Genomic DNA, 54,035 nt, shown 5'->3' with positions numbered 1-54,035 from the left:
GGCGCAGGGGCCGTCGCTGGGGGCGCGGCCGTGGCGGATCGCGGCCGGCGTCTGCCTCGGCGCCGCCTGCGCGGTGAAATGGTCGGGGGTCTTCTTCCTGATCGCCTTCGCGGTCATGAGCCTGATGTGGGACATGGGCGCCAGGCGCGCCATCGGCCTGCGCGAGCCCTACAAGGCGACGTTCGCGCGCGACGTGCCCTCCTGGCTGGCCGCGGTCACCGCCGTGCCCGCCGTCGCCTACGTGCTGACCTGGACCGGCTGGTTCGCCACCGCCAACGGCTGGGGGCGCAACTGGGAGCAGGCCACCTCCTCGGGGCCCGCCTTCTTCGTCATCGACTCCGTGCGCTCGTGGCTGCAGTATCACTTCGAGGTGCTGGGCTTCCACAGCGGACTGGACGACTACCACGCGAACATGTCCGAGCCGTGGACCTGGCCGGTCCTGTTCCGGCCGGTGTCCTTCCACTACCCGGCCGAGCTCCCGCCGGCCGCCTGCGGGGCCGACAGCTGCTCACAGGCCGTGCTGGGGGTCGGCACCCCCGCGCTCTGGTACGGCGCCGTCCTGGCCCTGCTCGGCCTCGTCGTCTGGTACGTCGCCACCCGCGACTGGCGGGCCGGCGCGGTGCTGCTCACCTACGGCGCGGGCTGGCTGCCCTGGGTCTATTACGCGACCGCGCAGAACCGGACGATGTACCTGTTCTACATGATCCCGCTGGTGCCGTTCATGGTGCTGGCCCTCACCCTGGGCGCCGGGCTGGCGCTGGGCCGGGCCGACGCCGCGCCGGCCAGGCGGGCGGCCGGGGCCGCCGTCGTGGGGGCGTTCGCGCTGATCGTGCTGATCAACTTTTGGTGGCTGTATCCGGTTCTGTCGGCAGAGACGATCCCTTACCAGGAGTGGTGGGCACGGATGCTGATGGACTCCTGGGTAGCGCCCGCCCCCAAGTGACGCCCCCGCGCACCGTGATCGCGGCCGCGATGCAGGCCAGCGGCACGGCCGGCAGCACATAGCGGTAGTCGAACTCGGCCGTCGCAGCCGGCGCGAGCACCAGCCCGAACGCCCCCAGCCACGGCAGCAGCACCGGGCCGCCGAACGAACGCCAGCGCACCACGACCCCGTACGCCCCGACCAGCATGATCCCGCCCAGCATGATGCCGCGCAGGTAGAACACCTTCTGGTAGCCGGACATGATGTCCGCCCACGGCGAGACGATCCTGGTCTCCGGCGGGCCCGCCTCGTAGGCGTACGCGTCGGTGTCGGTCCTGCCCTGGTAGGAGGGCCAGTTGGGCAGCCGCTTGGGATTTCCGGTGCTGTCCAGCTCGTAGTAGGGCTTGAACTCGTACATGTTGTACGTCGCCGCGTCGGGGAAGCGCGGCCGGCCCCAGTGGAAGGCGCGCAGGAAGTCGCGGGCCACGACCCGCAGATAGTCGCCGGGCTGCGACACGATCGCGCGGGTGGCGAACGCGCTGGCCGCCTCGTTGGTGATGTCGGTGAACTTCTTGCCGCTGCCCCACCGGTGCAGCACCTCGCCGGTGCCCTGGCCGTCGCCGCTGCCCTGGCCCCACAGATACCACTGGGCGTAGTCCTTGCGCTGGTGCACCGGGTCGTTGATGCACAGCAGGACCAGCTCGACCTCTTTGTACTTGTCGATGTCCATCTTGTCGCAGTCGGCGAAGATGGCGGTGCGCATGTAGAGGATGAGCCCGTCGCTGTTGGTCATCGCGAACTTGCCGAAGCTCGCCGCGAACCAGCTCATGTAGGCCACCACCGGGATGGCGCACGCGGTCACCACGGCGACCACCGGCTTCCACCCGGTCCGCTTGATGAGCAGGTAGACCACCACGAGCGCGAGGATCGGCAGGCCGATCGAGCGGGTGAGCCAGGTGAGCGCCAGTAGCAGCCCGACCACCACGCCGACCCGCCACGACATCCGCCGGTGCCACAGCACCAGGGTGATCACGCCCACGACCAGCAGCGTGAACATGGCGTCGGACATGATCAATTGCTCGAGCTGGATCTGGTAGGCGTCGAACAGCACCGGCGCGGCGGCCAGCGTGGCGCCCCACTTCGGCAGCCCGAACTTGCGGCGCAGCAGCGCGTAGATCAGCGCCGCCGTGGCCAGCCCCATCAGATGCTGCGTCAATGTGACCAGAGTGAGACTGTGGAACGGCTTGAGCAGCAGCAGCCAGAACCCGTAGCCGTCCGGCCTGATGGGGTGTGGCCTGGGATGCAACGCCACCGAGACGTACTCGTAGGAGTCGTTGAACCACATCGCCGGGCCGTACCCGAGCATGGTGATGAGCCGCAGCAGTCCGCCCAGGGCGAAGGCTGCGGCGAACACTCGATGACGGCGCAGGAAAGACCGCGCACGAGCCATCCGGCCAGGGGCGGAGTGGTCCACATGGGTAATCTCCGCGACGCTCACCATGCTGTAAAGAATGCCAGTCGTTTCCTGGACTTGCCCCGACCATTCCTGGGCACAGGGCATGATGGTGTGCCAGAAGTGCAGTGAATGAAGGGTTGAGACGTGGAACTGACGGTGGTCATGCCCTGCCTCAACGAGGCGGAGACCGTGGAAGTCTGTGTGCGCAAGGCACTTGCGTGCATGGCCGAGCACGGCATCGAGGGCGAGGTCCTGATCGCCGACAACGGCAGCACGGACGGCTCGCAGCAGCTCGCCCGTGAGGCCGGGGCCCGTGTGGTCCACGTCGACGAGAAGGGCTACGGCAATGCGCTGATGGGTGGCATCCGGGCCGCTCGCGGCACCTACGTCATCATGGGCGACGCCGACGACTCCTACGATTTCACCTCGTTGATGCCTTTCGTGGAGCAGCTCCGTGACGGAGCCGACCTGGTGATGGGCAACCGGTTCAAGGGCGGCATCGCGCCCGGCGCCATGCCCCCGCTGCACCGCTACCTCGGCAACCCGGTGCTGTCGTTCGTCGGCCGGCTGTTCTTCCCGTCGGCCATCGGCGACTTCCACTGCGGGCTGCGCGGTTTCCGCCGCGACTCGATCCTCAAGCTGCACCTGCAGACGGGCGGCATGGAGTTCGCGAGCGAGATGGTGGTCCGCTCCACGCTGTCCGGCCTGGACGTGCGTGAGGTGCCGACCACGCTGTCGCCCGACGGCCGCTCCCGCCCGCCGCACCTGCGCTCCTGGCGCGACGGCTGGCGGCACCTGCGCTTCCTGCTGCTCTACAGCCCCAAGTGGCTGTTCTTCATCCCGGGCGTCCTGCTGATGGTGGTGGGCCTGGTCGCGGGCACCGCGCTGACGTTCGGCCCGGTCGAGATCGGCGAGCTGGCCTTCGACGTCGACACCCTGGTCGGCGCGTCGGCCGCGGTGGTGATCGGCTTCCAGGCGGCCCTGTTCGCGCTGTTCACGAAGGTGTACGCGGCCGAGGAGGGCTTCCTGCCCGAGTCGCCACGGGTGCGCAAGCTCATCGACATCGTCTCCCTGGAGAAGGGCCTGGTGGTGGGCGGCCTGCTGGCGCTGGCCGGCCTGGTCGGCCTGGTGATGTCGCTCGTGCACTGGCAGGTCCGCAGCTTCGGCGCGCTGGACCCGCGTGAGTCGCTGCGCCTGGTCGTGCCGTCGGCGACGGCGCTCATCATGAGCTTCCAGACGATCTTCGCGTCGCTGTTCATCAGCATCCTGGGCATCCGGCGTACCCGCGAGTCCTCCATCGACGTGGCGGCCGAGGCCGCTGAGGAGGCCGCCGAGGCCATCTCCCGCGAAGGAAACTCGGCGAAGTCGCGTTAGCGGTCGCGTTCGAGACGTGGGGCCGTGACCCGTAGGCTTGGACTCATGTCCCAGCACATTCTGACCGCCGTCGCGTGGCCTTACGCCAACGGCCCCCGCCACATCGGGCACGTCTCCGGGTTCGGCGTGCCTTCTGACATCTTCAGCCGCTACCAGCGGATGGCGGGTAACAAGGTGCTGATGGTCTCGGGCACCGACGAGCACGGCACACCCATCCAGGTGCAGGCCGACAAGGAAGGCGTCACCGCCAAGGAGTTGGCCGACCGCTACAACCGGGTGATCGCCGAGGATCTCACCGGGCTGGGGCTGTCCTACGACCTGTTCACCCGTACCACCACGAAGAACCACTACGCGATCGCGCAGGAGATCTTCAAGGGTCTCTACGACAACGGCTACATCTTTCCCAAGATCACCATGGGCGCCATCTCCCCGTCCAACGGGCGGACCCTGCCGGACCGCTACATCGAGGGCACCTGCCCCATCTGCGGCTACGACGGGGCACGCGGCGACCAGTGCGACAATTGCGGCAACCAGCTCGACCCGATCCAGCTGATCAACCCGGTGAGCCGGGTCAACGGCGAGACGCCGATCTTCGTGGAGACCGAGCACTTCATGCTCGATCTGCCCGCCTTCGCCGAGGTGCTGGGCACCTACCTGCAGGCCAAGCAGGGCGAGTGGCGGCCCAACGTGCTCAAGTTCGCCCTCAACCTGCTGGGCGACCTGCAGCCGCGGGCGATCAGCCGCGACCTTGACTGGGGCGTGCCGATCCCGCTCGACGGCTGGCGCGACCAGTCCAACAAGCGGCTGTACGTATGGTTCGACGCCGTTGTGGGCTACCTGTCGGCCTCCATCGAGTGGGCCAGGCGCTCCGGCGACCCCGAGGCCTGGCGCCAGTGGTGGCAGAACCCTGACGCCCGCGGCTACTACTTCATGGGCAAGGACAACATCGTCTTCCACGCCGAGATCTGGCCGGCGATGCTGTCCGGCTACAACGGCGTGGGCGCCAGGGACGGCTCGCCCGGCTCCCTGGGCGCGCTCGACCTGCCGTCCGAGGTGGTCTCCAGCGAGTTCCTGACGATGGAGGGCAAGAAGTTCTCCTCCTCCCGCCAGGTCGTCATCTACGTGCGCGACTTCCTGGCCCGCTACGACGCCGACGCGCTGCGCTACTACATCGCCGTGGCCGGGCCGGAGAACCAGGACACCGACTTCACCTGGCAGGAGTTCGTCAACCGCAACAACGGCGAGCTCGTCGCCGCCTGGGGCAACCTGGTCAACCGGTCGGTCTCCATGGCGGCCAAGAACTTCGGCTCGATCCCCGAGGCGGGCGAGCTCTCCGACGCCGACCGGGCGCTGCTGGAGCGCTCGCGCAACGCCTTCGGCCCGGTCGGCGCGGAGCTGCGCCGCTCGCGGTTCAAGAACGCCATCACCGAGGCGCTCGACGTGGTTCGTGAGGCCAACAAATATCTGGCCGAGCAGGAGCCGTGGAAGCTCAAGGACGACACCGCCCGGCAGAAGTCCATCCTGCACGTCGCGCTCCAGGTGGTGGACGACGCCAAGACCATGCTGACGCCGTTCCTGCCGGGCTCGTCCAACAAGGTGCACGCCATGCTGGGCGGCGAGGGCGTCTGGTCCGGCATGCCGGAGATCCGCGAGGTGGACGAGGACGGCGGCGAGTCTTACCCCGTGATCACCGGCGACTACACCGGGGCGGCCCGCTGGGAGCACCAGCCGATCAAGCCGGGCACCCCGCTCGCGCCGCCGGTGCCGCTGTTCAAGAAGCTCGACCCGAAGGTCGTGGACGAGGAGCTGGCCCGGCTGGCCGACTGAGTCCGTGGCCGGGGGCACCCGCGCGCGCCGGGCGCGGGTGCCGCAGGTTACGTTGGGGTGCGTGAGCAAGATTCCCGTCGCGCCCGAGCCGCTGTCCGCGCCGGTGTTCGACAGTCACTGTCATCTCGACGTCATGGTGGGCGACCGGCAGGCGTCCGCCGGCGATCCGGTGGCCCAGGCCGCCCAGGCGGCCTCGGCCAGCGTGCGGAGCATCCTGGACGACGCGCGGGCCGTCGGGGTGACGGGCCTGGTGACGATCGGCTACGACCTGCCGTCCTCGCGCTGGAACGCCGACGTGGCGGCCGGGCACGAGAACGTGCACGCCGGGGTGGCCATCCATCCGAACGAGTCGCACGCCGCCGCACCGGAGGCGCTGGCCGAGATCGAGGCGCTGGCCGGGCGGCCCGAGGTGCGGGCGGTGGGGGAGACCGGGCTGGACTACTTCCGGGACTGGGCCACCAAGGACGAGCAGCACGAGAGCTTCCGGGCGCACATCGAGATCGCCAAGCGCACCGGTAAGGCGCTGGTCATTCACGACCGGGACGCGCATGACGACGTGCTGAAGGTGCTCGTGACCCAGGGGGCGCCGCCGGTGGTGGTGTTCCACAGCTTCTCCGGCGATGCCGAAATGGCCAAAAAGTGCGTGGAAGCCGGATATTTCATGTCATTTTCCGGGCCGGTGACGTACAAGAATGCCGGTTATCTGCGTGAGGCCGCTCGGGTCGCGCCCGTGGAGCTGATGCTGGTCGAGACGGACGCCCCCTACCTGCCGCCGGTGCCGCACCGCGGCAAGCCCAACGCGCCCTACCTCATCCCGCTCACCCTGCGCTGCCTGGCCGAGGTCAAGAATGTTCAACCGGACGAGCTGTGCGAGGCCATCAGCGCCAACGGAATCACGGTCTTCGGCGACTGGTGACCATCATTCGGTGAAGTGACGCGGGTGGCGGCACGGCCGTCACTAGCGTCGGGCGCCTCAGGTATTCGGGAGGTCGCCCGTGCGAGGAAGAAGGCGTGCGCCGCGTCCCACGATCCCCTGGCGTTCGCCGTGGACGCCGGTGGTCTGTGTCGCGGGTCTGCTGTCCGTGACCGCACTCGCGGTCATCGGCAGCCTGGCCAAGGACGTGGTGCTGGTGGTCGACGGCAAGCCGCAGGTGATCCGCAGCTTCGCCGCGTCCGTCAGTGAGCTGCTCGGCGACCAGGGCGTGCCGGTCGGCGACCGCGATCTCGTACGGCCCGCCGCGCAGGCGCGGATCGTCGACGGCGCCCGCATCGAGGTGCGCCACGCCCGTCCCATCCAGCTGACCGTCGACGGCCGCACCACGAACCGGCTGGTCACCGCCACCACCGTGCGCGACGCGCTGGCCGAGCTCGACCTCGCCCGGGCCGGCAAGCTGTCCGCGCCGGGACACCGGCACGTGCCGCTGTCGGGCATGGCGCTCACCGTCTACACCAGACGCACCGTGTACGTCTTCGCCAACGGCACCCGGCACCGGACCACCACGACCGCCCGCACGGTGCGCCAGGTGCTCAAGCGGAGCGGCCTCCCCCTCCCGCCCGGCTACCAGGTACGGCCCGAGCCGGACGCCTTCCCCGCCGAGGGCACCCTCATCACCGTGCTGCCGCCGCGCACCGAGCCGATCGAGGCGGCCGTCCTGCAGCTGAACTGGACGGCACTGGCCCAGTGCGAGTCCGGCGGCGACCCGCTGGCCTACAACCCGAGCGGCCCCTACTACGGCCTCTACCAGTTCAGCCTGCCGATGTGGCAGCTCGTGGGCGGCACCGGCATGCCCCAGTCCTGGCCGGTGGAGGAGCAGACCTACCGGGCGCAGCTCCTCTACCAGCGGGTCGACGGCCGGTGGAAGGGCCAGTGGCCCAACTGCGGCGCACACCTGTTCGGCGCGTCAACCGGCCCGTGAGCGGCCCGACCGCGGCGCGTGTCTGTTCGGCTCGTCAACCGGCCCGTGAGCGGTCCGACCGCGGCGCGTCAACCGGCCAGTGACACGCCGAAGTCGGCCCCCTTCTGCGGCTGCACCACCGCCAGCTCGTCGGAGTTACGCGCCGCCACCGACACCTTGCCGTACGGGAGCGCGTCCGGCTGGCCCATGACCAGCTTGTTGCCGCTGAAGGCCAGCGCATAGCCGAACAGCCCGACGGCGGGCGCGAACCGCCTGACGTCCTTGCCGTCCCGGGCCGTGACGATCCGGACGCTGCCGCCGTAGGGGGCGCCGATGGCCAGCCTGCCGTCCGCCGAGGCCGCCAGCGAGAAGCCGAACGCCTCCGTACCCGCCTGCCGCACCCGCCTGGCCGGCTCCAGCTCGTCGTCGTAGATCTGGACATAACCCGGGCCCGGAACGCCCACCGCGAGGCCCACACCGTCCACCCAGGCCACCGCGTAGCCGTACTTGTCGTCGGAGGCGGCGGTCGGCGAGTCCAGTTTGACGGTCGCCAGTTCGCCCGCCAGCACGTCCTCGATGACCACCACCGAGCCGGCGTCCACCTTGCCGGCGTCCACCTGCTGGCCGACGCCGTCGTCGTTCTCGTACGGCACGCCGACGACCAGGCCGTTGCCCGGTCCCATGGCCAGCGACCAGCCGAACTGGTCGCCCACCTCGCTGTTGCCCCGCACGTCCGTGGACTGCTGGCTGATCCTCCTCAGCTCGCCCGTGCCCTTACGCACATAGATCGCGCCCGCGTCGGCGACGTACCCGTCATCCTCGTACGGCGCGCCGATCGCCACCAGGTCTCCCCGCGCGGCCAGCGACCAGCCCAGCCGCGCGCCGCGCTGAGCGTCGGGCGCGACCATCCGCTGCGGCGCCGCCGCGCCGCCGCCATAGATCACGTACGCCGCCCCGGCGTCCTTGCGCCCGTCCACATCGGTGTACGGGGCGCCCACGACCAGGTCGGCGCAGGCGTCGGCGTCGACCTTCGCCAGCCGTACCGACCAGCCGAAACCGTCGCCCTCGGCGAGGTCGGGCACGGTCACCGGGACCACCTTCCCGCCGGACAGCACATGCACGGCACCCCGCTGACCCTCCGCGAACGGGTCGCCCACGGCCACGTCGTCCACGCCATCGCCGTCGAAGTCACTCGCTCCGGCGCAGGCCGCGGCGGTGGCGGTGGCGGTGGCGGCCGACGGGGCGAGCCAGGCGGCCGCGCCGAGTAACAGCACCGACAGCGTCGCACGTACCTTCACAGCTTGACCTCGATCTGCTTGCCGTCCTTGAGCATGGTCGCCGACAGCTCCACGGGCCGGCGGTAGAGCGGCACGTCGAACACGAACACCCCGTCGATCCGGTCGCCCGGCGCGATCGCGGCGACCGGCGGCGGGCCGTCGAGCGGGTCGTGCCGGGCGCCCCGGTCGTCGCGCATGCTGACGACGGGGTCGCCGATCTCCCTGAGCTTGCCGCCCGGGTTGACCATGGTCCAGCGCACGACGCAGAGCTGGCCCTGGGTCTGGGTCTTGTCCTGAAACTCCTTGAGCCCGCACTCGGGGGCGCTCGACACGATCACCATCGGGTCGTCGAAGACCTCGCCGAGCGCGAATCGGCGGCCGACGTCGTTCGGCCGGTCGGCCGCGGCCTGGGAGGCGGTCGCGGTGACGCCGGAACCGGCGTTGTTGCGGCTGGACGTCACGATCAGGACCGCTCCCGTCACGGTGATGGCCAGCAGCGCCGCCGCGGCCGCGATCAGCCAGCGGGTGCCGCGCGGCCGCTGGCCGGTGGGACCGGTGGCGGCGTCGGGCGGCGGGATCGTGGGCGTGGGCCGCACCTCCGGCGGGGCGGTGCTCGCCTGCCAGCTCGCCAGCTCCTCTCGGGCCGCCGCCTCCTCCCGCCGGGCCAGCTCCGCCGCCGACACCTGCGGCTCCTGGGGCGGCTCCGGCGGCTGCTTCTTCTGCTTCCTGGGCTGCTCCTGAGTCTGCTCAAGGCTCTGCACGGAGCTTTGCGCAGGGCTCTGCACGGAGCTTTGCGCAGGGGTCTGCTCAAGGCTCTGCGCCGAGCCCTGCGCGGAGCTCTGCGCAGGGCTCGGCGCGGGGCTCTCGACGGCCGGCTGCTCGATCCGGGTGGCGTCGCGGGGGGGTGGTGTCGCGAACGTGGCCGTGATGTCCGGCTTGTCGACGACGTTCTGCGGCGGCTCCCAGTCGGTGAGCAGCTCGTCGGCCACCAGGGTCGGTGGATTGTCCGTCGCGGGCGCCGGCTTGGCGCCGCCGCCGACCAGCGCGAGCAGCAACTCCTGGGCCGTGGGCCGCTCGCTCGGCTCCATCGCGGTCGCGCGACGTACCAGCTCGTCGAGCGGCGCGGGCAGCGAGCCGAGGTCCGGCGGCGTGTGCAGGACCCGGGTGGCCAGCGTGATGGGGTCGCCACGGCCGAAAGGGTGCCGGCCGTTGCCCGCGTAGGCGATCAGGCAGCCCCAGGCGAAGATGTCGACCGCCGGGGTGACCATCTCGCCGCGTACCTGCTCGGGGGCCCACCAGCCGGGGCTGCCCAGCAGCTCGCCCGAGAGGGTGAACCCCGTCTCCCGGTCGAGCGCCCTGGCGATGCCGAAGTCGATCACGCGCGGGCCCGACAACGACAGGATGACGTTGGCCGGTTTAAGGTCGCGGTGCACCAGCTCGGCGACGTGGATCGCGGCCAGCGCCGCCGCCACGCCCAACGCCACGCCGTGCAGCGGTCCCGGATCAAGCTGCCCATATTTCGTGATCTGGTCCGACATCGGGGTGCCGGCGATGTACTCGGTGACCATGTACGGCCGGCCGTCGCCGGTGTTGCCGTTGTCCAGCACCTGCGCCGTACAGAACGACGCCACGCGGCGCGCGTTCTCCACCTCGGCGTGAAATCTGACCGCGAACCCTTCCTGATTCGCGAACTCGGCCTTGACCACTTTGACCGCGACGAACCGCCCCGTCGGCGCCCGAGCGAGAAACACGGTCCCCATACCGCCCTCGCCCAATCGCCCGAGTAGCCGGTACGGGCCGATCTCCCGTAAGTCCGTCGGGCGTAGCGGGGCAGCGCCCGTTGGCTCCATGAGGATCGTCCCTTCTCGTTTCACCCATCCTCCCCTCATCCCGTCCCCGTCCGCCATCACAGGTTCTTCGATGCGGGAGACTGGTTGGATGATGAGGCTTCTGGGCCCGGCAGAAATACGTATTTTGGCGGACAAGCTAGATCTGCGCCCGACTAAAAAGCTAGGCCAGAATTTCGTGATCGACGCGGGGACCGTCCGGCGCATCGTCCGCGTGGCCGGTGTGGGGCCCGACGACGTGGTCGTCGAGGTGGGTCCCGGCCTCGGCTCCCTCACGCTCGCGCTGCTGCCCGAGTCCCGTCATGTGGTGGCCGTCGAGATCGATCCGGTGCTCGCCGCCCAGCTCCCCCTGACCGTCGCCGAGCGCGGCCTCGCCGACAAGCTCACCGTTCTGGCCGCCGACGCGCTGAAGATCTCCGCCGCCGATCTCGGGGGGTTCGCGCCCACCGCCTTGGTGGCCAACCTGCCCTACAACGTGGCGGTGCCGGTGGTGCTGCACATGCTGGAGGCGCTGCCGTCGCTGCGCAAGGGGCTGGTGATGGTGCAGGCGGAGGTGGCCGACCGGCTCGCCGCCGCGCCCGGGTCCAAGGTGTACGGCATCCCGTCGGTCAAGGCCGCCTGGTACGCCGACGTACGCCGGGCCGGCCCGGTCGGGCGCACGGTCTTCTGGCCGGCCCCGAACGTCGACTCGGGCCTCGTCTCCCTCACCCGCCGGGAGCCGCCGCCGACCACGGCCAGCCGTACGGAGGTGTTCGCGGTGGTGGACGCGGCCTTCGCGCAGCGGCGCAAGACGCTGCGGGCCGCGCTGGCGGGCTGGGCGGGAAGTCCGGCGCAGGCGGAGACGGCGCTTCGAGCGGCGGGGGTGGACCCATCCGCGCGGGGTGAACAACTCGACGTGCACGCCTTCGCCAGGATCGCCGAGCACAAGCCTTGACCCGCTCCCCAGCCTGAAACCGACCGACCTTTCCGCACGGGCGCGGGCGGTCGGGCTTCTGCCCACGCGCGGACGGACTTCCTGTCGACGCTCGCGGGCAGGCGGACGGGTGGCTGTCCACAGGTGCGCGCGAGTGAGGGCGTTCATCCACAGAACCGCGTTCGGCCCGATGGCGGCTCGAACATGTGAACGATCCTGGTGCCTCCCCACACAACAGGAGGCAGACCATGACCGCACACACCTGCTTGAGGTGGCTCACGCTCGGCGGCGGGCTCGCCGTCATCCTCGGCACCCTCACAGGCACGGCCGCCGCCACCGTTTCCGAGGACCCGGGCGCCCTATGCTCCACACTCGTTCCGCCGGACTGCTCTCCCGTCGTCAAGATCAAGGGTGACCTCCGCACCAAGGGCGGCATCGCGGCCGCCGCCGCACTCAGACAGCTCGGCACCCCGTTCTCCTGGGGCGGCGGCTCCTCCTCGGGCCCCACCAGAGGCGTCGGCATGGGGGCGCTCACCACCGGCTTCGACTGCAGCGGCCTGACCCTGTACGCCTGGTCGAGAGCGGGCGTCCGGCTCGGCCACTACACCGGGGCCCAGTTCCGCCAGGGCCGCCGGGTCCCGCTGGGCGACCTGCGCACCGGTGACCTGCTCTTCTTCGGTGGCGGCTCCGGCGACCCCACCCACGTGGGCCTCTACCTCCACGGCGGAGTGATGATCCACGCCCCCAAGACCGGCGACGTGGTCCGAACCACCCAGTTCCTCAACTCCCCCTATTACCGCGCCGTCTTCCGAGGCGCGGTCCGCCCGGCATGACGCCCCACCATCACCCGCCCGTCCCTCGCCCAGACCTTGCACAGACCTCAACCAGTCCCGCGACCAGGGGTTCCAGCAGCTCCTGGTCCGCAGCCCTGGACGGCTCATACTCCGTGATCCCGAGCCCGACCACCCCGAACCGCTCAGCCACCGCCGTGACCAGGGCAAGCAACTGGTCAGGACGCAACCCACCAGGACTGGGTGTCCCCACGGAAGCGAAGATCTCCGGCTCCAGCACATCAAGATCGATATGTACGTACACAACCGGCTCCCCCGGCCCCCCAGCCGCCGCGATCGCGTCAACCAGCGCCCCCACATCGCCCGCCCGTCCCCCGAACGCGGCCTCAGCCGGTCGCACGTGCCGTACGCCTGCGCTTTTCACGAACGCCGCCTCGGCCGGGTCAAGGTCGCGGACCCCGGCGAGTACGACGCGCCCCGGATCCACCGCGGGCGTGGCCACCAGGCCAGGCGGTCCTTCACCGGTCAGCGCACGCAGCACCATCCCGTGGAACGCCCCCGAAGGAGAGGACTCAGGAGTGTTGAGGTCCCCATGAGCGTCGAACCAGACCACCACCAGCCGCTCCCCATGCCGCCGCTGGGCAGCGGCCACCGGCTCCAGCTCGATCCCGCAGTCACCTCCAGCGACCACCAGCAGCCCGCCGTCCACCAGCAGTCGGCGGTCCACCTGGGCGATGGCCTCCCGCACCCGCGCGGCCGTGCTCACCAGGTCGTCCTCGACCTCCACGAGCACCCGCTCATCGGCAGGCACCATGGTGGCCAGCAGCCGCGCCCCTTCCCGCAACCGCTCGGCGGTCGGCGCACCGGACCCCCGCCACTGTGGCACCTGGACAACCGTCACTGTGGTCAAGGCATCCCCCTCAACAAGCCGTTTTCTCCATGATGTCCGACGACCGGTGCTGCGCCCAACGATTTCTCTCGGCCATAGCGCCCGGCCCCGCGCCGCTACGATTGACTGTCCTTGACCCGCCGGTGACGAGAGTGGCAGAAGATCGGTAACGGGATCCCCCGCCTGAAGGCGGGGGCTTTCAGCCAGACCGGCTGAGGGCCCGCTGTTACCAGCACCAGCCAACACCCATTGGAGGTGACCCAAGTTGGCTACGTTCCACGCAGGACAGAAGACCGACCGATCTGTGCTTCCTCAGCAGCTCGCTCTCGAATTCGAGTCAGCAGACAACCCTGGGATCAGGGACGAAACGGGGCTCGGACACCGCACTGCGGTACCCGGCGTGGAACATGTGCGAGGGGAGATCACCGGCAGTACACCTGCTGCCGGTGGCGTCACCCCGGACCGTCAGGTCCGGGAGCCCGGCCGTGAGGCCGACCCCGCCGTGTTCGTCCTCGACAAGCACGGCACCCCACTACAGCCCACCACCCCGGCCAGGGCCCGCAAGCTCCTGGCCACCGGCCGCGCCGTCGTCGCCCGGCACACACCGTTCGTGATCCGCCTCAAGGACCGCACCGCCGCCGCCTCGCAGATCGGCGGTGTCGACATCGGTATCGACCCCGGCAGCAAGCACACCGGCATCGCCGTCTTCACCACCCACGCCGGTGAGCGCCAGGGCCGGTACAGCGTCCAGCTCGACCACCGGGGCGCCACGATCCGCAAAAAGCTGGAGCAGCGAGCCGCCTACCGGCGGGGCCGCCGCACCCGGAACCTGCGCTACCGCGCACCCCGCTTCCTCAACCGCACCCGCCCCAAGGGATGGCTGCCACCGGCGCTCCGGCACCGCGTCGACACCACCACCTCGTGGGTGGACCGCCTCGCTCGCTGGGCCCCGGTCCGGGCGGTCCACGTCGAGCGGGTCGCGTTCGACACCCACGCCATCAGCGCCGGGCGCCCGCTGGAAGGAGCCGAGTACCAACACGGCACCCTCCACGGCACCGAGATCCGCGAATACCTCCTCGCCAAGTTCGGCCGTGCCTGCTCCTACTGCGCCACCATGGGCGTGCCGCTGAACATCGACCACATCCGGCCCCGCAGTCAGGGCGGATCCGACCGAGTCTCCAACCTGACCTTGGCGTGCATTCCCTGCAACCAGGCCAAGGGAAGCCTGCCCGTCGAGGAATTCGCACCCAGGCGCGCAGCCGACATCCTGAAGCGCGCGAAGGCCCCCCTGCTGGACGCCGCCGCCGTCAACGCCACCCGGTGGGCCCTGTGGCGGGCCCTGAACGCACGGTTCCCCACCCGCACCGCCAGCGGCGGCCGTACGAAGTGGAACCGCACCCGGTGCGGCCTGCCCAAAACCCACACCCTCGACGCCCTGGCCGTCGGCATTCTCGACACCGTCACCGTCTGGCCGACCACGGTCCTAGTCGTCAAGGCCACCGGACGCGGCACCTACGCCCGTACCCGCACCGACAAGCACGGCTTCCCCCGCCTGCGCCTGCCCCGCACCAAGCAGTTCTTCGGCTACGCCACCGGCGACCTGGTCCGGGCATTCGTGCCATCTGGAAAGAACGCGGGCACCCACACCGGCCGCGTCGCCGTCCGGTCCTCCGGAAGCTTCGCCGTACGGACCGCGAGTGGCCTCTACACCGCCCGGCACACGCACTTCCGTCTCCTCCAGCGGGCCGACGGCTACGCCTACACCCGCCGACCCGAAGGAGCAACGCCCTTGCCCTCAGGCCGAGGTTCAACCGACGGCGGTCCGCCTAGCGGCGAATCACCTACCCCTGCCCTGCTCCGCAGGAGCTTCGTTTCCTCCCCCGGCTAAAGCCGGAGGTATCCACGAAGGAGATCTGATGAGTTCGGTGACCGTACGGGTGCCCGCGAAGGTCAACGTGCAGCTGTCCGTGGGCCCTCTCAGGGAGGACGGCTACCACGACCTGGTCAACGTCTTCCATGCCGTGTCGATCTTCGATGACGTGGTGGCGCGGGAGTCCGACTCCATCACCGTGGCCGTGACGGGCGACTGGGCCGACCTGGTGCCCGTGGACGACACCAACCTGGCGGTCCAGGCGGCCCGCGCCCTCGCCAAGCACGCGGGCGTCTGCTACGGCGCCGACCTGGTCATCCACAAGGCGATCCCGGTGGCGGGAGGCATGGCGGGAGGCAGCGCCGACGCCGCGGCGGCCCTGGTGGCCTGCAACGAGCTCTGGGGTCTCCGCCTGCCCGCCGAAGACCTCATGCGCTTGGCCGCCGACCTGGGCAGCGACGTGCCGTTCTCCCTGATGGGCGGCACCGCCCTGGGCACCGGCAGAGGCGAGCTGCTCACCGAGCTCCCCACCACGGGCACCTTCCACTGGACCTTCGCCATGGCCGACGGCGGCCTGTCCACCCCCAGCGTCTACGCCGAATGCGACCGCCTCCGCGCAACCCCGTCCAGGGGCTTCTGGCCTGAGGCTGATGCTGGGCTTCTGGCGGCGCTGCGTGATGGTGACCCCCACGCCCTGGGGCGCTGCCTGTCCAACGATCTTCAGCCTGCCGCCCTGTCCCTTCGCCCCGCGCTGGCCGTCACTCTGGAGGCCGGGCGTCGTCTGGGGGCTCTGGGGGCGATCGTCTCGGGCTCTGGCCCTACCTGCGCCTTCCTGGTCGAAGACGCCGCTCACGCCGCCCGTCTGGCCCAGGCCCTGCCCGAGCGGGCCCCCATCCGAGCGACGGCGACAGCCCACGGTCCCACCCCCGGCGCCACCATCCTCTGAGCCGTCCGTGAGTGCCTCGGTGACCGCTGAACGCGGGCGGAAGATGCGCTCGCCGTGAGCCGATACCCTGGGAGGCAATGAACCTGGTCAATCTCGAGTCCGTCTCCCATGCCTACGGACCCAAGCCTCTCCTCAGCGACCTCTCCCTCGGGGTGGAGGCCGGCGAGCGCATCGGCGTCGTCGGCCGCAACGGCGGGGGCAAGAGCACCCTGCTGAGCGTGATCGCCGGTGACGTGCGCCCCGACAGCGGCAGGGTGACGCACACCCGGGGCCTTCGGGTAGGCGTGCTGGCCCAGCGGGACCTGCTCGACCCTTCGCAGAGCGTGCGCGAGATCGTGCTGGGCGAGCTGGCCGAGCACGAGTGGGCGGGCGATCAGCGGGTCAGGGAGATCCTCGGCAACCTGATCGGTGACCTGGACCTCGACGCCAAGGCCGGCGAGCTGTCCGGTGGCGAGCGCAGGCGCACGGCGCTGGCTCAGCTGCTGATCGCCGAGCATGACCTGATCATGCTGGACGAGCCCACGAACCATCTCGACATCGAGGCCATCGCCTGGCTGGCCGCCCACCTGGCCGGCCGGAGGAGCGCGCTGGTGGTGGTGACGCACGACCGGTGGTTCCTGGACGCGGTCTCGACGCGGACGTGGGAGGTCGTGGACGGCCGGGTCGAGCGCTACGAGGGCGGATACGCCGCCTATGTGCTCGCCAAGGCGGAGCGGGCGCGCATCGCCCAGTCCGCCGAGGAGCGCCGCCAGAACCTCATGCGCAAGGAGATCGCCTGGCTCCGCCGTGGCCCTCCGGCCCGCACGTCGAAGCCCAAGTTCCGGGTGGAGGCCGCCCAGGCGCTGATCGCGAACGAGCCGCCGGCGCGGGAGAGCGTCGAGCTGCTCAAGTTCGCCGCCGCCCGGCTCGGCAAGACCGTGTACGACCTCGAAGACGTCACGCTGCACGCCGGTGGGCCCGACGCCGGGCCGCTGGTGCTCGACGACTGCACTTGGCAGTTCGGGCCGGGCGACAGGGTCGGCCTCATCGGCGTCAACGGTTCCGGCAAGTCGTCGCTGCTACGGCTGCTCGCCGACACGGTCGAGCCCGACTCCGGGCGGATCGTCAGAGGCAGGACCGTACGGCTCGCGCACCTGTCGCAGGAGCTCAGCGAGCTCGACCCGGGGCGCAGGGTGCTGGAGACCGTCGAAGAGGTCCGCAAGTACATCCAGGTGGGCAAGAAGGAGTGGACGGCCTCCCAGCTCCTCGAACGGCTCGGCTTCAAGGGCGAGGCGCAGTGGAAGGTCGTCGGGGATCTGTCCGGCGGCGAGCGGCGGCGGCTGCAGCTGCTCAGGCTGCTCATGGACGACCCGAACGTGCTGCTGCTCGACGAGCCGACCAACGACCTCGACATCGAGACGCTGAACGAGCTGGAGGACCTGCTCGACGCCTGGCCCGGCACGCTCATCCTGGTCACCCACGACCGCTACTTCCTGGAGCGCGTCACCGACCGCTGCGTGGCCCTGCTGGGTGACGGCAAACTGTCGTTCCTCCCCGGCGGTGTCGACGAATATCTTGAGCGCCGCGCCTCGGGTTCGGCCCTCACCGCCCGCATGGCCGAGGCCGCCGCCACCCCCGCCACCCGGTCCGCCCCCGCAGCTCCCGAAGCTGCCCAGGGGCTCTCCGTCAAGGAGGAGCGCGAGCTGCGTAAGGAGCTCAACCGCCTGGAGCGCCAGCTGGACAAGCTCGGCGAGCAGGAGGCCAAGCTGCACGCGCAGATGGCGGAGGCGGCCAGCGACTACGCCAAGCTCGGCTCTCTGGACGACCGGCTGCGCGACATCCTCGCCCAGAAGGACACCGTCGAAGCCGAGTGGCTGGAGCTCGCCGACCGCATCGGCGACTAACGCCCGTTTCCGCACGCCGCCAACCCCGAACCGCGCCGATTGACAGAGGTTCAGGCCAGGGCCGGGACGGGCGTGGGATGGGGTGGGAAGGCGCGGCGGCGGGCTGCGGTCACGGCGAGGAGGGCGACGGCGAGGAGGGGCAGGGCGGTCCAGGGGAGGGCGCCGACGCCGGAGGTCTCCAGGACGAGGCCGCCCGTCAAGGAGCCTGCGGCGATGCCCAGGTTGTAGACGGTGGTCTGCATGGAGGTGGCCACGTCCGCGTCGGCGGCTCCGGAGGCGTTGACCAGGGCGGCCTGCAGCAGCGTGGGGACACCGCCGAAGGCGACTCCCCAGCCGGCGGTGGCGATCAGCAGGACGGCCTGGGTCTGCCCAGCCAGCCCGAGGGCCAGCATCGCGAGGGTGATCAAGGCGAGGGCGGCCAGCAGAACGGGACGCGGGTAGCGGTCGATGACGGTGCCGACCAGCCAGATGCCGGCGACGGTGGACAGCCCGAAGACGAGCAGCACCAAGCCGGTGCGCCCGGTGCCGGAGAGCTCCGTGAGCGGCGCGATGTAGGTGTAGACCGCCTGGTGTCCCAGGAGGACAAGCACCGTGACAGTGAGCACCATGCGGATCCCCGGCCGGGTGACCACGGTGCGCAGCGGGCTCCGTACGGTGGGAGCTTCGCCTGGGTGGTCGGGCACCTTCCACCGCACCCAGGCGGCGAGGGCCGCGGCCAGGAGGGTGAGGGTGATGAAGGCGGCGCGCCAGCCGAAGGCGCCGGCCAGGGCGGTGCCCGCTGGGATGCCGAGGCAGAGCGCGACGGTGATGCCGGCGGAGACGATGGCGATGGCGCGACCCCGGCGCTCCGGCGGGACCATCCGGGCGGCGTAACCGACGAGCATCGCCCAGAGCGTGCCGCCCATCACGCCCGCCAGAAGCCGGGTGGCGAACGTCAGCGGGTAGGAGGAGGACAAGGCGGTGACGAGGTTGAACAGGGCGAAGCCGGCGAGTACGGCGATGAGCACCGGCCGGCGGGGCAGGCGGCGCAGGGCCGCGGTGACGGGGATCGCGGTGAGGCAGGAGGCGACGGCGTAGCCGGTGACGAGAAACCCGATCTGCCCTTCGGACGCGTTGAGGCCCTCGCTCAGCTGAGGCAGGAGTCCGGCGGGGAGCAGTTCTGTCGTGACGGCCAGGAACGCGGCCGCGAACAGGGCCAGCAGCCCGGCCCACGGCAGTCTCGCGGGCGGGTGATCCGAGGTGGACATGCGACCATGGTCAAACGTTCACATCAATGTGAAGGCAAATGCACCATGAGGAGTGGAGTGAAGGTGTCCAGCGCCATGTGGGTCGGCGTGGCGGCGAGCGGGCGGTGAGGATCGGCGAACTGTCCCGGCTCACCGGCGTTCCCACCAGGATGCTGCGTTACTACGAGGAGCAGGATCTGCTGCATCCCGGGCGATCGGAAAACGGCTATCGCCGCTATGGGCCGTCGGCGGTCCGTCAGGTCCAGCAGATCCGCGGCCTGCTCGACGCGGGACTCACCATGGAGATCATCCGCAGGCTCCTGCCCTTCCTCGACCGGCCCGAGGACATCCTCATCAATCCCCGGTGCCTGACCCCGGAGGTCGACGCGCTGCTGAGGGGTGAGGCCGAGCGCATCCAGCAGCGCATCGACTGCCTGGCCCGCAACCGTGACGCCATCTACGCCTACCTCGCTGCGGTCCAGGACAGCGCTTCCGGGGCCCGGTGACGCTCAGGAGTCGAAGGGGGCCAGCAGGGTCCGGAGTTGGGCGGCGAGGGCGTGCTGGTCGTCGGAGGTCAGGCCGCTCAGCAGGTCGTGCTCGCGTCTGAGCAGGTCGGAGAAGGCGGAGTCGACGCGGGTCAGCCCGGTCTCCGTCAGGGTGACGAGCACACCGCGGCGGTCTTCGGGGTCGGGGCGGCGGCGGACGAGTCCGGCCTGGGCCAGGCGGTCGATGCGGTTGGTCATGGTGCCGGAGGTGACGAGCGTGGCGCGGAGCAGCGCTCCGGGGCTCAGCTCGTACGGCTTGCCGGCCCGGCGCAGGGCGGTCAGCACATCGAACTCCCAGGGCTCCAGGTCGTGCTCGGCGAAGGCGGCCCGTCTGGCCCGGTCGAGGTGCTTGGCCAGCCGGGAGACCCGCGAGAGCACCTGGAGTGGCTCGACGTCGAGGTCGGGGCGCTCCGCCCGCCACGCCGCGACGAGCCGGTCGACCTCGTCCTGCGGATCCTGCGTCATGCGACGAGTGTACTGTCTTGACATCGAGATAAATATCTCGGTACGAATTATCTCTATGTCAAGAGATATCTGGGACCCCGATGTGTACGGCAGATACGCCGGTGAGCGGTCGCGGCCGTTCTTCGAGTTGCTGGCCAGGGTGGCGGCCGACGATCCTGATTATGTCGTGGACGCGGGCTGCGGGAGCGGCGAACTCACCAGTGAGTTGGCCCGGCGCTGGCCCAGGGCCACTGTGGAGGGGTTCGACTCCTCACCCGCCATGATCACCAAGGCGCGGGCGCTGGACGCCGCCCCCAGGTTCACCGTCGCCGACGTCACGACGTGGCACCCCGACCGGCCCGTGGACGTGATCGTCTCCAACGCGGTCCTGCAGTGGGTGCCCGAGCACCGCGACGTCATCGAGCGCTGGATCACGGCGCTGAGCCCGGGAGGCTGGCTGGCCTTCCAGGTGCCGGGCAACCACGACGCCCCCAGCCACGCGGCCATCCGCGCGCTGTGCGGCTCGCCGGCCTGGTCCGACAGGCTCGGCGACTACGACAGGGGAGCTCCCGTCGGCCCCGCCACCGAGTATCTGGACCTGCTGGGCGGCTGCTCCCGGGTGGACGCCTGGGAGACGACGTACGTGCACGTCCTCGACGCGCCCAAGGGCGAGAACCCGGTGCTCAACTGGGTCTCCGGCACCGCCCTGCGGCCCATCCTGGACCGGCTGCGGCCGGACGAGGCGAAACGGTTCACCGCCGAGCTGGCCGAGCGGTTCGAGGAGGCCTATCCGGCGCGGGACTTCGGCACCCCCTTCCCGTTCCGGCGGATCTTCGTGGTGGCGCAGAAATGATCATCGGACTGCACCACGTACAGCTTGCCGCGCCCGCAGGCAGCGAGCCGGAGCTCAGGGCGTTCTACGCGGGTGTGCTCGGCCTCCAGGAGGTGGCCAAGCCGCCGGCACTGGCCGAACGGGGCGGGGCCTGGTTCCGGGGGCAGGGGGTGGAGGTCCATCTCGGCATCGAGGAGGACTTCCGGCCGGCGGCGAAGGCGCATCCGGCGTTCCTGGTCGACGATCTGGACGAGCTGGTGGCCAAGCTGCCTGACGCGGTGCCGGACGCGCCGGTCGCGGGATTTCGGCGGGTCCATGTCTCGGATCCGGTCGGGAACAGGATCGAGCTGATGCAGCGCACCTGATGTTCACCTTCGGGTGACATCATGGATGAAAGCGGACAATTATGAGGTGTCGTGGGCATTGAGATCGAGGATAAGTTCGACGTCCCGCCCGATTTCGCGGTGCCGGATCTGACCGGTCTCGCCGAGGCCACTGGTCCGAAGTCCTTCCAGCTCGTCGCCCTCTACTACGACACCCCGGATCTGCGGCTGGCGGCCAGGGGAGTGACGCTCAGGCGCAGGCGCGGCGGCTCCGACTCCGGCTGGCACCTGAAGCTGCCCAAGGCCAAGGGGGTGCGGCAGGAGATCACGCGACCGCTGACCCGGACCAAGGCCGTGCCGGAGGAGCTGGCCGAGCTCGTCCGTGCCTACACGCGCGGCGCGGAGCTGCGGGTGGTCGCCGAGCTCGCCACCCGCCGGAGCGTGACCGTGCTGAGCGACGGCGAGACCAGGCTCGTCGAGGTCGCCGACGACCGGGTCAAGGGCACGTCCTTCCAGGGCGACGAGCCGATGGTGGTCCGGTGGCGCGAGGTCGAGGCGGAACTGCTCGACGGTGACCAGCGGCTGCTGGCGAAGGTCGGCAAGCGGCTCAGGAAGGCGGGCGCGACGCCGTCCGCGGCGGCCAGCAAGCTGGCCAAGCTCCTGGAACCGCCCGCCGCCCCCAGCGCGACCCTGGACGACGGCACCGCCGGCCACACCGTGCTCGGCTACCTGTCCGGCCAGGTGGCCGCCCTGCTCTCCCAGGACCCTCGGGTACGGCGGGCCGAAGAGGGCGGTGTGCACCGGATGCGGGTCGCCACGCGCAGGCTGCGCAGCGCGCTCAAGGCGTTCAAGTCCGTCGTGCGCGACACCGGCGAGCTCCAGGAGGAGCTCCAGTGGCTCGGCACCGTGCTGGGCGAGGTCCGCGACCTGGAGGTCATCAGGGCCAGGTACGACGGCGAACTGGCCGCGCTGCCCCCCGAGCTGGTGATCGGGCCGATCCGGACCCGGCTCTGCGACGACCTGGCCGAGCGCGAGCGGGAAGCCTACGAGCGGATCAGGCAGGAGCTCAGCGGCGAGCGCTACTACGCCCTGCTCGACGCACTCGACGCGCTGGTGGCCGAGCCGACGCTGGCCAAGGCGGCGGCCGAGCCGGCGGGGGACACGCTCAGGGGTGTCGCGGCGGCCAACTGGGCACGGGTGACCAAGGCCTACGACACCGCCCAGGCCATCGCCGACCCCGAGCGGCGCGAGATCGCCATGCACGACGTGCGCAAGGCGGCCAAACGCGCCCGCTACACCGCCGAGGCGCTCAAACCCACCCTCGGCAAGCCCATGGGCACACTCGCCAAGCTGGCGGAGAACGTACAGGAAGTGCTGGGCACGCACCAGGACGGGGTGGTCGCGCAGGAGAGGCTGCTCGCGGAGGCGGGGAAAGCCCGTGCGGCGGGTGAGGACACCTTCACGTACGGGGTGCTCGTCGGTCTCGAACGCGCGACGGCGCAGCGTGCGCACGAGGAGTTTCCCGGCGTCTGGACGGAGACCTGTGCGGCGGTGCGGAGCGTTCTCTGAGCGAGGTCAGGTGGTGTGCAGCTCCGCGCCGATCACCCGCCCGTCCAGCCGGTGCAGGACGGCGAAGGCTCCCTTGGCCAGGTGCGCCTGCTCGCCCCCGAGCGCCGCGAGCGGGCTGAAAGGGTCGAGCGAGCTGAGGGCGGCGATCAGGGAGGGCAGCACCTTGCCGTGGCTGCACACCACGGCGGGTGCGGTGAGCTCGCCGACCAGGGCGGTCGTCTTGGGCGGATCGTAGGTCTCCTCGCTGAGCAGCGGCTCCAGGGCGAGGTCCGAGCTGTACGGCCGCAGCGTCTGGACGCATCGGAGGCTGGGGGAGCTCAGCAGGATCTCGGGCCGGTAGGCGGGGAGCACCGTGGCCAGGACCGCCGCCTGGGCCAGCCCCTCGTCGTCGAGCGGGCGCCGGGCGTCCTCCCCCTGCCAGCTCTGGCGCGAACCGGCCGAGCCATGCCGGACCAGGACGAGCGGGACGGTGGACAGCGGCGCGGTGGTCAGCCTGCCGAGCAGCTCCACGTCCCAGGCATAGCTGAGCAGCTCCCGCGCCCGGTCGAGACAGACCCAGCGCAGCTCGTCCACCTCGTCGCCGGGCACGAACCCGCCGTCATCGCTCACCCGCGCCGTCCAGTAGTCGACCCTCTTGAGCGCGCCCTGGAGCGGGTAGTGGACGGCCGGCAGGGGGCGGCCGAGCGTGACGGTCAGTCCGGTCTCCTCGCGCACCTCGCGCAGCGCGGCGGCGATCACGTGCTCACCGGCTTCGAGCTTGCCCTTGGGGAAGGTCCAGTCGTCGTAGCGCGGGCGGTGGACGACGGCCACCTCCGGCGCGCCCTCCGCGCCCCGCCACACCACGGCTCCGGCGGCGCGCAGCGGGTCAGTCGTCGTCAACGGTCCTCCAGCGGCGGGTGGCGATGTAATGGCTCTGCAGGTCCTCGCCCTGATGGCGGTACCAGGTGCCGCTCGCGTCCAGCCACCAGGCGCTCGTGGTGTCGGCCATGGCCCGGTCCATCAGGTCGATCAGGTACGCCTTGTGCTGGACGCCGGTCACCTTGACCAGGGCCTCCACCCGGCGGTCGAGGTTGCGGCGCATCAGGTCCGCGCTGCCGATCCACACCTCGGGCCGGCGGCCCAGGCCGAACTCGTACACCCGCGAGTGCTCCAGGAAGCGGCCGAGGACCGACCGTACCCGGATGGTCTCCGACAGGCCGGGGATGCCGGGGCGCAGCGTGCACACGCCCCGCACCCACAGGTCGACCGGCACGCCCGCCTGGGACGCCCGGTAGAGGGCGTCGATGAGCGGCTCGTCCACCAGCGAGTTGGTCTTGATCCGGATGCGGGCCGGGCGTCCCGCCAGCTGGTGGCTGATCTCCCGGTCGATCCTGGCCAGCAGTCCGCCGCGCAGCGAGTGCGGCGCGACCAGCAGCCTGCGGTAGGCCGAGTGGTTGGAGTAGCCGGTCAGGTGGATGAACAGGTCCGTGACGTCCTCGCCGACCAGCGGGTCCGCGGTGAGCAGGCCGAAGTCCTCGTACTGCCTGGCCGTCTTGGGGTTGTAGTTGCCGGTGCCGATGTGGCAGTAGCGGCGCAGCTCGCCGGAGGGCTCCTGCCGGACGACCAGGGCGAGCTTGCAGTGGGTCTTGAGCCCGACCACGCCGTAGACGACGTGACAGCCGGCCCGCTCCAGCTTGCGGGCCCAGGAGATGTTGGCGTGCTCGTCGAAGCGGGCCTTGATCTCCACGACCACCACGACCTGCTTGCCCGCCTCGGCCGCGTCGATGAGCGCGTCCACGATGGGCGAGTCGCCGCTGGTGCGGTAGAGGGTCTGCTTGATCGCCAGCACCTTCGGGTCGGCGGAGGCCACCTCGATGAAGCGCTGCACGCTGGTGGCGAAGGAGTCGTAGGGGTGGTGCAGCAGCACGTCGCGCTCACGCAGCACGGCGAACACGTCGTCCTCGGCGCTGATGGCCTCGGCCGGGACGAACGGGCGGTAGCTGAGCTCGCCGCGGTCGAGGTCGGCGATGGCGTGCAAACCGGTCAGGTCCAGCGGCCCGGCGATGCGGTAGATCTCGTGCGGGGCCAGCTCCAGCTCGTCCACCAGCAGGTCGAGCACCTCGCGCGAGATGGTGTCCTCCACCTCCAGCCGGACCGGCGGCCCGAACCGGCGCCGCCGCAGCTCCTTCTCCAGGGCCTGCATGAGGTTCTCGGTGACGTCCTCGTCGACCTCGAGATCCTCGTTCCTGGTCACCCGGAAGACATGGTGCTGGACGATCTCCATCCCCTTGAAAAGCTGGCCCAGATGGGCCGCGATGACATCCTCCAGCGGTACGAACCGATCCTGCGAGGCCGCCACGAATCGGGGCAACTGCGAAGGCACTTTGACCCTGGCGAACACCGTGTGATCATTGGCCGGGTTCCGCACCACGACCGCCAAATTCAAACTTAGTCCAGATATGTACGGAAATGGATGGGCGGGGTCGACGGCCAGCGGCGTCAGGACCGGCCTGATCCGTTCCCGGAACAGCTTGCGCAGCACTGTGCGCTCCTCGCGCCCCAGCTCGTCCCAGCGGACGACCTCGATGCCCTCGGCCGCGAGCTTGGGCCTGATCTGCTGGTGGAAGGCCGCGGCGTGCCGTCTGGCCAGCTTGTCGGCGACGGTGGCGATCCTGGCCAGTTCCTCGCTCGGCTTCAGTCCGCTCTTGGTCCGGAGCAGCAGGCCGGTCGCCATGCGTCGTTTGAGGCCGGCGACCCGGACTCTGAAGAACTCGTCGAGATTGCTGGCGAAGATCGCAAGAAAGCGCACCCGCTCCAGCAGCGGCAATGAGGGGTCCTCGGCCAGCTCTAGCACCCGCTCGTTGAACTGCAGCCAGCTCTCCTCGCGATTGAGGAACCTGTCCTGCGGCAAAGCTAGATCGTTTCCGGTTTGCAGCTGCTCAACGGACATAAAGGAAATATGCCCCATTAGGTTGAACAGAACGTTAACGGGACCGCAACGACTTATTCCATCTGGTCAGGATGTCCAAGCCGGGCGGCCCTCTCGGCCAGCCTGGCCTCCCGCTGACGCAGCTTCTCCTCGCGCTCGCGTACCTTCTCGGCCTCCTTCAAGAGCCGCTCACGCTCCTTCTCGGCCTCCTTCAGCACCCTTTCGCGCTCTTTCAGCTCGCGCACCCTGGCCTTCTCCGCCTCGCGCAGCTCACGCTGGCGGATCTTCTCGGCCTCTTTGAGCTCCCGCTCGCGCACCTTGTCCAGCTCGCGCAGGTCCTTGTCGCTGCCGCGCGGTGCGGGCACCTTGGCCGCGGCCTGGTCGCGCGTGGCCGCCGTCGTGGTCATCGTCGGGGCCATCGCTGTGGCCTTGGTCATGGCCGGCTGCGGGTTGAGCCCGGTCAGGCCGTTCCAGGCCAGGTTCACCACGTGCGCCGCCACCTCCTCGCGCCCCGGCTTGCGCACGTCCAGCCACCACTGGCCGGTCAGGGCCACCATGCCGACCAGCATCTGGCTGTACATGGGCGCGAGGCCGGGGGAGTAGCCGCGGGCCGCGAACTCGTCGGCCAGCACGTCCTCCACCTGGCTGGCGATCTCGCTGATCAGGCTGGCGAACGTGCCGGTGCCCGAGGCGGCGTGCGAGTCGCGGACCAGGATGCGGAAACCCTCGCTGCTCTCCTCGATGTACTGCAGCAGGGCCAGCGCGGCCCGTTCCAGCTTGACCAGCGAGTGGCTCGCGGTCAGCGCCTCGGTGATCATGCCGAGCAGCTTCTGCATCTCCCGGTCGACGACGACCGCGTACACGCCTTCTTTTCCGCCGAAGTGCTCATAGACCACCGGCTTCGAGACATTCGCGGTGGCCGCGATCTCCTCGATCGAGGTCCCGTCGAACCCCTTCTGCGCGAAAAGCGTGCGGCTGATCAGTATCAGCTGCTCTCTTCGTTCTTTTCCGGTCATACGCCTGCGAGATCGGGATTCGGTCACGCTTTCCATAATGGCGGTGCCTACGGGAGTGCCGGGCATCGACAGAGCGGTGTCAGGCAATCCGCTTCGCCGCCAGCCGCTCGGGATTCGGCCAGCGTACGTTGTACACCCAGCCCAGCCTCTCGAAGATCCGGATCAGGCCGGCGCTCAGGTCGATCTGGCCCTTGAGCACGCCGTGCCGGGCGCAACTGGGGTCGGAGTGGTGCAAGTTGTGCCAGGACTCGCCGAAGGACGGGATCGCCAGCCACCACACGTTGCGGGACTTGTCCCGTACCTGGAAGGCCTCCTCGCCGAACACGTGGCAGATCGAGTTGATCGACCAGGTGACGTGGTGCAGCAGGCCGATGCGGACCAGCGTGCCCCAGAACAGCGCGGTCAGCGCGCCCTGCCAGGACCAGGTGATGAGCCCGCCGAGGATGCCCGGCAGCAGGAGGGAGACGAGGGCCAGCGCGCCGAAGGCCCGGTGCAGCTTCATGATGTCGGGGTCGCGGCACAGGTCCGGGGCGTACTTCTCGCGGTTGGTGCGCTCGGCGTCGAACAGCCAGCCCATGTGCGCGTAGAGCAGGCCCTTGGTCATCGACCTGAAGCCGGGACCGAAGCGCCACGGCGAGTGCGGGTCGCCCTCCTTGTCGGAGAACTTGTGGTGCTTGCGATGGGTGGCGACCCAGTCGAGCACGGACATCTCCAGCGAGAGACTGCCCGCGATGCCCAGGGCGATCTTCATGGGCCGCTTGGCCTTGAACGAGCCGTGGGTGAAGTACCGGTGCAGGCCGACGGTGACGCCGAGGCCGGAGACGACGTAGAAGACGGCCGCGATGGCGACGTCCGTCCAGCCGATCAGCCCCCATCCCCAGGCCATCGGCACGGCGGCCAGGATCGCGACGATGGGTAGCCCGACGACCAGGGCGAAGGAGACGAGCTCGGCCTTGGTACGCGGCTCCGGCTCGAACTCGGGCTTCGGTCCGGGTGTCGGACGATCGGCGATAACGGTCATGGGCTACCTCTCACGAGCTGTTTGAGAACTATGTCCGTCCTACGTCACCGTAACTTACGCCATCGTAGGTAAGGAAGGGCTAAGCCTCCATGACCGATAGGTGACGGAGTTTCGACGGGCGGGCGTTGCTTCCATGCCTTGCGGCGTTTCGGATGGCCTGTTATGGCGCACACCGACTCCCACCGTGCCCGTCAATCGGCGATCTAGTCCGCCCGCGGTGGATCCGGGCGCGTTAATCGGCGCGCACGCCGGCGCGGGGTCGGTATCGTAGGACGGTGTCGGACGCCACGGTGTCCGCCTGATCCCGGATCGTCTAATCGGCAGGACAAGTGGTTTTGGTCCACTTTGTAGGGGTTCGAGTCCTCTTCCGGGAGCTTTTAGGCCTTCCCTTCCGAAAGCCCCCCTGGAGGGGAGCCCACGGTGGCCAGGTATCCTCACGGTGTCGGCAGGGTTGCGGTGCGACAGCCCGCACATGACCCTGAGACCGTCCAGCCACAGGGAGCCTCAGTCCGTGAGTGTGCCGCGCCCGGCAGCCGTCATCGTCCTCGCCGCAGGCGAGGGAACCCGGATGAAGAGCCAGACCCCGAAAGTCCTGCATGAGCTGTGCGGCCGAGCCTTGGTCGACCACATGCTCTCCGCCGCCAGGGACCTCGGTCCCGAGCGGCTCATCGTCGTCATCGGCCACGCGCTGGAGCAGGTGGGCGCCCACCTGTCCGAGACGAGCCCGGACGCGCGCGCCGTCGTCCAGCACGAGCAGCGTGGCACCGGCCACGCCGTTCGCACCGTGCTGGAGGAGACCGGCACGATCAGCGGCACCGTCCTCGTCACCTACGGGGACGTGCCGCTGCTGCGCACCGAGACCATGGCCGAGCTGCTCCAGCGGCACGAGTCCGACGGCAACGCGGTCACCGTGCTCACCGCCGAGGTGCCCGACCCCACCGGCTACGGCCGCATCATCCGCGACCCCGGCGGAGCCGTGCTGGAGATCGTCGAGGACAAGGACGCCAGCCCCGACCAGCGGGCCATCAAGGAGATGAACTCCGGCATCTACGCCTTCGACGGCGACCTCCTGGCCGACGCCGTCAAGCGCGTCTCCAGCGACAACGCCCAGGGCGAGGAATACCTCACCGACGTGCTGTCGATCCTGCGCGGTGACGGTCACCGCGTCGGCGCGCACGTCGCCGGCGACTACGCCGAGGTCGAGGGCGTCAACGACCGGGTCCAGCTCGCGTTCGCCCGCAAGGTGCTCAACCAGCGGCTGCTGGAGCGGCACATGCGCGGCGGGGTCACCATCGTCGACCCCGGCAGCACCTGGATCGACGTGGGCGTGGAGATCGAGCCCGACGCCGTCATCCACCCCGGCACCCAGCTGCACGGCCGCACCGTGATCGAGGCGGGCGCCGAAGTCGGCCCCGTCACCACGCTGACCGACACCCGCGTCGGCGCGGGCGCCGTGGTGCGCAACGCCGTCGCCGACGGCGCCGACATCGGCCCGCAGGCCAGCGTCGGCCCGTACGCCTACCTGCGCCCCGGCACCGTCCTCGGCCGCAGCGCCAAGGCCGGCACCTTCGTCGAGATGAAGAACTCCCAGGTCGGCGAGCGCTCCAAGGTGCCGCACCTGACCTACGCGGGAGACGCCACGATCGGCGACGACGTCAACATCGGAGCTTCGGTGATCTTCGTCAACTACGACGGGGTCACCAAGAGCCGCACCAAGGTCGGCGACGGCGCGTTCGTCGGCTGCGACACCATGCTCATCGCCCCGGTGACGATCGGGGACGGCGCCTACACGGCCGCCGGCTCCGTCATCGACGGCGATGTGCCGCCCGGCGCCATCGGGGTGGCCAGAGCGCGTCAGCGCAACATCGAAAAGTGGGTCTTGCGCAGGCGCGCGGGCACCAAGTCAGCCGCGGCCGCCGAGCGGGCGCTGGCTGAGCAAGAACAGCGGGAGAGTGGCACATGACCGAGCTCGCCGAGGGCATCGGTAACGACGGCACCATGAGCACGAGGCCGACGGAGGAGGTCTCATGACCAGCCTCAAGCAGCCGGGTGAGAAGGCGCTCATGCTCTTCTCCGGCCGGGCCTACCCCGAGCTGGCCGAGGAGGTCGCCGAGCACCTCGGCGTCTCCCTGACCCCCACCAAACTGATCGACTTCGCCAACGGCGAGATCTACGCGCGCTATCTCGAATCCGTGCGCGGCTGCGACGCCTTCGTGCTGCAGAGCCACACCGGCCCGATCAACCAGTGGATCATGGAACAGCTCATCATGGTCGACGCGCTCAAGCGGGCCTCCGCCAAGCGCATCACCGTGGTCATGCCGTTCTTCGGCTACGCCAGGCAGGACAAGAAGGGCCGGGGCCGCGAGCCGATCACGGCCAGGCTGATGGCCGACCTGTTCAAGACCGCGGGCGCCGACCGGCTCATGTCGATCGACCTGCACACCTCGCAGATCCAGGGCTTCTTCGACGGACCGGTCGACCACCTGTTCGCCATGCCGGTGCTGGAGAGCTATCTGAAGGACCGGCTCGACCTGGCCAACACCACCATCGTCTCGCCCGACACCGGCCGGGTGCGCCTGTCGGAGCGCTGGGCCGACACCCTCGGCACCCCGCTGGCCTTCATCCACAAGAGGCGCGACCTCGACGTGGCCAACTCCGTGAAGGTCAGCGAGGTCGTCGGTAAAGTACGCGGCCGCACCTGCGTGCTGATCGACGACATGATCGACACGGCCGGCACCATCTGCAAGGCCGCCGACGCCCTGTACGAACAGGGCGCCACCAACGTGATCACGGCCGCCACGCACGCGGTGTTCTCCGACCCGGCGGTCGACCGGCTGAAGAACTCCCGGATCTCCGAGGTCATCGTCACCAACACGTTGCCGTTGTCGGAGGAGAGCCGCTTCGACAAGCTGACCGTGCTGTCGATCGCGCCGCTCATCGCCCGGGCCATCACCGAGGTGTTCACCGACGGCTCCGTCACCAGCATGTTCGAGGGCGACACATGATGGCGTCCGGTCCGGTGACCGGGCTGTAGACTGGCCCGGTTGCGCTCGTAACGCCTTCCGCTAGGGCGGGTGAGGGGGAGCGCAAAATCCGATCTTCCGCATCCCTAGGAGATGTCGTGTCCGAAGTACGTATCACCGCAGAGTCGCGCACCGTGTTCGGCAAGGGCGCAGCCCGCAAGATCCGCCGTGCCGCCAAGGTGCCCGCCGTCCTCTACGGGCACGGCACCGACACCAAGCACCTGACCCTGCCGGGCCACGAAGTGCTCCTCGCGCTGCGCACGGCCAACGTGCTGATCCGCCTGACCGGTGACGGCATCGACGAGCTGGCGCTGCCCAAGGGCGTCCAGCGTGACCCGATCAAGGGCTTCATCGAGCACGTCGACCTGCTCCTGGTCCGGCGCGGCGAGAAGGTCACCGTCGAGATCCCGGTCACCACGGTCGGCGACGTCAACTCCGATGGCCTGCTCGACCAGCAGCTGCTGTCCGTCTCCGTGGAGACCGAGGCCACGCACATCCCGACCGGCATCGAGGTCGACGTCGAGGGGCTGACCGTCGGCACCGTCATCACCGCCGCTCAGCTTCCGCTGCCCGAGGGCACCACCCTCGCCGCCGACGCCGAGGCCGTGATCCTCCAGGTCATCGGCAAGCCGACCGAGGCTCCCGCCGAGGGCGAAGGGGCCGGCGAGAACGGCACCGCCGAGGCCGCCGAGTAATCGTTGCGGGTCACGGGACAGCCGGCGTCGCCGGCTGTCCCGTTCCGCGCTTGAGGAGAGCACATGGACCGCTGGCTCATCGCCGGGCTCGGCAACCCCGGCCCTGAATACGCCGGCAACAGGCACAACGCGGGCTTCATGGTGCTCGACGAGCTGGCCGCCAGGGCGAGCGGGCGCTTCAAGGCGCATCGCAGCCGCTCGGAGGTGCTCGAGACCCGGGCCGCCGTGCTCGCCAAGCCGCTGACGTACATGAACCTGTCCGGCGGGCCGGTCAAGGCCCTCGCCGACTTCTACAAGATCGGCCCTGAGCGGCTGATCGTGGTCCACGACGAGCTCGACGTCCCCTACGGCGCGCTGCGCGCCAAGCTGGGCGGCGGCGACAACGGCCACAACGGGCTCAAGTCGATCACCAAGGTGCTCGGCACCCGCGACTACCTCCGCGTCCGCTTCGGCATCGGCCGGCCGCCGGGCCGGATGGACCCCGCCTCCTTCGTCCTGAAGGACTTCGCCACCGCCGAGCGCAAGGACCTGCCGTTCCTGGTCGACCGGGCCGCCGACGTGGTCGAATCGCTGATGGAACGCGGCCTCGAAGTCACGCAGAACGACTTTCACCGCGCCGATCTGAACATTTCCGGCCCTCCACGCTGACCGTTCACTGAGTTTCAAGGATTCTCAGTGATTCGCCCGTGGTGGGCGAAGGTCCTCGTCTGATCCGGGCAGCGGGTGCCCGGTGCGGGGTTGACGTTTCACGGCCACCTGCCCCGCCAGGCGGGGTCTTATGGTCGGCTCCACGTCCGTTTATGGTCTCCGGGCCACTCCCGGCGACCGTGCGCTCCACCAAAGAGGCGAGATTGTGCGCGGCGTTCTCGTCACGATCCATCGACAGGCCGCACCCCTCACAGACGTAGGTGCGCACCCGCAGCGGCAGTTTGGCTTTCACTACCCCGCAGGATGAACACGTCTTGGAGGAGGGGAACCAGCGGCTCGCCACCAGCAGCCGTCCGCCGTGCCAGCCGGTTTTGTAGGCGAGTTGGCGGCGGATCTCACCGAAGCCCGCGTCGGAGATGGCTTGGGCCAGTCGCCGGTTGCGGATCATCCCGGCCACGTTGAGGTCTTCGACCACGATGGTGCCGTACGTCCGTGCCAGGCTGGTGGTGAGCTGGTGGATGCCGTCGCGGCGCAGCGCCGCCACCCGATGCTCCGCCCGGTTGCGGGCGGCGTTCGCCCGCCGCCACCGTTGCGAGGGCTTCTGGCCGGTGCGCCGGTCGGGGCCGTGTTTGCGGGAGACCGCCCGCGACAGGCGGCGCAGCTTACGCATAGCGTTATTGAGGTGGCGGGGGTTGGCGATCGGCGGGCGTCCGTCGGAGAAGACCGCCAGCGTCTTGATGCCGAGGTCCACGCCGATCACCGCGACCGGCCGGGCGGGCGTTGCTGGGGGGCGTTCGGTGTGCACGGTGAAGCTGACGTGCCAGCGGCCCTCCTGCCAGCGCACTGTCGCCGAGGCGATCCGCGCCCCTTCGGTGAGGAGGCGGGCGATCTTGGTGACCCGCTCATGGGTTTTGATCCGTCCTAGCACCGGCAGCACCACGTGGTGTGGCCGTCCAGCCGGATCGTGCCGGTGGTGAAGCGCACCGACCGGGCCGCGCGGCGTTTGGTCTTGAAGCGGGGGAAGCCCATCGTCGGGCCTTTGCGCGTGCCCTGCTGGGAGTCGCGCCAGTTCGCGAGGGCGTCGGCCAGGCGGGTCAGCCCGCAGGCGTAGGCTTCTTTGGAGTTGCCCGCCCACCACGGCGCGATCTCGTGCTTGACCTGGTTCCAGCGTTTGCGCAGGCTGTACATCGACCAGGACAGGGCGGGGGTGAGCTGGTCGTCGGGGATGCCGTAGGAGCGCTCGGCCTCCCGCTGCGCCAGGTTCGCCTTTACCTGCGCCAGGCCCCAGTTGAACGCGACTCGGACTGCCCCGCAGTGCGAGGCCAGCGCGGCGGCCTGGCGTGTGGTGGGGTCCAGCGCGAAACGGTAGGCCTGCACGACCCGCATGACCACCCTTCCTTCGTGTATTCGAGAGTGTGTGCGAACGACTCTACCAGCATGACCGTACGTTGAGTAGTCTTTTGCATGCTTACCGTGACGGCGAAGGGTAAGGCAGATTGCGCCGGGTAGGCGCGGCGCGAAGCCGCAGGCCCCTACGGCGCTTCGTTATGCCGTCCACCAGTTCGCAGACCGCCGAGTCGCCTCCCGATCGCCACGTGACAGACCGCGATCGCGCTAGAGAAACCAGATGAAGACTGACGAACACTGATACGAACCACAGCGGTTACCAACCCCCGCATAGGGCCGTTCACGCGTTCTCTGTCGTCGCCGACCGCTACGCTTTGGTGACTGTCTGTTCGCGATCGGTCACTCGGAGGCGTGTGTGCACGACGGACCCCACGGCGAGGCCCGGTTGGCCCTCGTCGAAGCCGGTCCCGAGGACGCCTGGCGAGTCGGCCCGCGCGTGCCCCGCTGGGTGCGCGTCTACAAGATCCAGGCCCTGGTGGCCGACCTGCTCTGCGCGAGCGCGGGCTCGGCCGCCGCCTTCGTGTGCAGATTCGGCGAGATCACCGCCTACGCCACGCCTTACCTCCTGGCGAGCACGGTGCTGCCGCTGGTGTGGATCTGCGCGGTCGCGCTCAACCGGGCCTACGAGCCGCGGCTGATCGGCGTCGGCTCGGAGGAGTTCCGCCGGATCGTCCAGTGCGGCGTCGCGCTGACCGCCGCGCTCGCCATCGGCTCCTACGTGACCAAGACCGACATTGCCCGGGGCTACGTGGTGCTCGCCCTGCCGCTGGTCACGCTCCTCACCCTGGTGCTCAGGCACTGCCTGCGCCGCTCGCTGCACCGGCGCCGGGCGCGCGGCGAGTGCATGCGCAGGGTCGTGGCGGTCGGCCACGCCGCCTCGGTGGACGAGCTCGTCAGGCTTTTCCGCAGGGAGCGCCATCACGGCATGGAGGTCGTGGCGGCCTGCCTGCCCGACGAGGCCTGCCACGACAGCGTGGCCGAGGTGCCCGTCGTCGGCCACTTCAGCGACGCGCCCCTCGTCGTCGACCAGGTCCGGGCCGACACCGTGGCCGTGCTCGCCTGCCCGGAGATGGACGGCCTGGCGCTGCGCCGGCTGGCCTGGCGGCTGGAGGCCACCCGGACCGAGCTGGTGGTGGCCCCGGCGCTGATGGACGTCGCCGGGCCGCGCACCACCATCCGGCCCGCCGCCGGGCTGCCGCTGCTGCATGTCGAGCACCCCGAGCTGACCGGCGCCCGGCAGCTCGTCAAGAACGTCTTCGACCGGCTGGTGGCGCTCTCCCTGCTGGTGCTCCTGTCCCCGCTGCTGACCGGGCTGGCCATCGCGGTCCGCGTGACCAGTCCGGGGCCGGCGCTGTTCAGGCAGACCAGGGTCGGCAGGGACGGCAGGCTTTTCACCATTGTGAAATTCCGCACCATGCGGCGCGGCGCCGAGCGCCAGAAGATCACCCTCGTCAGCGACGGCGACGGGCCGCTGTTCAAGATCCGCAATGACCCGCGGGTGACGCCGCTCGGCGCGTTCATGCGCCGTCACTCACTCGACGAGCTGCCTCAGCTCATCAACGTGACGCTCGGCCACATGTCGCTGGTCGGGCCGCGCCCGCCGCTGCCGGAAGAGGTCGCCCGCTACGGCGACGACGTCCGCAGGAGGCTCCTCGTCCGGCCCGGCCTGACCGGCCTGTGGCAGGTCAACGGCAGGTCGGATCTGTCGTGGGAGGAATCCGTCAGACTGGACCTGCGTTACGTGGAGAACTGGACCCTCATGCTGGACCTGCAGATCCTGTGGAAGACTTGGTCGGCCGTCGCCCGCGGGCAAGGAGCTTATTGATGACGATTCGTGATGACCACGCCCTGGCCGCCGACCTGGCCACCGAGGCGGGGGAGCACCTGTTGCAGGTCCGCCGGCGTGAGGGTTTCGACGACCCCGCCGTGCTGCGGTCCGCCGGTGACCGGGCCGCGCACCTCCTGCTGATGGAGTCGCTCGCCAGGCTCAGGCCCTCCGACAGCGTGCTGTCGGAGGAGGCCACCCGCGAGGAGCGGATGGATCCGCGCCGGCAGAGCGCGGATCGGGTGTGGATCGTCGACCCGCTCGACGGCACCCGTGAGTTCGCCGAGGAGGGCAGGTCCGACTGGGCCGTCCACGTGGCGCTGTGGGAGCGGGGAGTGCTCACCGCCGGCGCTGTGGCGCTGCCGGCGCAGGGGCGCACGCTGACCACCGCCGAGCCGCCCAAGCTGCCCGCCTACGACGGGGGCAGGTTCCGCATCGCGGTGAGCCGCACCAGGCCGCCGGAGTTCGTGCAGAAGCTCGCTTATCTGGTCGGCGCCGATCTGGTGCCGATCGGCTCGGCGGGCGCGAAGATCTCCGCGGTGCTCACCGGCGAGGTCGAGGCATACGTGCACGCCGGCGGTCAGTACGAGTGGGATTCGGCCGCGCCGGTCGCCGTGGCCCTCGCCGCGGGCGCCCATGCCAGCCGGATCGACGGCTCGAAGCTGACCTACAACCAAGTTGACCCCTCACTACCAGATATTCTGGTTTCCCTACCGGACTTGGCGTCTAATCTGCTCGCCGGGATCCGGGACCTGCATCGATAACCGCCGGAGGAGAGCCCTCATGCTCCAGCGCGACTACACCACGTCGCAGCTCGACGTCCTCGAAGCCGAGGCCATTCACATCATGCGCGAGGTGGCGGCCGAGTTCGAGCGTCCCTGTCTGCTCTTCTCCGGTGGTAAAGACTCCATCGTCATGCTCCGCATCGCGGAGAAGGCGTTCTGGCCCGCCGCCATCCCGTTCCCGCTCATGCACGTCGACACCGGGCACAACTTCGACGAGGTCATCGAGTTCCGCGACCGCCGCAGCGCCGAGCTCGGCGCCCGCCTGATCGTGGCCAGCGTGCAGAGCTCCATCGACGCGGGCCGTGTGGTGGAGCAGACCGGCCGCCGGGCCTCACGCAACCGCCTGCAGACGACCACGCTGCTCGACGCCATCGAGGAGCACGAGTTCGACGCGGTGTTCGGCGGCGCCAGGCGCGACGAGGAGAAGGCCAGGGCCAAGGAGCGGGTGTTCTCCTTCCGCGACGACTTCGGCCAGTGGGACCCGAAGAATCAGCGCCCCGAGCTGTGGAATCTCTACAACGCGCGGATCAGCAAGGGCGAGCACATCCGGGTGTTCCCGCTGTCCAACTGGACCGAGCTGGACATCTGGGACTACATCCGGCGGGAGGGCATCGAGATCCCCGCCATCTACTTCGCCCACACCCGCAAGGTCTTCGAGCGGGACGGCATGCTGCTGCCCGACGCCGACATCGTGCAGCGGGGCGACGACGAGCCGCTGTTCGAGTCCGTGGTGCGCTATCGCACGGTGGGCGACATGACCTGCACCGGCGCCGTGCAGTCCGGGGCGGCGACGGTCGAGGAGATCATCGAGGAGATCGCGGCGACCCGGATCACCGAGCGCGGGGCCACCAGGGCCGACGACCGCGCCTCGGAGGCCGCCATGGAGGATCGCAAGCGGGAAGGTTACTTCTAAACCGATGGACATTCTGCGTTTCGCCACGGCGGGAAGCGTCGACGACGGCAAGTCCACCCTCATCGGGCGGCTCCTGTTCGACTCCAAGGCGATCTTCGAAGACCAGCTCGAGGCGGTCGAGCGCACCTCGCGCGACCGCGGCACCGAATACACCGACCTGTCGCTGCTCACCGACGGCCTGCGGGCCGAGCGGGAGCAGGGCATCACCATCGACGTCGCCTACCGCTACTTCGCGACGCCGCGCCGCAAGTTCATCATCGCGGACACCCCCGGGCACATCCAGTACACCCGCAACATGGTGACCGGCGCCTCCACCGCCGACCTGGCGATCATTCTCATCGACGCGCGCAAGGGCGTGCTGGAGCAGTCGCGCCGGCACGCCTTCCTCACCTCTCTCCTGCGCGTCCCCCACCTGGTGCTGGCCGTCAACAAGATGGACCTGGTGGACTACTCCGAGGAGCGCTTCGACGAGATCCGCGAGGAGTTCACCGCCTTCGCGTCCAAGCTGAACGTGTCCGACCTCACGTTCATCCCCATCTCCGCGCTCAACGGCGACAACGTGGTGTCCCGCTCCGAGAACACCCCCTGGTACCAAGGCACCTCGCTGCTCCACCACCTGGAGAACGTGCACATCGCCTCCGACCGCAACCTGGTCGACGTGCGCTTCCCCGTCCAATACGTCATCCGCCCCAACCGGGCCACCGACCACGCCTTCCACGACTACCGGGGCTATGCCGGCCAGGTCGCGGGCGGGGTGCTCAAGCCGGGCGACGAGGTGGTGCACCTGCCGTCCGGCCTGACGACCAGGATCGCCTCCATCGACACCTTCGACGGGCCGGTGGAGGAGGCGTTCCCGCCCATGTCGGTGACGCTCCGCTTCGAGGACGACCTCGACATCTCCCGGGGCGACATGATCGCCCGGCCCAACAACCAGCCGCAGGTGGTCCAGGACCTGGAGGCGATGGTCTGCTGGATGGCGGACGGCGTGAAGCTCACGCCCCGCTCCAAGCTGACCATCAAGCACACCACCCGGACGGCTCGGGCCCTCGTCCGCGACCTGCAATACCGCCTGGACGTCAACACCCTGCACCGGGACGAGGAGGCGACGTCGCTGGGCCTCAACGAGATCGGCCGCGTCACGCTCCGGATCACGCAGCCGCTGTTCGTGGACGACTACGGCCGCAACCGGATGACCGGCGGTTTCATCCTGGTGGACGAGTCCACCAACGGGACCGTGGGCGCCGGCATGATCCTGGAGGTCCGCTGACCTTCCGGTCCTGAGTCTTGCGGTCCTGAGTCTTGCGGTTCTGAGTGAAGAACCTGTTCGGACCGCGGGCCGAGTCCGAGGTGTCAGGTCCGGCCGACGCGCTAGCTGAGCCGTCGGCCGGGCCTTTTCGTTGCACGGGGGCTCTTTCCGGTCCTGTGGCGTTGAAGGTAGATCTCTTGGCGATTCGGCGACACTTTGATTACTCTCCGCGCTAGCATCTCCACGTTCCGTGTTCGCGACGTGAGGGTTCACCCTTGTGACCGATCGTTCGACCGCTCCCCGTGTGATCTTCCTGGGCGGCCTCGGCCGTAGCGGCACCACTCTGCTCGAACGGCTCCTCGGCCAGTTGCCCGAGGTGGCGCCCCTCGGTGAGGTGGTGCACCTGTGGGAGCGCGGCGTCCTGGCCGACGAGCCGTGCGGCTGCGGCAGGCCGTTCACCGCGTGCCCGTTCTGGCGTGACGTCGGCGAGCGCGCCTTCGGCGGCTGGACGTCCATGCTGGCCGAGCGCGTCCTGGCATTGCGCCACCGGGTCGACCGCACGCGCCGGCTGGCGCGCATCACCCACGAGGACCTGCCTGAGTACGTACGCGCCTACCGCCGGATCTACCAGGCGGCGGCCGAGGCGGCGCAGGCCCGGACGGTGGTCGACTCCAGCAAGCACGCCTCGCTCGCCTACTGCCTGCTGGAGGCGGGGGTGGACGTCCACGTCGTGCAGGTGGTCCGCGAGCCCCGAGCCGTCGCCCACTCCTGGTGCAGGACCGTGGCCCGGCCCGAGGACGGCAAGCCGATGACCCGCTGGGGCCCCGCCCGCACCGCCGTGCACTGGACGGCCCAGAACCTCGCCCTGGAGCTGCTGGCCGTCCGGGGAGCGCCCGTCACCCGCGTCCGCTACGAGGACCTGCTGGCCACACCGCACGAGACACTGACGAACCTGGCTCAGGACCTCGGCTTCACCTCCCCGCGCCTGCCGTTCCTGCACGGCACGACCGCCTACCTGACCACGGCGCACACCGCTTCGGGCAACCCGATGCGCTTCACCGCCGGGGCCGTCGAGCTGGCCAGGGACGACTCCTGGCTGCGCGGCCTGCCCCGCCACCACCGCAGCCTGGTGGCGGCCCTCACCTGGCCGCTCAGAGCCCGGTACGGCTACGGAAGGGACACCGCGTGAGCCGTACGGCCGCCTCGGTAGGGGTGGTGATCCCCACCCGCGGCGACCGCCCCGCCCAGCTACGCGCGGCCGTCGAGGCGGCACTCACTCAGGACTACACAGGCCAGGTAAGCGTGGTGGTCGTCGTCGACGGCGGCCCCCTCCACAGCGTCGTCGATGATCTCCACCCTGTCGTCGGCGGTGGCGTCCGCCGATCTGCGGAGGGCGCCCGGTCCGCCATGGACGGCGGCGGCCCGCACTCCGCCGGCGACGCTGGCGTCCGCCGACCCGTAGGCGGTGGAGGCGCCCCCAGACCCGCCGTGCGGGTGTTGCCCAATCGGTTCACTCCGGGGTTGCCGGGGGCGCGCAATACCGGTATCGCCGCTTGTGACACCGACCTGATCGCCTTCTGCGACGACGACGATCTGTGGCTGCCGGGCAAGCTCGCCGCGCAGACGCGCCTGCTCGCCGACGGCGGCGCCGAGTTCGCGAGCTGCGGCATCGAGATCGAGTACGGCGGGCGACGGGTGCCCAGGCCGGCCGGGACCGACCGGGTCACCGCCGCTGACCTGGTGCGCTCCCGCATGGTGATGGTGCACTCCTCGACATTCCTGTTCAGGCGCGGCACCTTCTGGGTGGACGAGAGCGCCCCCCGAGGCCAGAACGAGGATTGGGATCTCGCGCTCCGCGCCGCCAAGCGCCACCCGATCGCCAACGCCGACGAGCCGCTCGTACGGGTTCGGTGGGGCGCGTCCCACTATGTCGCCCGATGGGCGGACCGTATCGCCGGGCTTGAGTGGATGCTCGCCCGGCACCCCGAACTGGCCGTGGATCCGCGCGGCGCGGCACGGATCTACGGTCAGCTGGCCTTCGGCCATGCCGCCCTGGGAAACCGCCGCAGCGCGGCACGCTGGGTCGTCCGCACCCTCGCCGCTCGGTTCGGCGAGCCACGCGCCCCCATCGCCCTGGCGGTGGCCGCGGGCCTGATCCCCGCCGCCACGGTCCTGGCCCTGCTGCACCATCGCGGGCGGGGCATCTGATGGCCCGGATCCGCGCGAACGCGTCCACGCGGGCGCGGCATCGGATGACCTGGATCCGCGCGAACGCGCCTGATCGCGGGCGGGGCATCTGATGGCCCGGATCCGCGCGAACGCGTCCACCGGCCGGGCGGCGCGGGTGGTGGTCGGCGGGGTCGGGTTCGATCCGCTGACCGAGGACGAGGTGGCCGAGCGGGTCGAGGCCGAGCTGTCCGCCGGCCGAGGCGGGCACATCGTCACCCCGAACGTGGACATCTGCCAGGCCGTCGCCGGGGACGCCGCGCTGCGGGAGCTGGTGGACGGGGCCGAGGTGGTGGTGGCCGACGGGATGCCGCTGGTGTGGGCGTCACGGCTGCTGGGGACGCCGGTGCCCGAGCGGGTCACGGGGGCGGATCTCATCTGGTCGCTGAGCGATCGGGCCGCTCGCCGCGGGTGGCCCGTCTATCTGCTCGGCGGCCCGCCCGGGGTCGCCGCGGCGGCGGCCGCCGAGCTGGCGGGCCGCCATCCACGGCTGCGGGTCTGCGGGGTGGACGCGCCCCCGTACGGGTTCGACGCGACCGCGCGGGGCAGGCAGCAGGCGCGGCGGAAGGTCGTACGGGCGGGGCCGAGGCTGGTGTTCGTGGGGCTCGGCTTCCCCCGGCAGGATCTGCTCATCGACGAGCTGCGCCGCGAGCTGCCCGGCACCTGGTTCGTGGGGTGCGGGGCGGCGATCGGGTTCGCCGCCGGCACGGTGTCACGGGCGCCTCGATGGATGCGCGGGGCGGGGCTCGAATGGCTGTTCAGGCTGGCCTGCGAGCCCGGCCGGCTGGCCCGGCGCTATCTGGTGGACGACGTGCCGTTCGCGCTGCGCCTGCTGCTCACCTCGGTGGCCACCCGCATGCGTCGTCGGTCAGCGCCCTGATCCTGTCGATCTCCTCCTGGGTGAGGCCCCTGGCGCCTGCCCGCAGGGCCGCCCGCGAGTCCATCGGGCGGTAGGCGGTGCGAGACAGTCCTGACCAGGCGAATCCCTGGTCCCGGCTGCCGGGGGCGGTGCACGCCTTCATGACGCGCTCCTCGGCGGCGGGGGTCCACGCCAGGCCGGCGTAGTCGTACAGGCGCTTGAAGCCCGTCCGGGGGTCGGCGGCGAGGTCGTCGTAGGAGGTGACCAGGATGCCGGGGGTGCGTGCGAGGATCTCTCGCGTCACCTGCCACAGCGCCGCCGCCTTCGCGATCCGGTCCTGCGAGCCGACCAGGACGCGCAGCCGCAGCACCTGGGGATGGTCGCGGACGAGCAGCGGCTGTTCGAGCAGCTCGTGGAAGTAGACGGTCCAGCCGAGGCGCTGCCAGCTCGCCACGAACGACACCGGGTCCCGGACGAGGGCGATCACCTTGCACCCCAGCCGCTCGGCGAACCAGCCCGCCGACAGCACCGCGAACGGGTCGTCCAGCAGCGCCCGCCGCCCCGCGAGGCGGCCCAGCGTGAAGGCCCCGCCGTAGCGGATCATGCGCGCCAGGTCGTACGGGGAGCGGTTGGCCCGCAGCTCGGCCGCCCAGCGGTAGCGCAGCGCGACGGTGTCGCGGAAGGCGGGCAGCCAGGTGGGCGCGTTGTCGTCGCAGATGTACTGGAAGCGGTGGCGTACCTGGGCGCGCAGGATGCCGGGGCAGCGGCCGGGCGGATGCTGCGGGTTGAGCGGCTCGTTGACGTAGACGAGCTCGCCGCCGGCGGCCAGCATCTTGCCCGCCCAGCTCGTGCCGCTTCTCGGCAGCCCGGTGACCAGCACCGGAGGGCGGGCGCTCATGCCGTGGCCCAGGCGCGCGGGCGCAGCGCCGAGCGGCTGTGCCGGCCGAAGGGGCGCAGGCCGTAGCGGTGGTGGAGCTGCCAGAGCGGTAGCGCGTTCCTGACCAGCACGCCCGCGGACCAGCCGAGCGCCGCGCCCAGCGCGCCGTGCGCCGGGATCAGCGCCAAGTCCAGCAGGACCGTGCAGGCACCGGCCGCGACGAGGTTGCGCAGGCTGGCCGTGGTGTGGCCGGCGGCGGTCAGCACGACGTCGACCATGCCGGACGCCGTGGCCGCCATCATCGTGGCCGCCAGGACCAGCGCCACGGGCGTCGCCGCGCCGTAGCCGTCGCCGAAGAGCCGCAGCAGCCAGGGGGCGGCCAGGGCGTAGGCCAGCCAGACGGGCCAGGTCAGCAGCACCAGCCACATGGTGGTCGCCTGGTACAGCTCCCTGGCCGCGGCCAGGTCGCCGTCGGCGAGCGCTCTGACCAGGCGCGGTTGTACGGCCTGCGCCAGGCCCTGGTTGGCGAGCTGGCCCACGATCTTGAAGCGGGTCGCGGCGGTGTAGACGGCCGCCTGCGCGGGGCCGGCGAGCAGGGCGACGATCACGATGTCGAACCGCTGGAACACGGCCTGGACCGCGGCCGCCACCGACCTCGGGGCCGTGTGCCGCCACAGGTCCCGTCCGGTGCCGGGCAGGTAGGGCGTGCGGGGCGCGCGACCGCGCAGAGCGAGCGCCGCCAGCACCAGCACGGGCAGGTACGGCAGCGCCCACGCGACAGGCAGCACCCAGGCAGGCAGCGTCCAGGCAGGCAGTGCCACGCCGGCCACCAGGGCGAGCTGGCCGATCGGGAGCAGCACCCCGCTGAGCAGCACCGTGGGTCGTAGGGCGCCGAAGCCCCGGCCGGCGGCGAGCAGGACGTCCGCCACGGCCAGCACCGGCAGGGCCAGGGCCACCGGGCCGAGCCAGGGGTACAGCAGCACGCCGGCGAGCGTCGCGGCCCCCGTGACGGGCACCAGCGCCGCCCGGATATATCCCGATATGCCGCGATATTCGAAGGCGTTGGCTCTGGCGATGAAGTACACCAGCCCATTGCCCGCGTCCAGCTTGACGATCCCGGCCGCCATCAGCATCAACGCGGTGACCGTGAAGAACGCCCCCGCCTGCTCGACGGAGAACGCCCTGGTGACGACCACGACGAGCCCGAACTGAGCCAGCGCGGCCACCCCCGCCCCCATCACCCCGGCAAGCCCACCCCGCAACACCCGCCCCGACGCCACCCGCCCCGCACTCCCGCCCGGAGCCGCCTGCTCCACGACCTCGCCTGCGGCCACCCGCCTCGCGACCTCGCCGTAAGCCGCCTGTTCTGGCGGTGGTGGGTCGGTGTGGGGGTCCGGTTGGGGTGGGGTCAGGTTCGCCATGAGGGGTCACCGCCCAGCCAGCTCACCAGCCGGGTGTCGTACGGCTCGAAGTGGTCGCGCAGGCTCTGCCGGAGAGAGTCCGGCAGGGGCCTGGGCAGGGGTCGCCCGTTGTGCCGTTCGAACTCGGGGTGGCCCAGCCGGGGCACTCCGAGGAAGTCGAGCACCCGGTCGTAGACCTGCTCGGGCTCGGCGAAGAAGCGGTGGCTGTCGAGCACCAGGATCCGCTCCCGCCCGAACAGCGGCTCCAGCCGGTCGAGCTGCTCGGCGTAACGGCCGCGGGCCAGATAGCCGTGGTGCCGGTGGGAGTGGTGGGCGGAGTGCGGCCCCGCCCGCAGGCTCTCCTCGGCCCCCGCGAGCCGCCCGGCCTCCAGCTCCAGCGCGTGCTCGAAGTGGGACTCGGTCTCGAAGCCTCTGGCCAGCTCGTGGGCGTGCGCGGAGTAGGCCCGCTCGACCGGGTCGCGCACCAGCACGATCAGCTTCACCCCCGGCAGGTCGGCGGCGATCCGCTCCCCGGCCAGCGGATGGAACAGGTAGTAGGGCGACGACTCGAACGCCTGCGGCCCGGCGCCGTGACGCCGGGCGAGCAGTGCCATGCTCACCCGGAGCGGGAAGTGCGCCCGATACCAGGCGGGCCCACGCCAGTAGGCGGCGTCGAAGTAGTGGACCCCCTTGTGCAGCACCGGCTTGAGCAGCAGGGGGTGCTCCGCCAGCGCCCGGTAGAGCGAGGTGGTGCCGCACCGCTGGGCCCCGGCGATCAGGAACGACGGCAGGATCCGCGCCTTGGAGGTGACCTTCCCGGTGGTCCGCGACACGGACAGCACCGATCGCTTCATGACCTTCATGTCAGCGGCTCCTGGTGGTCGACGACCGGGTTGAGCCAGTGGTCCGCCGGGCCGAGGGGTTCGTGGCCGTCGGCGGCGTGCCGGTCGGCCAGCGCGATGAGGTAGTGCAGCGCGGTCTGCCTGGCCTGCGCGGCCGACAGCCCGAACGGCGCCAGCGTCCGCAGCGCCTGGGCAAGGCAGGCGCGCGCGGCGGTCGGCGGGTCCATGCGGCGCAGCGCCCGCTGGAAGAAGTGGTGCACCGCGTCGAACCCGTAGGGGACGCCGGTCGCGTAGCGCTCCCAGTCCCACACGAGCAGCCGCCCGTCGGCGGACGGCGAGATGTTCCACGGGGCCAGGTCGCCGTGCCAGGCCGCGCCGTCGGGGCCGCCCGTGGCCGCGATCTCCTTGACGGCCCTGACCAGCAGCGGGCCGGGCACCCGGCGGCGGCGGACGGGCAGCGGGGACAGGGCGAGCAGGCTGAGGCCGCGCCAGCTCCCGTGGTGCAGCACGGTGGGCGTGACGACGGTCTTGAGCGGGAGGCCGGCCAGCTCGCGCAGCGCGGCGGCCTCGTTGTCGACCAGCGCGCGGGCCCGGTCGGTGTCGCCCACCTTCACGAAGGCCAGGCGGGCGCCGTCGCTGTGGACCTCCAGGATGGGCTTGCGGTTGGCCCGGCGCGCCGGGCGCACGTGCAGGACGATCTCCACCGGTGCGCCGAAGACCTCCCCGAGGTGGGCCGAGATCGACCCGTCCATGGGCAGCAGGACGCGCGGCCCGGCCAGTCGGTGCCACCAGCGGCGCGGCGCCAGACGGCGAGGCAGCCGGGCGTGCGGGAGCAGCGTGTGGGCGCGCGGATCACCCTGGCCGGGATAAAGGAGCCGGAGCGTGTCGCCGAAATAGCTGAGCCTGATGTCGGTGTCGGTCATGCGGGATTTCTCCACAGGAGCGCGAAGGAGATGAAGTAGAGGCTGAGCGGCGTGACCAGGCCGTCATAGATGAACATGTAGAGCAGCACCAGGCTCATCACCAGCACTCCGGCGAGCCCGATCGGGGTCCTGTCGGTCCAGTGGCGGCGGATCGCGCCGGCGAAGAAGGCCACGTAGAGCGCCGCGCCCGCGAAGCCCTGCGTGATGAGCATCAGCCAGAGCTGGCCGTCGCCGCCCAGCGGGGGATGGCCGCAGCCGGGGCACCAGCCGGTCTTGCCGGTGGTGATCGTACGGTGGTTGCCCGTGGCGTTGCGGGTGTTGCCGAAGCCGATGACGGGCGAGTGGGTCGCGGCCTCGATCGTGGCCGACACGGTGAAGGCCCGGATGTCGTTGGAGTGCGGGCTGTCCAGCCGCTGGACGACGAGGGGGGCGAGCGGGCTGAGCGCGAACACCAGCGCCCCCGTCGCCGCCGCGGCGCAGAGGGTGACCCTGGTCCTGCCGCCCACCCGGACGATCAGGTAGCAGACGGCCAGCCCGAGGCCGATCCACAGGCCCCGGTTGAGCGAGTAGACGATCGGGACGGCCGCCAGGGCGATCAGCACCACGGCCAGCGCCTTGCGGCGGCGGGTGCCGTACACCCACCAGCCGACCACGAACCAGACGAGCAGCACCGACACGTTGCTGCCCCACGCGTTGGCCCATTCGAACGGCGCCTCCGGCCGGGGCGAGGCGTAGCCGAGCACCTTCTGGGTCTGCGCGGCGGTGGGGTGGATCAGGTTCTGGACGAAGGAGTTGTCGGCCAGCCAGCCCGGCAGGACCAGCTCCACCGGTGAGGTGAAGGAGAAGCCGGGAGCCAGCACGCCGAGCAGCCCGCCGGCCACGGTGGTGATGAACAGCACGCCGAGCATCCGCAGGAGCCGGAGCTGCGGCAACTCGCGCTCGGTGAGGTTGCCCAGGTAGAGAACCATGATCATGAGCGACAGGTAGAGCGTCAGGCGCATGGCGTAGCCGAGGAAGCGGCCCAGGCCCAGCTCGCCGTAGGTGCCGGGCGGCATCTCCGCCAGCATCAGCCCGCTCACCAGATGGCCGGCGATCAGCAGCAGCCACAGCCCGAACCCGCGCGGCACCCGGATCGGCCTGCGCCGCCACAGGATGATCCCCATGGGCACGGCCAGCACGACGACCGACAGCCCGCCGAAGCCGAGCGCCCACCAGACGGGATAACCGAGCAGCAGCGCGGCGATGGGCCACGCGGGTCCTGTCACGCCCGCTTGCCCGGCGGCTGATGGAGCGCGTGCATGGGCGAGGTGTCGGCGCCCGCGGCGCGCTCGGGCTCGCCACCGGCGACCAGCTTGCCCAGCGGTGTGTGCTGGGGAGTGGGCGGCGCGGGAGTCAGGTCCGTGGTGGTCACCGCGCCGATGATCGGCACGTTGTGCCGGCTGAGATGCCGTACGGTGGCCGCGACCTGGACGGAGGTCGCCTGGCCCAGGCCGATCAGCAGCAGGGCCGCGTCCGCCCTGGCCAGGTCGCTCACGTCCGCGCCGCTCAGCACCGACAGCGGCGCGCTGGTGGCCAGCGGGGCGGCCACCCGGGAGGAGCCGAGCTCGGCCGGGACGGCCCTGACCAGCAGTCGCTTGCCCGGGCAGGCGGCGAGCACGGCGGAGGTCAGGTCGTGCAGCGCGGCGGGGTCGCGCGGGTAGGACAGATCGGCCAGGGCGGGCAGTCCGGTGAGCCGCTCGACGTCGGCGGTGCTGCGCAGCCGGGTGTCGAGGCGGTCGCGCAGCACCGCCGCGGCGGCCCCCAGCAGCAGGCCCGCCATGAGCCCGGAGCCGAGGCACAGCGGCAGGCTGGGGGACCTGGGCAGCGACGGCATGACGGCCGGGCTGATGACCGATCCGGGCGTCACCGCCAGGGTCCGCAGCGCGTCGTACTTCAGTGTGAGGCTGCTCGCCTGCCGGGTGAGCACCCCCTGCCGGTAGGTGGCGAGCGTGTGCGCGGCGGTGCCCCTGGTCAGCCCGCCGAGCTGTTTGATCGCCGCGCCGAGCGAGGTGTTGACCTGCCGGAGCTTGGCCAGCAGGAGCTTCTGCTGGGCGAGGATGGCGGCCTGCGCGCTCTCGGTGCGATGGGCGAGGTAGGCCTCGGCGTAGGCCCGCGAGCCGGCGGCGGCGGTGGCCGGGTCGGCGGCGCTGTAGGAGATCGACAGGACGGAGGAGTTGGGCGGGACCGACACCTCGGCGGGCTCCAGGGCGGTGGCGTTCACCGCCTGGGCGGCCTTGGCCGCGACGACGGACGACAGGGCGATCTGCGCCTCGGTGTCGAGGTTGAGGGGCTCGCGCTGCCGGGTGGTCACCTGGTTGACCTGCTCGGAGACGCCCACGGGGGTGACGAGGAGCTGGGTGGTCGCGGTGTAGGAAGGGGGGACGATCCGCAGCAGGGCGAGCCCTGTCGTGCCGCCGGCCAGGACGCAGCCGAGCAGGAGCAGCCAGCGCCTGCGGAGCAGCGAGAGGTGCTCTCCCAGGTCGGTGCCGGAGCGGTGGGCCGGGCGGTCCGGCGGCAGGCTCATGGAGGCGGGTCTCCCTGCGTTTGCTGCGCATTGTCGCCATTCGGCGACTCTGCGTAACGTGTCGAGGTGTGCGCCCACTATAGGCGGGCCAGATATTACCCAGCCAGATTACCCAAGATTTTCTCCTGTACGACCCGAGAATCGTACCCCTATAAAGCGATAAATCGCTGTTTGTCGGTGAGTCGTGCACCCCATCTGGCCTGCGCTGACCGCTACTCCGGCTGAAGTTGCGGCAATGGCGTGGCATGGTTCAGGTTGATAGGGCGGGGGTCGCCCAATGAGGGGGTTGAAAGTTATGACGCGCTGGAATTATTCGTACAGAGCGATAAACAGCAATTTGAAGGCTGATGTCGCCAAAGGGGCGATCGGCAGCTTGGCCTTGGCCGTCCTGCTGGCCGCGTGCTCGAGCCCGGCGCCCAGCGGGCCGGCCGCCGGCCGGCGGAGCGCGCCGGCGGACGGCGGCGGTGGCCCCGCCGTGGTGAGCGCGCCCTCCTGTGCAGTCACCGGCAAGCTCATCCCCTCGTGCGGCGCGTGGTGGGGCATCGCCCCGGAGATCTTCACGGGCACCCGGGTGGAGGAGGCGCTGCACAGCGCCGAGGCGCGCATGGGGGCGACGGCCGACCTGGTGCACGTCTATCACCGGGGCAAGGAGCTGTTCCCGACCAAGCAGGAGATCCGGATCGCCCGGGACCCGGCCCGCCCCCGCCTGCTGCTGATCAACTGGAAGCCGTCGCTCGGCCACACCTGGGCCGAGATCGCGGGCGGCGCCATCGACGACAGGATCGACCGCCTGGCCCACCATCTCCGGCGGACCTTTCCCGAGGAGTTCTTCCTCACCATCCACCACGAGCCGGAGAACGACGTGGAGACCGCGGCGGAGTCCGGCATGGGGGCCGACGACTACACGGCCATGTTCCGGCACGTCGTGCTCCGGCTGCGCGCCAAGGGCGTCAAGAACGCGGTGACCGTGATGACCTACATGGGCGCGCCCAACTGGGCCACCAAGTCCTGGTTCGAGGAGCTCTACCCGGGCGACGACGTGGTCGACTGGGTGGCGATGGACCCCTACGCCGACAACCGGGTGCACGACTTCGGCAGCCTGGTCAACAAGACCCGCGAGGACTTCGAGGAGTGGCCCGGCTTCTACCGCTGGATGCAGTGGCGCTTTCCCGGCAAGCCGGTCATGGTCGCGGAGTGGGGTGTGTTCGAGCGGGCCGACGACCCGGCGTTCAAGCGCGCGTTCTTCGAGTCCGTACGCAGCCAGGTCCGCCGCTATCCGCAGATCAAGGCGCTGGTCTACTTCGACTCGCCGAGCGCGCCGCGAGGCGACACCCGCTTCGACACCGACCCCACGGCGGACCGGGCGTTCACCGAGCTCGCGCGAGATCCGCACTTTCGCGCGACGCGCGTGCCGCGGCCCTGACCCGCAGCCGCCGGCCGATGACCATGACCAGCACAGCCACCGCCAGCACGGCCAGAGTGACCAGGTCGGCCACGCCGAGCAGCTTGAGCGCGGAGGCCAGCAGCACGACGGCGAGCATCGCCCTGACCAGGCCGCCGGGGGCCCGCGAGGAGACCCGGGCGCCCAGATAGACGCCGGGGATGGAGCCGATCAGCAGGGAGAGCGTGAGATCGAGCCGGAAGTCGCCGAACAGCAGGTGTCCCAGCGCCGCCGAGACCACCAGCGGCACGGCCTGGACCAGGTCGGTGCCGACGAGCTGGTTGGCCTTGAGCGCCGGATAGAGGGCGATCAGGGCCACGATGATCAGCGAACCGGAGCCCACGGAGGACACGCCCACCACCAGGCCGCCTACCGTACCGACCAGTAGGGTCGGGATTGGGCGTACGACGATCTCCCGTGCCTCCGCCGAGCCGCCCCGGTCGCCCAGCCACGCCTTGATCCCCAGGCCCGCGACGGCCAGCAGCAGCGCGACGCCGAGCGCGTACTTCACCCCGTCGCCGACCGCGAACGCGCGGGCCAGGAACACCCCGCAGAACGCCGCCGGGACGGACCCCACGCAGAGCCAGCCGACCAGGCGCAGGTTCACGGTGCCCCGGCGCAGGTGGACCATGCCGCCGACCGGCTTCATCACGGCCGAGGCCACCAGGTCGCTGGAGACGGCGGCCAGCGGCGGGACGTTGAAGAACAGCATCATCATCGGCGTCATCAGCGCGCCGCCGCCCATGCCGGTGAGCCCGACGACGATGGCCACGAGGAACGAGCCGAGGATCAGCGGAGGGTCGATCACCGGATCCACCGGCCGTCGCGCAGCCTGGCCAGCACCTGCTCGACCGCCGCCTCGACGGAGATGTGCGTGGTGTCGACGACCAGGTCGGCGTCGTCCGGCTCCTCGTAGGGATCGGAGATGCCGGTGAACTCGGGGATGAGCCCCGCGCGGGCCTTGGCGTACAGGCCCTTGCGGTCGCGGCGCTCGCACTCCTCCAGCGGGGTGGCGACGTGCACGAGCAGGAAGTCGGCGCCGACCGACTCGACCATCTCGCGCACCTCCTCGCGGGTGGCGGCGTAGGGGGCGATGGGGGCGCAGATGGCCAGGCCGCCGTGGCGCGCGGCCTCGGCGGCCACGAAGCCGATGCGGCGGATGTTGAGGTCGCGGTCGGCCTTGGAGAACGTCAGGCCCTTGGAGAGCAGGTGGCGCACCACGTCGCCGTCGAGGTAGGTGACCGTGCGGGTGCCGAGCTCCAGCAGGCTGTCCCGCAGGCCGCGGGCGATCGTGGACTTGCCCGATCCGGACAGGCCGGTGAAGAACACCACCAGGCCGCGGCGGTGCGGCGGTCCGGGGATCCGCACCGGATCCGGCCCGGCCAGGTGCTCGGTGGCGCCGTAGGAGAAGGCGATGTGCTCGCGCAGCTCCAGGTCGATCTCGGGCTCCTCGCGCGGCGCCAGCGGCACCGGGACGACGATCGTGCTCTCGGGCAGCTGGCCTTTGGCCTTCAGCGCGGCTCTGACCAGGGCCGGGCCCGCCTCGCCGTACGACAGGGGGAGCAGCAGGATCACCGCGTCGAGCTCCTTGGCGGTGGCGAGGATCTCGTTGAGGTCGTCGAGCGGCCCCCGCATGGTGACGGCGAGCGCCGGACGCCCGCCGAGCTCCACGCGGACCTCGTCAGGGGTGCGGCGCAGCCGGGCGAACGGGCCGTGCTCGGCCGCGCCCAGCCCGCGCACCGGCCCGGCGGCCGGCCCGTCCGCCGGATGCTCGGTCACGGTGAGTACGGCGAGCGGGACGCCCTCGGGGTCGAGCAGCGTGACCTCGTCGCCGGGAGTCACCTCGTCAGGCAGGTGGATCGTGACCGGAGCCGGCCACGGCGTGCCGTCGGCCAGCGTGCCGCGCTCGTGCACCAGATGGATGTCGTCGTGGCCGAGGAACCCGGTCAACGGCTGGAACGCCCCGGAGAGCAGCAGCTCCAGGTCGGCCAGCTCACGTGCGTCGGGGGTCCACTCCACGTCAAACATCCCAACTATTCCGATTACATTGGTAGGAAACGATCCTAACCACTGTCGCCGGTGTGTCGCTAGATGAGCCGGGCGAAGTGGTACTGCGGTTTCCTGATGACCATGGTGATCTCATCGTGCGTCGCAGGGTAGCGTCCCCGGCTGAGCTTGGCGGCCAGACCGACCGCCGCGCTGCCGATCCGGCCCATGGCGGGCCCGCTCGTCGCCGTCTCCTCGTCCATGACCAGCAGGCCACGGGTGAGGCAGAAGGCGTGCATGCCTCCGGCCGAGGCCAGCGGCTCGTAGACGGCGGGCAGTGGGCCGGGCGTCCCCGCCGCCACCAGATGCCGCCAGACCAGCCGCCGCGCCCACGCCGGGATGACCCGGTCCAGGATTCCGTAGGCGGAGTCGCGGTCGCGCATCCGCAGCAGCACCAGGCCGCCCGGTCGCAGCGCCTGCAGGAGCCGGTCCAGCACCAGCTCGGCGTGCTCGATCCGCTCCAGCAGGAACGAGAGCTGGATCACGTCGAACGACCTGGGCGGCAGCGGGGCGGAGCGCAGGTCGCCCAGCGCCCAGGTGGTCAGGTCGGCCCGCTCCTCCACGACCCTCCTGATCGCCGGCCGATCCTCATCGACCCCCGACGCCCGCGTCTCGATCCGCTCCAGGACCAGCGGCTCATGCGCACACCCGGCGACCAGCACATCAAGCCGCCGGCCCAGCTGCCCCGCCCACTGCTCCCGTACGCGCTGATCGAACAGATCGCCCTTCGGGACTACCGATCGCACCTCAGACATGTGACCCACAGTAATCAATAAATGCCCGAGAGTAATGCACATCGCTCCTGGTAGCGTCCGGAACTCCCTTCGGAGGTGAGAGATGCGGGTGTACGTGGGGAACGCGGTCACGGACGGAGCTGGGGACGACGGGTGGCTGCTGGGCCACTTCAAGCCCGACGGCGACATCAGGCACAGCCGCGACGTCGAGATCAAGTGGGGCGTGCACGCGGCCGGCGAGGAGCGGGCGCGCTGGGTGACCGGTGAATGGCGCACCGCGCTGCTGGTGCTGATCAGCGGTCGGTTCTGGGTCGAGTTGCCCGGTCGAAGCGTGCTGCTGGCCGAGCGCGGCGACTACGTGGTGTGGGGCGAGGGGGTCGACCACTCCTGGCGGGCGGAGCAGGAGTCGGTCGTCATGACGGTGCGCTGGCCCAGTGTCGCGGGCTACAAGGTGCCGTAGCGGGTGCACGGTGGTGGGCAAGTAGGCTGGTACGCAACACCCCCGTGCTGGCTTGGCCGGGGGTAGTCGTGTTGCCATCTGGGGCCTATCTGATGAGTCTTTCCGGACTGCTCGACCTCCTCACCGCTGATCCGAAGCTGACCGCAGCCCTGGAGCAGGGCGGCGACGTCTCCCTGGTCGCGCCCGCCTCCCTACGGCCGTTCGGCGTGGCCGCGCTGGCCGGTCACGACCAGCGGACCGTGCTGGCCGTCACCGCGACCGGCCGCGAGGCCGAAGACCTGGCCGCGGCGCTGACGAGCCTCATCGAGCCGAGCTCGGTGGCCGTCTTCCCCGCCTGGGAGACGCTGCCGCACGAGCGGCTCTCGCCCCGCTCCGACACGGTGGGGCAGCGGCTGGCCGTGCTGCGGCGGCTCGCGCACCCGGTCAAGGGCGACAGCGCCGCCGGGCCGCTCAACGTGATCGTCGCGCCGGTCCGGGCACTGCTGCAGCCGATCGTGCAGGGGCTGGGCGACCTGGAGCCGATGCGGCTCAAGGCCGGCGACGACGCCGATCTGGACGGGGTCGTCGCCAACCTCGTCGGCAACGGCTACCACCGGGTCGACATGGTGGAGAAGCGGGGTGAGGTCGCCGTGCGCGGCGGGCTGCTCGACGTGTTCCCGCCGACCGAGGAGCACCCGCTGCGGCTGGAGTTCTGGGGCGACACGGTCGAGGAGATCCGCTGGTTCAAGGTGGCCGACCAGCGCTCGCTGGAGGCGGCGGAGGACGGCCTGTTCGCGCCGCCCTGCCGGGAGCTGCTGCTGACCGAGGAGGTCCGGGACCGGGCCCGCGAGCTGGCCGAGCATCATCCCGCGCTGGCCGAGGTGCTCGACCAGCTCGCCGAGGGCACGCCGGTCGAGGGCATGGAGGCGTTCGCGCCGGTCCTGTGCGGTGAGATGGACCTGCTGATCGACCACCTGCCCGCCAGGGCGGCCGTGTTCGTCTGCGACCCCGAGCGGATCAGGGGCCGGGCCGAGGAGCTCGTACGCACCTCGCAGGAGTTCCTGGAGGCGTCCTGGATCACCGCCGCGGCGGGCGGCGAGGCGCCGATCGACCTGGGCGCGGCCGCGTTCCGCACGCTGGAGGAGATCCGCGACCACGCGGACTCGCTGGGGCAGCCGTGGTGGTCGATGGCCCCGTTCGGCAGCGGGATCGAGATGGCCGCGCACGACTCCGAGGCCTACCGGGGCGACACCAGGAAGGCGCTCGACGACATCAAGGGCTGGCTCGCCGAGGACAAAGCGGTGGTGCTGCTCAGCGAGGGGCACGGACCGGCCGAGCGGATGGTCGAGCTGCTCAAGGGCGTGGACGT

At 70.6% G+C, this 54,035-nt stretch carries 49 protein-coding genes and 1 tRNA gene (1 of these 50 cut by a window edge); 29 read left to right on the top strand and 21 right to left on the bottom strand.

The genetic code is table 11. The features are described from left to right. On the top strand, positions 1-943 hold a 943-nt coding region (locus IEY87_RS29155), incomplete at its 5' end, for a dolichyl-phosphate-mannose--protein mannosyltransferase (RefSeq protein WP_189141988.1). On the opposite strand, the gene IEY87_RS29150 is transcribed toward IEY87_RS29155, so the two are convergent. Further along, positions 837-2,423: a glycosyltransferase family protein gene (locus IEY87_RS29150; protein ID WP_225277740.1), complete on the bottom strand. Its 1,587-nt coding sequence runs from the start codon at positions 2,421-2,423 to the stop codon at positions 837-839. The genes IEY87_RS29155 and IEY87_RS29150 overlap by 107 nt on opposite strands. A 99-nt stretch (positions 2,424-2,522) precedes the next feature. Here IEY87_RS29150 and IEY87_RS29145 point away from each other — a divergent pair, with 99 nt between their 5' ends. From IEY87_RS29145 to IEY87_RS29130, 4 genes are all read left to right on the top strand, one after another. Beyond that, positions 2,523-3,752, top strand: a complete 1,230-nt coding sequence (locus IEY87_RS29145; RefSeq protein ID WP_189141987.1) for a glycosyltransferase — start codon at positions 2,523-2,525, stop codon at positions 3,750-3,752. A 45-nt stretch (positions 3,753-3,797) separates the two neighbouring features. Then, the gene (gene metG / locus IEY87_RS29140) at positions 3,798-5,579 is read left to right on the top strand and encodes a methionine--tRNA ligase (protein WP_189141986.1); all 1,782 of its coding nucleotides are present in this window, start codon (positions 3,798-3,800) and stop codon (positions 5,577-5,579) included. Positions 5,580-5,640: 61 nt separating this feature from the next. Continuing rightward, positions 5,641-6,495 carry a TatD family hydrolase gene (locus IEY87_RS29135; protein ID WP_189141985.1) on the top strand — a complete coding sequence of 285 codons (855 nt, stop codon included), beginning with the start codon at positions 5,641-5,643 and terminating at the stop codon, positions 6,493-6,495. A gap of 79 nt (positions 6,496-6,574) precedes the next feature. Continuing rightward, positions 6,575-7,495, top strand: coding sequence for a resuscitation-promoting factor (locus tag IEY87_RS29130; protein WP_189141984.1), 921 nt, complete (start codon positions 6,575-6,577; stop codon positions 7,493-7,495). 68 nt (positions 7,496-7,563) lie between these two features. On the opposite strand, the gene IEY87_RS29125 is transcribed toward IEY87_RS29130, so the two are convergent. Continuing rightward, positions 7,564-8,772: an FG-GAP repeat protein gene (locus tag IEY87_RS29125; protein WP_189141983.1), complete on the bottom strand. Its 1,209-nt coding sequence runs from the start codon at positions 8,770-8,772 to the stop codon at positions 7,564-7,566. Beyond that, positions 8,769-10,601, bottom strand: a complete 1,833-nt coding sequence (locus IEY87_RS29120; protein ID WP_189141982.1) for a serine/threonine protein kinase — start codon at positions 10,599-10,601, stop codon at positions 8,769-8,771. Before IEY87_RS29120 ends, IEY87_RS29125 begins: the two co-directional genes overlap by 4 nt. 70 nt (positions 10,602-10,671) lie before the next feature. On the opposite strand from IEY87_RS29120, the gene rsmA reads away from it, so the two are divergent. Beyond that, positions 10,672-11,532 carry a 16S rRNA (adenine(1518)-N(6)/adenine(1519)-N(6))-dimethyltransferase RsmA gene (gene rsmA, locus IEY87_RS29115; protein WP_225277741.1) on the top strand — a complete coding sequence of 287 codons (861 nt, stop codon included), beginning with the start codon at positions 10,672-10,674 and terminating at the stop codon, positions 11,530-11,532. Positions 11,533-11,759: 227 nt separating this feature from the next. Continuing rightward, positions 11,760-12,344, top strand: a complete 585-nt coding sequence (locus IEY87_RS29110) for a C40 family peptidase (protein ID WP_189141981.1) — start codon at positions 11,760-11,762, stop codon at positions 12,342-12,344. A 10-nt stretch (positions 12,345-12,354) separates the two neighbouring features. On the opposite strand, the gene IEY87_RS29105 is transcribed toward IEY87_RS29110, so the two are convergent. Further along, the gene (locus tag IEY87_RS29105; protein ID WP_225277780.1) at positions 12,355-13,203 is read right to left on the bottom strand and encodes an arginase family protein; all 849 of its coding nucleotides are present in this window, start codon (positions 13,201-13,203) and stop codon (positions 12,355-12,357) included. Positions 13,204-13,591: 388 nt separating this feature from the next. Here IEY87_RS29105 and iscB point away from each other — a divergent pair, with 388 nt between their 5' ends. The 3 genes from iscB to IEY87_RS29090 all read left to right on the top strand — a co-directional run bounded on the left by iscB (position 13,592) and on the right by IEY87_RS29090 (position 17,890). Further along, positions 13,592-15,079 (top strand): RNA-guided endonuclease IscB, encoded by a 1,488-nt coding sequence (iscB, locus tag IEY87_RS29100; RefSeq protein WP_229699398.1) that lies wholly within the window; start codon positions 13,592-13,594, stop codon positions 15,077-15,079. A 28-nt stretch (positions 15,080-15,107) separates the two neighbouring features. Next, positions 15,108-16,007, top strand: coding sequence for a 4-(cytidine 5'-diphospho)-2-C-methyl-D-erythritol kinase (locus IEY87_RS29095; protein ID WP_189141980.1), 900 nt, complete (start codon positions 15,108-15,110; stop codon positions 16,005-16,007). A 77-nt stretch (positions 16,008-16,084) separates the two neighbouring features. Next, positions 16,085-17,890, top strand: a complete 1,806-nt coding sequence (locus tag IEY87_RS29090) for an ABC-F family ATP-binding cassette domain-containing protein (protein ID WP_189141979.1) — start codon at positions 16,085-16,087, stop codon at positions 17,888-17,890. Positions 17,891-17,940: 50 nt separating this feature from the next. Here IEY87_RS29090 and IEY87_RS29085 read toward each other — a convergent pair whose 3' ends face one another. After that, complete coding sequence (locus IEY87_RS29085; protein WP_189141978.1) at positions 17,941-19,137, bottom strand: MFS transporter; 1,197 nt, start codon at positions 19,135-19,137, stop codon at positions 17,941-17,943. Between the two features lie 77 nt (positions 19,138-19,214). Here IEY87_RS29085 and IEY87_RS29080 point away from each other — a divergent pair, with 77 nt between their 5' ends. After that, positions 19,215-19,622 carry a MerR family transcriptional regulator gene (locus IEY87_RS29080; protein ID WP_268241364.1) on the top strand — a complete coding sequence of 136 codons (408 nt, stop codon included), beginning with the start codon at positions 19,215-19,217 and terminating at the stop codon, positions 19,620-19,622. Between the two features lie 3 nt (positions 19,623-19,625). On the opposite strand, the gene IEY87_RS29075 is transcribed toward IEY87_RS29080, so the two are convergent. Then, positions 19,626-20,126: a MarR family winged helix-turn-helix transcriptional regulator gene (locus tag IEY87_RS29075; RefSeq protein WP_189141977.1), complete on the bottom strand. Its 501-nt coding sequence runs from the start codon at positions 20,124-20,126 to the stop codon at positions 19,626-19,628. Positions 20,127-20,181: 55 nt separating this feature from the next. Here IEY87_RS29075 and IEY87_RS29070 point away from each other — a divergent pair, with 55 nt between their 5' ends. From IEY87_RS29070 to IEY87_RS29060, 3 genes are read left to right on the top strand one after another with little or no spacing between them, the layout of a single operon-like run. Beyond that, positions 20,182-20,958, top strand: a complete 777-nt coding sequence (locus IEY87_RS29070) for a trans-aconitate 2-methyltransferase (protein WP_225277742.1) — start codon at positions 20,182-20,184, stop codon at positions 20,956-20,958. Beyond that, the gene (locus IEY87_RS29065) at positions 20,955-21,302 is read left to right on the top strand and encodes a VOC family protein (protein WP_189141976.1); all 348 of its coding nucleotides are present in this window, start codon (positions 20,955-20,957) and stop codon (positions 21,300-21,302) included. Before IEY87_RS29070 ends, IEY87_RS29065 begins: the two co-directional genes overlap by 4 nt. 51 nt (positions 21,303-21,353) lie before the next feature. Continuing rightward, the gene (locus IEY87_RS29060) at positions 21,354-22,829 is read left to right on the top strand and encodes a CYTH and CHAD domain-containing protein (protein WP_189141975.1); all 1,476 of its coding nucleotides are present in this window, start codon (positions 21,354-21,356) and stop codon (positions 22,827-22,829) included. Positions 22,830-22,835: 6 nt separating this feature from the next. On the opposite strand, the gene IEY87_RS29055 is transcribed toward IEY87_RS29060, so the two are convergent. From IEY87_RS29055 to IEY87_RS29040, 4 genes are all read right to left on the bottom strand, one after another. After that, complete coding sequence (locus tag IEY87_RS29055; protein ID WP_189141974.1) at positions 22,836-23,708, bottom strand: NUDIX hydrolase; 873 nt, start codon at positions 23,706-23,708, stop codon at positions 22,836-22,838. After that, the gene (locus IEY87_RS29050) at positions 23,695-25,758 is read right to left on the bottom strand and encodes an RNA degradosome polyphosphate kinase (RefSeq protein ID WP_189141973.1); all 2,064 of its coding nucleotides are present in this window, start codon (positions 25,756-25,758) and stop codon (positions 23,695-23,697) included. Before IEY87_RS29050 ends, IEY87_RS29055 begins: the two co-directional genes overlap by 14 nt. 53 nt (positions 25,759-25,811) lie before the next feature. Beyond that, positions 25,812-26,753 carry a TetR/AcrR family transcriptional regulator gene (locus IEY87_RS29045; protein ID WP_189141972.1) on the bottom strand — a complete coding sequence of 314 codons (942 nt, stop codon included), beginning with the start codon at positions 26,751-26,753 and terminating at the stop codon, positions 25,812-25,814. A 79-nt stretch (positions 26,754-26,832) separates the two neighbouring features. Further along, the gene (locus IEY87_RS29040) at positions 26,833-27,774 is read right to left on the bottom strand and encodes an acyl-CoA desaturase (protein ID WP_189141971.1); all 942 of its coding nucleotides are present in this window, start codon (positions 27,772-27,774) and stop codon (positions 26,833-26,835) included. Positions 27,775-28,076: 302 nt separating this feature from the next. On the opposite strand from IEY87_RS29040, the gene IEY87_RS29035 reads away from it, so the two are divergent. The 5 genes from IEY87_RS29035 (at position 28,077) to pth (ending at position 32,140) form a co-directional block, all read left to right on the top strand. Beyond that, positions 28,077-28,148, top strand: a tRNA-Gln gene (locus tag IEY87_RS29035). 137 nt (positions 28,149-28,285) lie between these two features. Continuing rightward, complete coding sequence (gene glmU / locus IEY87_RS29030) at positions 28,286-29,737, top strand: bifunctional UDP-N-acetylglucosamine diphosphorylase/glucosamine-1-phosphate N-acetyltransferase GlmU (RefSeq protein WP_189141970.1); 1,452 nt, start codon at positions 28,286-28,288, stop codon at positions 29,735-29,737. Between the two features lie 64 nt (positions 29,738-29,801). After that, positions 29,802-30,779 carry a ribose-phosphate diphosphokinase gene (locus IEY87_RS29025; RefSeq protein WP_189141969.1) on the top strand — a complete coding sequence of 326 codons (978 nt, stop codon included), beginning with the start codon at positions 29,802-29,804 and terminating at the stop codon, positions 30,777-30,779. 116 nt (positions 30,780-30,895) lie between these two features. Further along, a complete protein-coding gene (locus IEY87_RS29020) occupies positions 30,896-31,492 on the top strand; it encodes a 50S ribosomal protein L25/general stress protein Ctc (RefSeq protein WP_189141968.1) in 597 nt (198 codons plus the stop codon). A 63-nt stretch (positions 31,493-31,555) separates the two neighbouring features. Beyond that, positions 31,556-32,140 carry an aminoacyl-tRNA hydrolase gene (pth, locus tag IEY87_RS29015; RefSeq protein WP_189141967.1) on the top strand — a complete coding sequence of 195 codons (585 nt, stop codon included), beginning with the start codon at positions 31,556-31,558 and terminating at the stop codon, positions 32,138-32,140. A gap of 4 nt (positions 32,141-32,144) precedes the next feature. Here the strand turns inward: pth and IEY87_RS29010 are convergent, their stop codons facing one another. Together IEY87_RS29010 and IEY87_RS29005 are read right to left on the bottom strand one after the other, a co-directional pair. After that, positions 32,145-33,068, bottom strand: coding sequence for an RNA-guided endonuclease TnpB family protein (locus tag IEY87_RS29010; RefSeq protein WP_189141966.1), 924 nt, complete (start codon positions 33,066-33,068; stop codon positions 32,145-32,147). After that, on the bottom strand, positions 33,062-33,526 hold the full coding sequence (locus IEY87_RS29005; protein WP_189141965.1) for a helix-turn-helix domain-containing protein: 465 nt from the start codon (positions 33,524-33,526) through the stop codon (positions 33,062-33,064). Before IEY87_RS29005 ends, IEY87_RS29010 begins: the two co-directional genes overlap by 7 nt. Before the next feature lie 406 nt (positions 33,527-33,932). Here IEY87_RS29005 and IEY87_RS29000 point away from each other — a divergent pair, with 406 nt between their 5' ends. The 7 genes from IEY87_RS29000 to IEY87_RS28970 all read left to right on the top strand — a co-directional run bounded on the left by IEY87_RS29000 (position 33,933) and on the right by IEY87_RS28970 (position 41,422). Then, complete coding sequence (locus tag IEY87_RS29000; RefSeq protein WP_372462270.1) at positions 33,933-35,372, top strand: sugar transferase; 1,440 nt, start codon at positions 33,933-33,935, stop codon at positions 35,370-35,372. Then, positions 35,372-36,136 (top strand): 3'(2'),5'-bisphosphate nucleotidase CysQ, encoded by a 765-nt coding sequence (locus tag IEY87_RS28995; protein WP_189141964.1) that lies wholly within the window; start codon positions 35,372-35,374, stop codon positions 36,134-36,136. The genes IEY87_RS29000 and IEY87_RS28995 overlap by 1 nt, the downstream gene beginning before the upstream one ends. Before the next feature lie 19 nt (positions 36,137-36,155). After that, the gene (cysD, locus tag IEY87_RS28990) at positions 36,156-37,070 is read left to right on the top strand and encodes a sulfate adenylyltransferase subunit CysD (RefSeq protein ID WP_189141963.1); all 915 of its coding nucleotides are present in this window, start codon (positions 36,156-36,158) and stop codon (positions 37,068-37,070) included. Positions 37,071-37,074: 4 nt separating this feature from the next. Further along, a complete protein-coding gene (cysN, locus tag IEY87_RS28985; RefSeq protein ID WP_189141962.1) occupies positions 37,075-38,337 on the top strand; it encodes a sulfate adenylyltransferase subunit CysN in 1,263 nt (420 codons plus the stop codon). A gap of 256 nt (positions 38,338-38,593) precedes the next feature. Further along, a complete protein-coding gene (locus tag IEY87_RS28980) occupies positions 38,594-39,505 on the top strand; it encodes a sulfotransferase (RefSeq protein WP_189141961.1) in 912 nt (303 codons plus the stop codon). Next, positions 39,502-40,524, top strand: coding sequence for a glycosyltransferase family 2 protein (locus IEY87_RS28975; RefSeq protein ID WP_189141960.1), 1,023 nt, complete (start codon positions 39,502-39,504; stop codon positions 40,522-40,524). Before IEY87_RS28980 ends, IEY87_RS28975 begins: the two co-directional genes overlap by 4 nt. A gap of 91 nt (positions 40,525-40,615) precedes the next feature. Continuing rightward, positions 40,616-41,422 carry a WecB/TagA/CpsF family glycosyltransferase gene (locus tag IEY87_RS28970; protein WP_189141959.1) on the top strand — a complete coding sequence of 269 codons (807 nt, stop codon included), beginning with the start codon at positions 40,616-40,618 and terminating at the stop codon, positions 41,420-41,422. Here the strand turns inward: IEY87_RS28970 and IEY87_RS28965 are convergent. The 6 genes from IEY87_RS28965 to IEY87_RS28940 are packed head-to-tail and all read right to left on the bottom strand — an operon-like array spanning position 41,379 to position 48,006. After that, on the bottom strand, positions 41,379-42,299 hold the full coding sequence (locus tag IEY87_RS28965; protein ID WP_189141958.1) for a sulfotransferase: 921 nt from the start codon (positions 42,297-42,299) through the stop codon (positions 41,379-41,381). The genes IEY87_RS28970 and IEY87_RS28965 overlap by 44 nt on opposite strands. Next, the gene (locus IEY87_RS28960; RefSeq protein WP_189141957.1) at positions 42,296-43,699 is read right to left on the bottom strand and encodes a lipopolysaccharide biosynthesis protein; all 1,404 of its coding nucleotides are present in this window, start codon (positions 43,697-43,699) and stop codon (positions 42,296-42,298) included. Before IEY87_RS28960 ends, IEY87_RS28965 begins: the two co-directional genes overlap by 4 nt. Continuing rightward, positions 43,687-44,541, bottom strand: coding sequence for a sulfotransferase domain-containing protein (locus tag IEY87_RS28955; RefSeq protein ID WP_189141956.1), 855 nt, complete (start codon positions 44,539-44,541; stop codon positions 43,687-43,689). The genes IEY87_RS28960 and IEY87_RS28955 overlap by 13 nt, the downstream gene beginning before the upstream one ends. Then, entirely contained in the window at positions 44,538-45,443 is a 906-nt protein-coding gene (locus IEY87_RS28950; protein ID WP_189141955.1) for a hypothetical protein, read from the bottom strand. The genes IEY87_RS28955 and IEY87_RS28950 overlap by 4 nt, the downstream gene beginning before the upstream one ends. After that, positions 45,440-46,708, bottom strand: coding sequence for a hypothetical protein (locus IEY87_RS28945; protein WP_189141954.1), 1,269 nt, complete (start codon positions 46,706-46,708; stop codon positions 45,440-45,442). The genes IEY87_RS28950 and IEY87_RS28945 overlap by 4 nt, the downstream gene beginning before the upstream one ends. Beyond that, positions 46,705-48,006, bottom strand: a complete 1,302-nt coding sequence (locus tag IEY87_RS28940; protein WP_189141953.1) for a Wzz/FepE/Etk N-terminal domain-containing protein — start codon at positions 48,004-48,006, stop codon at positions 46,705-46,707. Before IEY87_RS28940 ends, IEY87_RS28945 begins: the two co-directional genes overlap by 4 nt. A gap of 337 nt (positions 48,007-48,343) precedes the next feature. Between IEY87_RS28940 and IEY87_RS28935 the strand changes: the two genes are divergently transcribed. After that, positions 48,344-49,429, top strand: coding sequence for a glycoside hydrolase family 26 protein (locus tag IEY87_RS28935; protein ID WP_189141952.1), 1,086 nt, complete (start codon positions 48,344-48,346; stop codon positions 49,427-49,429). Here IEY87_RS28935 and IEY87_RS28930 read toward each other — a convergent pair. The 3 genes from IEY87_RS28930 to IEY87_RS28920 are packed head-to-tail and all read right to left on the bottom strand — an operon-like array spanning position 49,374 to position 52,248. Beyond that, positions 49,374-50,255 carry a sulfite exporter TauE/SafE family protein gene (locus IEY87_RS28930; RefSeq protein ID WP_225277743.1) on the bottom strand — a complete coding sequence of 294 codons (882 nt, stop codon included), beginning with the start codon at positions 50,253-50,255 and terminating at the stop codon, positions 49,374-49,376. The genes IEY87_RS28935 and IEY87_RS28930 overlap by 56 nt on opposite strands. Beyond that, positions 50,252-51,475, bottom strand: coding sequence for an adenylyl-sulfate kinase (gene cysC / locus IEY87_RS28925; RefSeq protein WP_189141951.1), 1,224 nt, complete (start codon positions 51,473-51,475; stop codon positions 50,252-50,254). Before cysC ends, IEY87_RS28930 begins: the two co-directional genes overlap by 4 nt. A gap of 59 nt (positions 51,476-51,534) precedes the next feature. Next, the gene (locus IEY87_RS28920) at positions 51,535-52,248 is read right to left on the bottom strand and encodes a class I SAM-dependent methyltransferase (protein ID WP_189141950.1); all 714 of its coding nucleotides are present in this window, start codon (positions 52,246-52,248) and stop codon (positions 51,535-51,537) included. Between the two features lie 82 nt (positions 52,249-52,330). On the opposite strand from IEY87_RS28920, the gene IEY87_RS28915 reads away from it, so the two are divergent. Beyond that, entirely contained in the window at positions 52,331-52,687 is a 357-nt protein-coding gene (locus tag IEY87_RS28915; protein WP_189141949.1) for a signal peptidase I, read from the top strand. A 92-nt stretch (positions 52,688-52,779) separates the two neighbouring features. Further along, positions 52,780-54,035, top strand: partial view of a transcription-repair coupling factor gene (mfd, locus tag IEY87_RS28910; RefSeq protein ID WP_189141948.1) — the start only. Its footprint extends 2,233 nt past the window's final position; only the first 1,256 of its 3,489 coding nucleotides appear in the window; the start codon lies at positions 52,780-52,782; its stop codon lies beyond the right edge, outside the window.

Source organism: Nonomuraea glycinis (assembly GCF_014646515.1).
GTDB classification, from domain to species: Bacteria; Actinomycetota; Actinomycetes; order Streptosporangiales; family Streptosporangiaceae; genus Nonomuraea; species Nonomuraea glycinis.
This window is presented reverse-complemented; position numbering and strand designations above follow the sequence as displayed.

Bases quoted from the DNA above. Each gene is read 5' to 3' on its own strand.
- IEY87_RS29150 (WP_225277740.1), bottom strand. From the start codon at position 2,423: ATGGTGAGCGTCGCGGAGATTACCCATGTGGACCACTCCGCCCCTGGC.
- metG (WP_189141986.1), top strand. From the start codon at position 3,798: ATGTCCCAGCACATTCTGACCGCCGTCGCGTGGCCTTACGCCAACGGC.
- IEY87_RS29120 (WP_189141982.1), bottom strand. From the start codon at position 10,601: ATGGAGCCAACGGGCGCTGCCCCGCTACGCCCGACGGACTTACGGGAG.
- rsmA (WP_225277741.1), top strand. From the start codon at position 10,672: ATGCGGGAGACTGGTTGGATGATGAGGCTTCTGGGCCCGGCAGAAATA.
- IEY87_RS29110 (WP_189141981.1), top strand. From the start codon at position 11,760: ATGACCGCACACACCTGCTTGAGGTGGCTCACGCTCGGCGGCGGGCTC.
- IEY87_RS29095 (WP_189141980.1), top strand. From the start codon at position 15,108: ATGAGTTCGGTGACCGTACGGGTGCCCGCGAAGGTCAACGTGCAGCTG.
- IEY87_RS29090 (WP_189141979.1), top strand. From the start codon at position 16,085: ATGAACCTGGTCAATCTCGAGTCCGTCTCCCATGCCTACGGACCCAAG.
- IEY87_RS29085 (WP_189141978.1), bottom strand. From the start codon at position 19,137: ATGTCCACCTCGGATCACCCGCCCGCGAGACTGCCGTGGGCCGGGCTG.
- IEY87_RS29075 (WP_189141977.1), bottom strand. From the start codon at position 20,126: ATGACGCAGGATCCGCAGGACGAGGTCGACCGGCTCGTCGCGGCGTGG.
- IEY87_RS29070 (WP_225277742.1), top strand. From the start codon at position 20,182: ATGTCAAGAGATATCTGGGACCCCGATGTGTACGGCAGATACGCCGGT.
- IEY87_RS29065 (WP_189141976.1), top strand. From the start codon at position 20,955: ATGATCATCGGACTGCACCACGTACAGCTTGCCGCGCCCGCAGGCAGC.
- IEY87_RS29050 (WP_189141973.1), bottom strand. From the start codon at position 25,758: ATGTCCGTTGAGCAGCTGCAAACCGGAAACGATCTAGCTTTGCCGCAG.
- IEY87_RS29045 (WP_189141972.1), bottom strand. From the start codon at position 26,753: ATGACCGGAAAAGAACGAAGAGAGCAGCTGATACTGATCAGCCGCACG.
- IEY87_RS29040 (WP_189141971.1), bottom strand. From the start codon at position 27,774: ATGACCGTTATCGCCGATCGTCCGACACCCGGACCGAAGCCCGAGTTC.
- IEY87_RS29025 (WP_189141969.1), top strand. From the start codon at position 29,802: ATGACCAGCCTCAAGCAGCCGGGTGAGAAGGCGCTCATGCTCTTCTCC.
- pth (WP_189141967.1), top strand. From the start codon at position 31,556: ATGGACCGCTGGCTCATCGCCGGGCTCGGCAACCCCGGCCCTGAATAC.
- IEY87_RS29005 (WP_189141965.1), bottom strand. From the start codon at position 33,526: ATGCGGGTCGTGCAGGCCTACCGTTTCGCGCTGGACCCCACCACACGC.
- IEY87_RS28995 (WP_189141964.1), top strand. From the start codon at position 35,372: ATGACGATTCGTGATGACCACGCCCTGGCCGCCGACCTGGCCACCGAG.
- cysD (WP_189141963.1), top strand. From the start codon at position 36,156: ATGCTCCAGCGCGACTACACCACGTCGCAGCTCGACGTCCTCGAAGCC.
- cysN (WP_189141962.1), top strand. From the start codon at position 37,075: ATGGACATTCTGCGTTTCGCCACGGCGGGAAGCGTCGACGACGGCAAG.
- IEY87_RS28970 (WP_189141959.1), top strand. From the start codon at position 40,616: ATGGCCCGGATCCGCGCGAACGCGTCCACCGGCCGGGCGGCGCGGGTG.
- IEY87_RS28965 (WP_189141958.1), bottom strand. From the start codon at position 42,299: ATGAGCGCCCGCCCTCCGGTGCTGGTCACCGGGCTGCCGAGAAGCGGC.
- IEY87_RS28960 (WP_189141957.1), bottom strand. From the start codon at position 43,699: ATGGCGAACCTGACCCCACCCCAACCGGACCCCCACACCGACCCACCA.
- IEY87_RS28955 (WP_189141956.1), bottom strand. From the start codon at position 44,541: ATGAAGGTCATGAAGCGATCGGTGCTGTCCGTGTCGCGGACCACCGGG.
- IEY87_RS28950 (WP_189141955.1), bottom strand. From the start codon at position 45,443: ATGACCGACACCGACATCAGGCTCAGCTATTTCGGCGACACGCTCCGG.
- IEY87_RS28940 (WP_189141953.1), bottom strand. From the start codon at position 48,006: ATGAGCCTGCCGCCGGACCGCCCGGCCCACCGCTCCGGCACCGACCTG.
- cysC (WP_189141951.1), bottom strand. From the start codon at position 51,475: ATGTTTGACGTGGAGTGGACCCCCGACGCACGTGAGCTGGCCGACCTG.
- IEY87_RS28920 (WP_189141950.1), bottom strand. From the start codon at position 52,248: ATGTCTGAGGTGCGATCGGTAGTCCCGAAGGGCGATCTGTTCGATCAG.
- IEY87_RS28915 (WP_189141949.1), top strand. From the start codon at position 52,331: ATGCGGGTGTACGTGGGGAACGCGGTCACGGACGGAGCTGGGGACGAC.